The sequence below is a fragment of the Maribellus maritimus genome, from assembly GCF_022267315.1.
GTDB classification, from domain to species: domain Bacteria; phylum Bacteroidota; class Bacteroidia; order Bacteroidales; family Prolixibacteraceae; genus Draconibacterium; species Draconibacterium maritimum.
Genome location: NZ_JAIKLE010000021.1, coordinates 1 through 57,671, shown reverse-complemented (window position 1 = coordinate 57,671; position 57,671 = coordinate 1). Strand labels below are relative to the sequence as shown.

Genomic DNA, 57,671 nt, shown 5'->3' with positions numbered 1-57,671 from the left:
GTTTTTATTGGTCCGCACGATTTATCTGTGAGTATGGGGATTCCTGAACAATATGACCATCCTGAATTTGAAAAAGTGGTTCAGTTTATTGTTCAAAGATGCCTCGAAAAGAATGTGGCAGTGGGCATTCACTTTTCAGAAACGCCCGACAGGCAGATTAAATGGGTAAAAGAAGGAGCGAATATTGTTATGCATAGTTCGGATATAGCTATATTCTCGCAGCAGCTATTAAAAGATATAAACAGGATAAGAGAAAGTGGCGGAGAGGAAACAAATCGTTCGTCAGAAGATTTAATTGTGTAACGAGAAGAAAATGAAAAGAAATATTTTCATATTTTTTGTTTTTATTATTGTGTTTTTCGCCTGTTCTGAAAAGCAAAAGAAAGGTTTTTCTTTTGAGAAAATGTTGGTTGAAAACATTGTACAACCTATTAACATCGATGTGCAACGGCCTCATTTTTCATGGATTATTTCTTCATTCGAACGCAATCACAAACAAACGGCTTATCAAATATTATTGGCTTCATCGAAAGAAATGTTGGAAAACAACAAAGCTGATATTTGGGATTCTGAAAAAACAGAATCTGCTGAGACCACTCAGCACAAACTTCAGAAAGCGAAGCTAAAATCTAATCAGAAGTATTATTGGAAAGCAGTGGTTTGGGATAATCGGGGCGCAAAACTGGAAAGCCAGGTTGATTCCTTCGAAACAGCTTTTTTGCAAAAAAATGACTGGCTGGCTCAATGGATTGGGAAAGAAAATGCTGTTGACATGGTTTTGGAAAAAGGTTTTATAATTAAGGAAAAAGATAATAAAGCACAGATAGAATCTGTAGAATATTCTGGTCAGTCGCTTCTGTTGAGAAAAGAAGTTTTGTTGCCGCGGAAAATTAAATCGGCTAAAGCATTTGTCACCGGCGTGGGATTTTATGAGTTTTTTATCAATGGAAAACGGGTCGGAGATCATGTGCTCGATCCTGCAAAAACACCATACCACAAAGAGATTCTTTACAGCACTTATGACGTGACAGATTTGTTACATGAAGGGAAAAATGCTTTTGGAATTCATTTGGGAAACGGTTGGTATAATCCTTATAAAAAATGGTGGAAACAATATCGTATGCAGTGGTTTGGCTCTAAAAAGGCATTTGCCCAAATAGAAATCACGTACACCGATGGTTCTGTTGAAACCATAAAAACAGACAAGAGCTGGAGCTGCTCTGATGGCCCGGTAGTTTTTAACTGTATTTACGACGGCGAAATTTATGATGCCAATTTGGAACAACCGGGCTGGACAATTGCTGATTTTGATGAGTCTGAGTGGAAGAAAGTAAGAGTTTTTCATTCTCATAACGTTACGTTGAAATCGCAAACCATGCCGGCTATAAAAGTTATTCAGACCATTCAACCTAACGAAATTCCCAATAGGAGTGTAAACGTTCGAACCTTTGATATGGGACAAAATTTTACGGGTTGGGTTCGGATAAAAGTACAAGGACAGAAAGGCATAAAAATAAAAATTCGTTTTGCAGAAGATATCAGGGAAGATGGACGTATTGACGATACCAGCAATGAGCAGGCCAATGCAAGGGCTGAATATATTTTAAAAGGTGAGGGAACAGAATTTTATGAACCCCATTTTACCTATTTTGGCTTTAAATATGTGGAAGTCTCCTCAGTGGGAGGATTCTTAAATTTGGATGAAATAACCGGATGTGTTGTACATACCGATAACCGTCAAATTGGAAATTTTGAATGCAGCGATTCTTTGGTAAATAAAATTCATCGGGCAACAGTTTGGTCTCAAAAAAGTAACATGCTCGGTTATCCTATGGATTGCCCCCAGCGTGATGAGCGGCTTGGGTGGTTTGGTGATGCTCAGGTAACCGCCGAAGAAGCCATGTTTAATTTTGATATGGCTGGATTTTTTAAAAATTGGTTCAGGGGTATTCAACTCAATCAGGATGAAGAAACGGGCGATCTTCCCATTATTTCGCCACAACCATATATTTGGGATGAAGGTATTGAGTGGAGCAGTACATACATAATTATGCTTTGGCAATACTACCTTTGGTATAACGACAAACAAATTCTGACTGAGCATTATCCAGCCATGAAACGTTATATGCAATTTCTCGACAGCCTTTCAAATAATTATATTTTGCCTTCAGGATGGATTGGCGACTGGGGGAGTTTGGTCGATGGGTGGAAAGAAGGCCAGCCTGAATCTGTGCCAACTGCGTTTTATTATTTTAACGCTACCATTTTATCAAAAGTGGCTGAGATTTTGGAAAATAAATCCGACCAAAAGTACTTTTTGAATCGGGCTGAAGAAATTAAAAAAGCATATAATCAGAATTATTTTCAACAGGAAACAGGGAATTACAATGATGACAGCCAAATGGCCAATGCTTTTCCTCTTTTTTTGGGATTAGCTCCTGAAAATAGTCGAAAGAAAGTACTGGATAATTTGGTGTACGACATTGAAGTTAATCATGATAACCATCTCACTACCGGTGTTTTGGGAACCAAATATATGCCCGAAGCACTGGCTCAAATGGGGCGGGCAGATGTGGCATGGAATATTATTACGCAAAAAACGTATCCGGGCTGGAACAGTATGATGGAAGAATATACAACTGTTTGTGAATTTTGGACACTAAAACAGTCAAAGAACCATGTAATGATGGGAAGTATCGATGCCTGGTTTTATAAATACATTGCCGGAATTCAGCCGGACGGGAAGAACACGGCGTTTAAAACTTATACTATCAAACCTCATTTGTTGGAGGGATTGAAATTTGCTAAAGCAAGCACAGAAACCATGCGTGGAAAAATTGCTGTTGAATGGGAGAAACAGCCTGGTTTTTTTTCTTTGAAAGCGGAAATCCCATTCAATACATCCGCAACGGTATACATTCCCGGAGAGAAAGATGAGCAAGTATTTGAAAATGAAACGACGCTGGAAAATGCAGATGATGTTACATATATAGGTTACCAAGATGGGAGGCATGTATTGAAGATTAGTTCAGGTAGCTATGCTTTTCTTTTAAAAAAGAGCTGATGCAAAGAGCCAAGATGAATAGGTGTTTTACAAAGATTTGAAAATTAAATATTTAGATATGAATCAATCGGATTTAAGAGCCTTTAAATGGATAAACAAACCCAGGAATTTTAAACTTGCGGATGATCACCTGAAAATTACAACTGAAGCCGGAACGGATTTATGGCAGCGAACACATTATGGTTTTCAGAATGACAGCGCACCTGGTTTTTTAGCAGAACTAAGCGGAGACTTTACCTTCAGCGTAAAAACGAGTTTTGATTCTGATTTTATGTATGATCAGTGTGGTATTTTGCTTTATCAGGACAGTGAAAATTGGTTGAAAGTGTCTGTGGAATATGAGAATGAAGAATTTGCGCGTCTAGGCTCGGTGGCCACCAATCTTGGATATTCCGACTGGGCGACCACCGACATTCCCGCTACTATTTCTGAAATGTGGTATAGGTTAAGTAGGAGTGAACAGGATTTTTTGGTGGAAAACTCCACCGATGGAATTCATTTTCGTCAAATGAGGATATTTCATTTTCATCAACTAATTGAGCTGGCAAATATCGGGGTTTATGCCTGCAGCCCTTTGCAATCAAGTTTTAATGCCACTTTCTCCGAATTTAAAATAGGTCCGTGTATTTGGCCAAAATACAATTAAACTGGTGCTGAATGAAATTTAAAAATTTATTGAAACAGGTAGGTTTCTGGGTAGGATTAATTTTATTAATAATAAATTCAGTCTCCTGCCAAAAAGACTCTCGTGAAAAAAAAGCGACCTTCGCTGATTCAGTTTATTTTGATACACCTTTTATTCAGGAATTTCATGAGGCGTTTAAGATTGGCGAGAGTGAAGCAGATAATGAAGTGCGCAGTATTTTGGTCGACAATAATTCCAATGTGTGGATAGCTACTGCTGGCGGTGTATTTCGAAAAAACGCCGGATCGCGGAATTGGACACCGGTTATAGGAGATAAAAACAAGGGGCCTGCTTATGCTGTTGCAAAAAATAACGAAACTGTTTTATTAGGGACATGGAATGGTCTCTATGAAATTCAAAATAATAAGCTTAATAAGGTTGAAAATGTTACAGTTCCCATTTCCGTAATTTGTTCACGCGGAAACGAATGTTACGCGCTGGGGCCAATGGGAATTTGGTATTCGAATGGAGACCAGTGGCAAAAACAGGAATATAACATAGCGCGCTCCGTTCGCGATGCAATTATAGATGAAAACGGAGATTTATTTGTTGCAACCGACGCTGGCCTTTATTTGTGTAATGACGGAAAAGCCCGCTTGTTTCAGGATACAACCGAGTTAGTGAGTTGCTATGTAAATTCCGTAGCTTTTGACCCGGTAAGTAATTTATGGGCTGGCGTAATGGGGGGAGTATCCATCCGGAACAATAACAAACTGGTTAAAAATCTTAAACCTGAAAATGGGATTCCTTCCATTTTTGTGAACTGTGTGCGATTGTCTCCTGATAGTGTTATGTGGGTAGGAACTGACGTTGGAGTTGTGCGTTACGCAAGAGATGGCTCTCATTCCTTGCGTTTTAGCCGAAGATGGTTAATGGACAATAAAGTGAATGATGTGGCTTTTGATGACGATGGAAATGCCTGGGTGGCAACGGCAGGGGGTGTTAGCTCCATTCGGCAAAAAGAAATGACATTAGCAGATAAGCACCAGGATTATTATGAGCAGCTGATGAGAAGACATATTCGCGACCCCTGGATTTGTTGCAATGTTCGGCTTGAAATCCCCGGCGATACTTCGCTTTGGTTTAAAGCCGATGATGACAACGACGGCGAATACACAGGTGGATACCTTGCTATGGAAAGTTTCAGATATGCAGTAACAAAGGATAAAAATGCATTGGAGAAAGCCCGAAAGGCGTTTGATTTTCTACGTTATTTGCGTGAGGTAACCGGCACTGAAACCATTTTTGCCAGAACCATTGTTCCGCATGATTGGACAGAAGTACATGATCCAAACCGCATTTATACCAACCGGCAATTAGCCGAAGCTTTGGTAAACGATCCGCGGTACAAACCGGTGGAAAAGCGTTGGCGCTTGTCGGAAGACAAAAAATGGCTTTGGAAAGGTGATACCAGCAGTGATGAAATGTGTGGTCATATGATGTCCTATTTTTTCTTTTATGAATATGCTGCGCAGGAAGAAGATAAAAAAGCTATCAGGGAACATGTTGCAAATATAATAGACGGATTAATTAAAAATGATTATAATCTGGTTGATGTTGACGGCAAACACACGCGCTGGGGAGTGTGGTCGCCGGATAAACTAAATGATGACCCGGACTGGTCGTCTGAAAAAGCCCTTAATTCATTTGAATTACTGGCATTTTTAAAATTTGCCGCTCACATTACCGGAAAAGAAAAGTATGAGAACGAGTATAAAAGACTAATTGAAAATGAAGGTTATCTGAAAAATACATCGATATTGAACCAGAAAAATCCGGCCTGGCAGATATATTTTGATCTTACTATGGAAGGCTATCTTTTTCCGATTTTGTTGAAGTACGAAAAGGATCCGGAATTAAAGAAGTTTTATCAAAATCTGGCTGAAGAATGGATGGCCAAACAGCCGGCTGGTGAAAATCTGATAAACAATTTAACCTATGCTTTGGCTACCGGAAATAAGGTAAATGTGAAGCAAACCATAGAATTTTTGATCGATGCACCGCTCGATTTGGTTGATTGGAGAATCGACCATACCATTCGCGAGGATGTTACAGTTGTTCGCCATCCTATTTTGGAAGAGGTTCAAATTGCAGAACTCCCGCCTGCAAGTATCCGCGCTACCGTTCGCTGGGATAAAAATCCCTGGGCTGCGGTACAAGGAAATCCAACACTGGAACGCGAGCCTGTATTTTGGTTGTGGCCATACTGGATGGCCCGTTATCTGGAGATTATTCAAAGTAGTTAGCCTGAACTTCTTCTTATGAAATACAAAATAAAGCTTTTGATTTTATGTGTTGCCTTTTTTATCTCGTGCTGCAATAGAACGAACGATGACATTGTTACCATAGGAGTCTGTACAGATGTTCATCTGCCAACCATGCACGATGCAGAATACCGTATTCAAACATTTATTGACAGCATGAATGCGATTAATCCTGATTTTATAATAGAATTGGGTGATTTTGGAATTCCCAAAGAAGAATATCTTCATTATTTTGATATTTGGAACTCTTTCAAGGGAGAGAAGTATCATGTAATAGGAAATCACGAAATGGATGGCGGGACTTCAAGAGAGGACGCCATTGAGTTTCGAAAAATGAAGTCGGGCTATTATTCATTTGACAAAAATGGTTTTCACTGTATCGTACTTGATGGAAACGACAAAAAAAATCCCGAAGATAAAGGCTATAAACAATTTGTAGGACCCAAACAGATCGAATGGCTAAAAAGTGACCTGGCAAATTCTATGCATCCTGTAATTATTTTTTCACACCAGGGGTTACAACTGTATCATGGTGCAGAAGAAGATTATGGTGTTGAAAATTACAAAGAAGTACAGGCAATTTTTGAAAAACATAATTCCAAAAATACGGATAAAAAAGTAATTGCCTGTTTCAATGGGCATTCGCACTGGGATTTTGCTGAAAGAATAAATGAAATATGGTACGTCACTATTACTTCCATGTCGTATCATTGGCTGGGCGAAGATTATGAGTATATTCGTTACAATAAGGAGGTGGATAAAAACTTTAAATGGATTAAATATACAGCTCCGTTTAAAGAGCCCTTGTTCACTGTTATCGAAATTTCAAAGGAAGGTTATATTAAAATAAAAGGCAAAAAATCTGAATGGGTTGGCCCGTCTCCATGGGAATTGGGGTACCCCGAACAGATGAAGAAATACATGCGGCCGGAAATATCATCGCGCAAACTGAAATTTACACTCTCTGAATAATTTTTTGTTACATTTAAACTGCATTTTCATTAAATCTTACTACATGAAGTCGGGTGGGTTAAAATTCTATTGATATTTGTTAAATTAATGTTTACATAATTTAATAAATTATGTGTAATATTATACCATTGAATTAAAACGATTTAGCACTGTTTGGAGTCTGTTTTTGTAACATGCTTAATGAAAAAGACTTTTAAAGATATAAAAATCAGATTTGAAGATGGAAATCACATTTTCGTTAAAGATTTTTTCTATTCATATTACCCGGTTTTAACTGTTTTTGCTGAAAAATATATTGCGGACAAAAGTATCTGTGAAGATATTGTTCAGGATGTGTTTATTTCTTTCTGGGAGCGGCAAAATGTGTTTCTGAATATAAAAGCGTTAAAAGCTTTCTTCTACAAGTCAGTTCGAAATTCCTGCCTCGATTATTTAAAGCATCAGAAGGTGGAAAAAAAATACATGGATTTAACAAAGAACAGTTGCCATGAAAGCGAGTTTTTTTTGGATGAGGTATTAAAAAACGAAACGTACAGCGTTATTTACAGGGAAATAAATAAACTTCCTGAAATGGGACGAAAAGTTTTATTGTTGTCGATGAATGATAATTCTAATGAAGAAATTGCAGGGCAACTAAACATCGGAGTAAATACTGTTCGAACACATAAGGCCAGATCATACAAAGTTTTAAGAGCAAAACTTGCTGTTTTCTTTAAACCTTCAAAATTTATTCGCCAATTGTAATTTTAGGGAAAGCAAAAATTTGAAAAAAATATTAATTCCGTGTAATCCGGTTTTTGCTTAAGCTCGTTTCTTAGTTAAAGAATTCAAACTTATCCATGTCAAATGGCAAAGATCTTAGATCGAATTAGAATTGGAAAAATCATTGGAAATTTTATTACAGGGAAAGAGTCCGGTAATGAAATGGAAATGCTGCATTCATGGATAAATGAGTTGCCTGAAAATGAAGCCAAATTCAAAATTCTTACGGATGAACGAGAAATAGCCCGAAACATTGAAGCTTTCGAAAGTATAGATCTCGAAAGAGCCTGGAAAAAATATGAAGAGAAAAATGTTGCTATAAAATTAAGAAAACAAATATCAAGGTGGAAGTTAGCTGCTTCTGTCATATTGTTAGCAGGTTTATCGGGAAGTTTGTTTGGTTATTTTAATCGTTCAGAAGGTTCGGAGATAACTACCCCGGAGTTTTTTACCTCCTTTGTAACGGAAAACGGGCAGACCTCCAGAATTATATTACCGGACAGCTCAGTTGTTTGGCTAAATTCTCAAACAACATTATCCTACAGTAATAAATTTTCAATTGAAAACAGAAATATCAAACTCGACGGAGAAGCTTTTTTTAAGGTTCAAAGAAATGAAGAAATTCCCTTGATTGTAAGCTGTGGCAACTTAAAAGTAAGAGTTTTAGGGACAGAATTTGATGTTTGTTCTTTTCCTGAAGACAATAAGGTTAATGTCATTCTGGAGAAAGGAAAAATTGAATTGACACACATAAATAATCTTTTTCAACCCCTGGATTTGCGACCGGGACATATGGCTCAATTCGACGAACAGAAGAAAATATTATCCTTGCAGAAAGTTGATACTTATGAATATATTTCATGGAAAGATGGTGTGTTAATATTTAAAGATACGCCCATGAAAGAAGTAATTTCGAAACTTGAGCACTGGTATGGTGTGAAAATTAATGTAAATACTCCCGATGTTTACAATTTAGTTTTTAATGCAACAATTGTAGATGAAAGTCTTGAAGAGATCTTTAAACTAATTGAATATACCTGTGATGTATCTTACAAAATATATTACAGCCATAACCCGCAAGTGCCGGTAGTAATAGAAGTAAGTTACGGTAAAAAACAAAAAAAATAGAAAAGATGCTTATGAGAAAAAACTAAAACTGCAAAAAAAGGAGATGCGCCAACATCCCCTTTAGTCTTTTTTGGAGCCTCCTCTTTTTAGCTCAAAGAGAGGCCTAAATAATTTAATTGTAAAAAATAAATCAGAACAAATTTATGAAAAAAAAACATTTTGTGTTGATTACCGGGGTTTCTATGCTCTGGAAATCACAACTATTTAGAAAAATGAGAGCAACATTATTCGTAACCATCATTTTTATCAGTCAGGTTCTGGCTGTTGGATCTTATTCCCAAACCACCCGTTTGGATATTGATTTTTCCAATGCCACGATAAAAAGTATATTGGGTAAAATTGAAGACCAATCGGAGTTTTATTTTATGTATGAAGCGCATAAAGTTGATGTGGAAAGACGCGTTTCTGTCAGTGCAAAAAATAAGTTGGTAACGGAAATATTAAATGAAATTTTCGACAATACCAATATCGTTTATAAGATTAATAACCGACAGATTGCGCTGACCAATATTGCATTCAGAGAAGAAAATGTGCAGCAACTTAAAACGATAACCGGAACAATAACAAATAGCGGAGGAGAGTCAATTCCCGGAGTTTCGGTCTCCGTGAAAGGAACTACCAAAGGAACAGTTTCTGACATAAACGGAGTTTATACATTAACTGATATTTCAGCAGACGACGTTCTTGTTTTTTCCTTTATAGGGTTAAAAACGCAGGAAGTTGTTGTCCGCAATGAAACGACGATTGATATAATAATGGCCGAAGAAGCCGTTGGTATTGATGAGGTTGTTGTTACTGCCCTCGGAATAACAAGAGAGAAAAAGTCTCTGGGATATTCCGTAGGAGAGGTTGGGGGAGATGAACTGACTGAAACCTCTCAGGGAAGTGTATTGAATGCGGTCGCTGGAAAAGCTGCAGGTGTCCAGGTCTCACAAATGTATGGTCTTGCTGGTTCTTCTGTAAATATGGTTATTCGCGGGGCGAGTTCTTTAAATACAAAAAATCAGCCCTTGTTTGTAATTGATGGTGTTCCGGTGGATAATGGTATTGATAACAACTATCAGGATGCTGATATGGGAAACGCTATTTCTGACCTGAATACGGAAGATATTGAGTCCATGTCCATTTTGAAAGGACCAAGTGCAGCTGCATTATATGGTTCCCGGGCTGGAAATGGTGTCGTAATTATTACAACCAAATCAGGAAAAGGTGCAAAAAAAGGAATTGGAGTTTCTTTTAATTCATCTTTTCTTCTCGACGATCCCTATCATTTTGTTCCATTTCAGTCGAAATTCGCTTCCGGTAAGGAAGGTGCATATAGTTTAGGGGAACAGGAAAACGAATCGTGGGGAGCTATTCTTGATGGAACATTTCCTGATTCTTACCAGTGGGATAAATCAACTTTAAGTAATGACGGCACATCGTTGCAACCTTTGGTTGCTTATCCAGACAGACAGCAGAATTTTTATCAGAACGGTTTTAGCCAGTCGAATAACCTGGCTTTTGACGGTAAATATGAAAAAGCAAATTTCCGCGTTTCCATTGGGAACCTGACGAATGAAGGTATTTTGCCAAATACCGACTATTCCAGAAAAACAATAGGTATGAACGGAAGTTTTGATCTTACTGATAATTTAAAGGTTAGTGCAGTGATTAATATTTCAGAGGCTGGATCGGACAATAGACAAAATATCAGTACAGGTCGTCGCGACCCCTCCAGATCTGTTCTTGAAATGGGAGTGCAGGTTAATATCCTCGATTTGAAAGATTATTGGTTAGATGGTCAGGAGAATATTCAGCAGAGAAAAACTAAGCCCAAACAAAATAATCCTTATTTCAATATCTACGAGAATCTTAATGGTTTTAAACGAAATCAAACCATGGCAAAGCTCCAGTTGGATTGGGAGGTATTTAAAGATCTTAATTTCATGGTTAGATACTTAACAAATGTAGTAAATCAAAGAAATGAGGCCAAAGTTGCCTGGAGTGATTACGATAATTCAAATGGAGCATATTCCATTCAAAGAACTCTGGCAAAAGAGGAAAACTGGGAAGGGATGTTTACCTACAATAAGAGTATTATCGACGGTTTAAACCTTACAGCAAATGTTGGAGGGAACCTCCGATATAATTACGATGATGCCATTTCTAACCAGGCATCTCAACTTGTATTGCCCGGATTATTTACAGTTTCGAACGGAGTTCCGGGAACTGTATCTTATAACAGTTTATGGGCAGAAAAAGCAGTTAATAGTATATACGGCTCCGTTTCATTAGGATACCAGGATATGATTTATCTGGATTTAACCGCAAGAAACGATTGGTCGAGCACTTTGCCAAAGGACAATAGATCATATTTCTATCCATCAGCTTCTTTAAGCTTTCTGGTTAATGAATTATTTCAATTACCATCCTGGGTTGATATAGCAAAACTGAGAGCTGGATATGCACAGGTAGGTAACGATGTTGGTTCTTATGCATTAACTCAGTATTATGCCACTGCTGCCGATTGGGGAGAAGCAAAACAGATGTATATGCCTGGAACATTGAGAAACTCGGAATTGAAACCTGAAATAGCAACTTCAAAAGAAATTGGCTTGGATCTTTCTTTTCTGAAAAACAGGATTAACCTGGATGCTACTTATTATGTAGTAGACAATAAAAACCAGGTACTTAGTATCTCAATACCAAACGAATCAGGAGCCACTGCAAAGCAAATTAATGCAGGCCTTGTTCAGGGAAAAGGATGGGATGTATCCTTAAATACCGATATAGTAAGACAACGTGACTTTTCTGCTGGTTTGGGAATAACATTGACCAGAAACAGGACGAAAATTGTTGAGCTGGCCGATGGTATATCATATTATCAGTTTGGTTCTGTTGGAGAGGTAAGGTTAAGAAGTTACGTAGGAGACAATATTGGAAATATATATGCCTATCCTTATTTGAAAGTGGAAGATGAGGAGTCAGAATATTATAACTATCCGATAATTGCTTCAAATGGCAGACCTCAAAAAGATAACCGGGAAGAAAAAATGGAAAAGGTTGGTAATTTTAACCATAAATTTTTGATGGGAATACAACCCACAATTAGATACAAAAATTTTAGTTTGTTTGCTAATTTTGATTGGAGAGCAGGAGGAGAGTTCTATTCCAGAACTATGGAGTTTTTCAGAAATAACGGGTGGCTTGAAGAAACCTTTTCAGGCGTAGATTACGATAGAAATAAAGACATAGTACAACAAATTAAAGATAACCCTGATAAATATTTTAACCTTTGGGTTGGTGGCCGAACCGGTGATTATGGTGGATTTGAATGGCCCGATGAAGCGACTCGGAATTCAAGGTCATACGTGAATAAGAATACAGGCGAAACGGTTTACGTTAACGACGCAAGTTTTATTCCCGGTGTTCGTGAAGATGGTAACGGAGGATATATCGAAAACTTAGGAGGTGACGAGACGGTATGGATGACTCCTTTTGAAGCGAATAAACGTTCAACAAGATATTATGGAGGAAATAATATTTATAGTGCCAGTTATGTGAAATTAAGAGAGTTGTCAATAACTTATAAGTTCCCTCAGCAGTGGATACAAAAAGCTAAATTGAGTAATGTATCACTGTCTTTAATTGCACAAAACGTGTTCACTTGGACAAAAGCAAAAATACCGGTTGATCCGGAGCTCGCTTTTATCTCAAATGGAAATACATGGATTCAGGGTGCTGAATATTACAATGTTACACCTTGGACTCGTTCTTATGGAGTTAAACTTAATGTTGAATTTTAATTAGTAGTCATGAAAAAAATAAGTTTGATTTTAACAATTATATTTCTGGGACAAATTTTTCAATCTTGTCATGATGATTTTGACGACATGAATGTGAGTCCGAATAACGCAGAGGAAGTTTCACCTAATTATCTGTTGTCTTATGTGATTTCAGAAACAACAATGAGATTTTATGATTTGGTTAATGAACATACTGATATTGCTGGCGCAATGCAATACACGCAAAGAGGAACAGAATTTAATGCCGCAAATCAGAATTGCTATCAATGGGGAAAGGGGTCCTGGAGCGGATATTATGATATCTTAAGAACCAATCAATTAATGTATGAAGCAGGAGAAGAAGAGAGTAACCAATTTTTTATGGCTGCTTCACTGATAATGAAATCTTTCATTTTTGGATTGTTGGCAGATTTATATGGTGATTGTCCTTATTCTGAAGCATTACAAGCGAATTCCAGTTTGTTGTTCCCAAAGTATGATGCACAAAAGGATGTTTATGAAGGGGTTTTGACGGATTTAAGAACGGCATCAGAAATTCTTGAAGGATTGGATTCTCGATTGAGTGTCTTAGCTTCTTCAGACCTGCTTTATGGAGGAGAGCGGGATAAATGGATAAAGTTTGCTAACTCGCTGAGGTTGAGATACTGTTTGAGATTAGACAATAAAAAAGGCGAACTGGGTATTAACACAGTAAACGAATTTAATGATGCGGCAAGTAAGGTTTTTGAAAGTAATGATGATAATGCAACATTGGTGCTTTTGGGCTTGTCGGAAGATAATTCTGCTGCTGGCGGTTCTGTTAGATCTTCAAACAAACCGTATGCATTCAAACCAGGAAAACCATTGGTTGATTATTTGAAAGAGAGAAACGATCCAAGGCTTCAACGTTGGGTAAATCCGGTAGAAAGAAAATGGGATTTTACAGCAACTGAAGAAACAACCGTGAATTACATCGATATTTTTGGCGATAGTTATGAAATGACCATTTTGCCAACTAATAATACAAGTCTTGATACTTCTGTATATGTAGGATTACCTATTGGGTATGATAATCTTGAATTTTTAGGAAATTATAACAGAGGCGATGGCGTCAGAGATTATCCTGATGAAAGAAGCACATATATTTCCTATTTGTCACCCATCTATTTTGAAAATAGTAATGACTATGTCAATCCTTCGTTGATTACTTATGCTGAAGTTGAATTTATTTTGGCAGAAGCTGCTTATTTAGGAGATTATGGAGTTTCAAGTGTTGAAGAGCATTACAAAGCGGGAATTGAAGCTTCTATGGAGCAATACAAGATATTGTCGGAAGCTCAGGGGTTTGATTTTGAGGAATTTTACAATCAGCAAACAGTTAGTTACAATAGTTCTTCAATAACGAATAAACATGAACTCATTTTAACACAAAAGTGGATTGCACTTTGGTTGCAAGCTGAAGCATGGTTTGATTGGAGAAGAACTGGTTATCCTGATTTTGAACCGGCAGCAAATCCTGCATATGGCCCCGCATTGCCTTTAAGGGTCGCCTATCCAGAGCCATTTGCTGATCCTCAATATGTGGAAAAATATGAGGAAGCAGTGGCAAACCTGTTGAAAACAAGCTATGTGCCATCAAATCAGTCAAATGATCATTCGTACTCAAAAATGTGGTTGCTACAAGGTACCGAGAAGCCTTATTAATTTTTCCTGTTAGGAAAAAGGATGTTGTATGAACTGGTCTTCTGTGTCAGGCATGTCCTTTTTCTTTTAATTAAACTCGACAAATTTGGTTAAGTTTTTAATAAAGAGAGTATCTCTGGAGCATTTGTTTGCAAAGGAGATACTTTTTTAGTTTTTGGATTTTTCAACACTAGCAGAGTAAATTTGTGATGTTGAAAAAATGTTAACCTTCAGCAAAACTAAAAAATAGATAGAGAATTTAAGGAGCTTGTGTTGTTTCTGCTTCACCGCTCTGGTGTCAGACAACAAAAATACCATCCTCGATTTTGTTTTTATAAATACCGAACAAGTCTCCATGGCGCGCAACGAAATGGCTTTGTTCTGCAAAATGTATAGTTTTAGAAATTTCGCAAATTGTTTGTATTCCTGACCCCGGCTTTTTAATATGTATGGCATGAGATGCTGAAGCAACCTGTATTGTTATTTTGCAGGTTGAAAGACGGGAACAAGTTTATATCTTATTGGCGTAACAAAGTGTTCCATCGTTTAAAAGGAATGAACCTTCGGAATGTATAAATGGCAAAGCAGTCTGGCCTTGATAAGTATTGAAAGTAAGGCTGGTTTCTCAAAATTGAATGGTTTTTTTAATCTTCCTGGTTTGGAGGGTGTAGTAATTGTGCCTCACTCTTTGTATTAGATTTGAAATAACATAAAGTTCATTGAACGTTGTTTTTCTGTGCTTTATTTTTTTACTAAAGGGTTAAAATTCAATGTGTTTTTAAGAAGATTTGAGAAGCAAAAATCTGTTAATTAAATTTCTTTTGTAATTCATGTATCAAACAACCATGATTCCGGAACAATAAATAAATACAATAATGAAATCATTGAAAATCATTTATTTAATCAGTATCGCGGTAATATTTACTTTCTTTTCATGTAAGAAGACACCCGCTCCCGAAGATGTAAAAGCCGAAGTTCTCACTGCCGAATTTATTTATGAAACAGCTCCGTTTCCACAATGTCATGCTTCTACAATTGTTGAAACGGAAGATGGTTTTCTTGCTTCATGGTTTGGTGGAACCCGCGAAAAAAATCCGGATGTTTGTATTTATACTTCTGCATTAACAGATGGCAGGTGGAGCACTCCTGTACTTGTTGCCGATGGAATAATAAATGATACTTTGCGTTATCCGTGCTGGAATCCGGTTCTTTTTAAAACTGATAACGGAGAAATTGTCCTTTATTACAAGGTCGGTCCGAGCCCACGCGAATGGTGGGGATTATACAAAGTTTCTGCCGATAACGGAAACACCTGGTCGGAAGCGGTTGAGATTCCCGATAATTTGTTAGGGCCAATAAAAAACAAACCAGAAAATCTGTCTGACGGGACTATTCTGTACCCAACAAGTTTTGAGACGAGAGAAAAGTGGAATATTTATGTGGAGACTTCGGATGAGGATCTGGAAAACTGGAAAAAAGTTGATATTGATAATAATGGTTTTAACGCCATTCAGCCAACCATTCTTTTTTATCCGGAAGGAAAAATTCAAATGTTGTGCCGCAGTAAGGAAAAGAAAATTGTTGAAACGTGGTCTTCAGATAATGGAAAAACATGGTCACCGATAGAAGCCACTTCTCTTGTGAATAACAATTCGGGAATTGATGCAGTGACAATAAAAAATGGTCTACACCTGCTTATTTCGAATCCCATTGAAAAAGGCCGCAATAAAATTGATGTAAAAATCTCAGCCGACGGAAAAAATTGGTTCGACCTGATTGTTTTGGAAGATCAGCCGGAAGGTGAATTTAGTTATCCAGCTATTATTGAAGGCAGCGACGGAACAATTCACATTACGTACACTTACAATCGTAAGACAGTAAAATACGTTCACTTGAAACTGATGTAAAATGTACAGAAGGAGGAATTTTATAAAAAAGGGGGTGTTGGCTGCTTTGGGGACCGGTTTGTTTTCAAAAACCGATGCCGGAGACTTCGAAAAGGAACTAAAATCAGGCGATGGTATAGATTACAAAAGGAACATTCCACTTCGCTATGAAGCTGATGTGGTTGTGATTGGAGGTGGAATAGCTGGTGTCTCAGCTGCAGCATCAGCAGCCGTTTCGGGCGCAAAGGTTATTCTAATCGAGCGTTTCGCAAATTTGGGCGGTATGCTTACAACAGGAGGGGTAGCTAATTTTTGTGGTCAAATTGAGGAACAAGGAGAAGTATTTGACCAGATTTTAAAAGATTTAAAACGATACAGTTCTATAGGGGAAGGAGCTCGGGAAACTGTTTTTAATTTCGAGATTCTTTCACTGGTACTACAGGAAATTTTGCTGGAAAGAGGAGTGAAAATTTTGCTTCACACGCATCTTGTAGATGTATTGACAAAAGGAAATGACATTAAAGAATGTATCATTTGCGGAAAATCCGGACTGGAAGCAGTACGCGGGAAAGTATATATAGATTGCTCTGGAGATGCAGATATGGCAAGATATGCAGGAGTCTCTACAATGAAGGGCGATGGAAAAACAGGATACCAATTGCCGATGTCAAAAATGGCCTTTGTGAGGGAAGTGAATGAAGAAGATTCTCTCATTCAGGTACCGGATAACTGGCCAACTCAAATCACCAGCAAGGAAGATTTACCAATGGTTAGTGTTTGGCCCGATGGACCGGGAGGGAAAGCATTGAAAATCAAAATTCCCATGTTTGATTCAACCTCCACCGAAGGAATTACAAATGCGGAGATACAGGCTCGAAGGCGTACAATGGATGTGCTTAGTTATTATCAGAAGATTGAAAATAAAAATTGGAGATTAACCCACAGCGCGCCAATGATTGGGGTTCGGGAAGGATGCCGTGTGGAAGGCGATTATATTTTAACGGTGGACGATTTACGTGCTGGGAAAACATTTGATGACGGAGTTGCCCGCGGTACGTTTTATCTCGACGGGCATGGTCTGACCGATGACAAAAGAACCTACATTCTTCCAAAAGATCAATTAAATGTGCCTCCTTACCAGATTCCAATGCGATGCCTGATCTCAAAAGATGCAGATAATTTATTGGTAGCCGGACGTTGTTTATCGGCTGAACAGCTTGCATTATCTTCGGCGCGGGTATCTACTACCTGCTCCATGATGGGGCAGGCAACAGGTATTGCTGCCGGGATGGCTGTTCTGAAGAATACAAAGGTCAGAAAACTGGACTATAAAGAAATTCAGAAAGAAGTATTGGGCCGGGGAGCTCAGCTCGATGTGTCAAAACAAATTTATCGCGTTCATGGATAGTGCCAATGAATATGAAACATCAGGAACCGAAATATAATTACTTTATTTTACCGGTCATTCTTTTAACCTTGCTTCTTGGTTCATGTGGACAGGAGGAAAAAGGAAAAGAAATTGTTGATCTGAAATGTGAATACCTGGTCAATCCTTTGGGAATTGATGTGGTGCATCCACGGCTATCATGGAGAATGGAAAGTACGGAGAATGGCGCAGGCCAAACAGCTTACCGAATACTGGCCGCAACAAATATGGATCTCCTGAAAAACGAAACTCCGGATCTTTGGGATTCCGGTAAGATAGAAAGCAGTCAATCCATTCAGGTGGAATATAATGGGAAACCTCTGAACTCAGGAATGAAAGTTTTCTGGAAAGTGCAGGTTTGGGATGAAAAAGGAAAAAAGTTAAACTGGAGTCAGTCAGCGTATTGGGAGATGGGACTTTTAAATAAAGAGGATTGGCAAAGTCACTGGATTGGTGCTCCGGATTTACTATCAAAAGAGGAATGGAAGTTACCTTCACCGTTGTTTCGCAAAAAGATTCAGATTCAAAAGAAGATAAAAAGGGCACGCGTCTACATCTCGGGTCTTGGTTATTACGAATTATACATTAATGGCAAAAAAGTGGGCAACCATGTGCTTTCGCCCAATCAAACGAATTACGATCGCCGTGATTTGCAAAAATGGGATGAGCCAAGAGTTGGGAACATGACAACCACCGTTTTGTATGAAACTTATGATATTACGCCAAACCTGCAACAGGGTGAAAACGCGTTAGGCGTTATGCTCGGAAATGGTTGGTATATTCAGGCGGATCGGCCAAAAGACAATTGGTTATGGTATGATACTCCAAGGTTGCTTGCTCAGTTTGAAGTTGAATACACAGACGGTTCAAAACAAATAATAGCAACTGATGAAAGCTGGAAGACCTCTTTAAGCCCGATTTGCTATAACGGGTTACACAGTGGTGAAATTTATGACGCAAGAATGGAACAGCCGGGGTGGGATGCTCCGGAATTTGACGATACAAACTGGGGAAGTGCATCAATTGTGCGTTCCCCTACAGGTATGATAAAAGCGCAAATGTCACCTTCTGACCGCGTGACTGAAACCATCAAACCTGTTTCGGTTGTTGAGATTGAAAAGGGTATCTACCGTTTCGATTTAGGAAAAATGATTTCAGGGTGGGCTCGATTAAAATTATTAGGTGCCAAAGGAACAGAGGTTAAGCTTCGTTTTGTTGAGGAGCTCGGCCCGACGTATGCACAGACTGATACCTATATTTTAAAAGGTGAAGGAACCGAAATCTGGGAGCCTCGTTTTACCTGGCATGCTTTCAGATATGTGGAAGTGAGCGGCTTCCCTGAAAAGCTTACTGTTGATAATCTGGAAGGCAGAGTCGTACATACCGATGTACAAAAAACAGGAAGTTTTGAAAGTTCGGAACCCTTATTGAATCAAATTCTAAAAAATTATCAGTCGACACAATTGGGAAATATGCACGGAGGTATTCCCAGTGACTGTCCGCATCGTGAGCGTCGTGGATATACAGGTGATGGACAGATTTCAGCAAAGGCGGCAATTTATAATTTTGATATGGCCTCTTTTTACACCAAGTGGTTAAATGACATAAGAGACGCGCAAAATCACAAAACCGGTTACGTTCCCAATACCACGCCTTATCAGGATGGAGGTGGCGGAACTGCCTGGGGGGCTGCTTACATCATTATTCCCTGGTACATGTATCAGTTTTACGCCGATGTGCGCATTCTGGAACAACATTACGAGGGAATGAAACATTGGATTGAATACATGAAAAATTCCCTTGATAAAAATGGAATTCTTGCCAATCAAGGGTTAGGAGAGTGGGTTCCGCCGGAAGCCGTTGAGGTTCCGCCTGATTTTGTAAATACCTGTTATTATTTTCATTGTTGCCGGTTGATGGAGAAAGTAGCTAATGTACTTCAGAAAGAAAACGATAAAGAATATTATTCGCAGTTAGCTACAAATGCTCGTTACGTAATCAATTCAACCTGGTTCAATGGTGAAAGCTCAAATTACTCAATTGGGAGACAGGGAGCTAATATTTTTCCGCTGGGTTTTGGGATTACTTCAGAAAATAAGGTGGAGGCAGTTTTTAAAAATCTCATCGGGAATGTTTTAAAGAATAAGGTTCATTTTGATACTGGAATATTGGCAACGCCATTACTGTTAGATGTTTTAACACAGGGAGGAAGGTCCGATCTTGCACACACTATAATGACACAACGCGACTTTCCATCGTTTGGCTATATGATTGAAAACGGAGCCACTACCCTTTGGGAAACCTGGCAGGGAGATGCATCCCACAGTCACCCCATGTTTGGCAGTGTTTGTGAATGGTTGTTCCAATCGCTGGGAGGCATTTCTCCCGATGAGGAATTTCCTGGGTTTAAACACAGCATCATCCGGCCTTATCCGGTTAAGAGTTTGCAATTTGTAAATGCTTCTTATCCTTCGCTTTATGGTAATATTACTTCGAAGTGGGAATGGAAAGGTAACGATTATTTTTTCGATGTAACAGTTCCCGCAAACACGTGGGCAACTGTTTATGTGCCGGCTGAGAGTATGGAAGCAGTTACCGAGGGAGGTAAATCAATTTTAAAAAATCCGTTTATTCAGTTTGTGAAAATGGAGAAACAAAATGCTGTTTTTGAAGTACAATCCGGGAAATACAATTTTGTATCAAAAGATGCCAAAAAGATGATGAAAGAACCCATTCTTCCGGCACCCGTAATTGCGCCAAGAGATACTTTGGCTTCAGTCGGCGACTCGGTGAAAGTTAATATTTCGTCGGGTATTGACGATGCAAATATTTTTTATACACTTGACGGTTCTGAGCCAGACACCACCTCAATGCTTTTTATTCATCCATTTTACTTGCAGCAACCGGCTGAAGTAAAAGCAAAGTCTTTTAAAAATGGATATATAAGTAGTTTTGCAAAAAGCAATAAGGTCAGTTTTATGAATCCTGAGGTGAACGGGGTGACTTACCAGTATTACGAAGGCGTCTGGACGGAGCTACCCGATTTTTCAAAATTGAAAAGTGATAAAACTGGTATTGTTTATGCATTTGGTCTGGACAAAATAAACCCGCAAAAAGATGAATTTGCGTTGCGTTTTACCGGAAAACTAAAGATAGAAAGAGCAGGGGAATATGAATTTTATATTCACTCGAATGATGGAAGTTGCCTGTACATAGATAAAAAACAGGTAGTGAATCATAATGGTTTACATGGAGCTGAATTGGAAAAGAGTAATAAAATAAGGCTGGAAGCGGGTTTACACAACATTCAACTGGATTATTTTCAGGCCGGCGGTGGTTTGTTTTTACAGCTGGAATATGCTGGCCCGGGGATAAAAAAACAGGATGTACCGGCTATAGTTTTATTTCAGAAATAACAATAAAAAGTATATTGTCTAAAATTCACCTTTTGTAGCTCAATTATTATGTTCGTTTTAGTTTAAATACTTATTTTTGGTTTCAAATCCAAACAAATAACCCATTAATGAAAAAAACTTCACTGAACGATATCGCACAACAACTCGGAGTTTCAAAAACATTGGTTTCTCTGGTGCTGAATGGAAAGGGAAAAGAACACCGCATTAGTGAAGACATTCAAAAAAAAGTAAAAAAGCTGGCAAAGGAGCTAAATTACCGACCAAACCAAATTGCTAAAGGTTTACGAACTGGAAAAACAAACACAATAGGACTAATTATTGCCGATATGGCTAATCCTTTTTTTGGTAAACTCGGACGCGAAATTGAAAAAGAAGCATCTCTTCACGGTTATCGTGTAATGTTTTGTAGTTCAGATGAAAAGGCTGAAAATTCTCAGAAGCAAATAGAAATGCTTCAGCAGGGGCAGGTGGATGGAATTATAATTTCTCCACCAGAAGGAAGTGAAGAGCAAATTTTATCACTTGAGGCTAGTAAAACTCCTTATGTACTTGTTGACAGATATTTTGCAGATATTGACTCCAATTATGTGGTTGTGGATAATTTTCAGGCCGCTTATGAAGGAACGAAGCATATGATAAATAATGACATTAGAAAGATTGCATGTGTTACAACAAGTGCCCGTTTGGTTAATATGATTCAGCGACTGGAAGGGTACAAAAAAGCTCTTACTGATTCAAATATCCCGGTATTGGAAGAGCGAATAAAAGTAATGCCTTTTTCACACGAAAAAAACGATGTGTTTTATGCGATAAAAGAATTATTGTCGGCTAAAGATAGAGTTGAAGCAATTCTTTTCACTACAAGTAAAATAGGAGTAATGGGATTGGAAAGTATTCATTCGTTGGGGATGCAGGTTCCGAGCGACGTCAGAGTGGTGAGTTTTGACGACCCGGATGCTTATAAAATTAGTTTTCCTCCAATTTCTGCAATTGCGCAACCTTTAAAAGAAATAGGTAGGGAGTCAGTTAAGATCTTGTTGGAGAATATTAAAAATAAAGAGCATAAAAAGCAAAAAGTAATATTAAATACGCGATTTATTGAAAGAAAATCAAGCAGTAAATAATTTTTTTTATATTTTAGCTAAACCGATTTAACTAAGAAGATTTAAAGAATGGATAAAAATATAGACGAATACTACATAGGCCTGGACATAGGAGGTACAAAATGCGCAATCGTAATTGGAGATAAGCACTTCAATATTCTTAAGAAGATTAGATTTGATACAAAAACAGAAAGAGGTTACACTGACATATTAGATGAATTCCACTACCAAATAGACAAGTTATTTGCAGAATATCCCAAAGAAAATCTAAGACGTATCGGTATAAGCTGCGGAGGCCCCTTGGATTCAAAGGAAGGGGTGATTTATTCTCCGCCAAATTTGCCGGGATGGGATAGTGTACCGATAGTTGAAATTTTTAATAAAAAATACGGTGTGCCTGTTGCTCTTCAGAACGATGCAAATGCCTGTGCGCTGGCAGAATGGCTGATGGGCGCAGGAAAAGGAACTCAAAATATGGTTTTTCTGACCTTTGGAACAGGAATGGGATCCGGACTGATTTTGAATGGTCGGCTTTATACCGGAACCAACGATTTAGGAGGAGAAGTAGGTCATATCCGTTTGGCCGATGAAGGACCGGTTGGTTTTGGAAAAGCCGGTTCGTTTGAAGGTTTTTGTAGTGGGGGAGGAATTGCCCAGTTGGCAAATTCCGTTGTAACTGATAAATTAAGGAAAGGTGAGACTGTTGATTTTTGTCCGAATATTGAAATGGCGGCAGAGCTCACAGCAAAAGATGTAGCTATGGCTGCAAAAATCGATGATCCGGTAGCAAAAGAAATTATCCGCATTTCAGCAGAATATCTTGGTCGGGGTTTGGCTGTTCTTATTGATATAATTAATCCCCAATGTATTGTAATTGGAAGTATTTATGCTCGTAATGAAATGTTGTTTAAACCACATGTTGACAGAATTCTTAAAGAGGAAGCTATTCCCGCTGCAATTGAAGTTTGCAAGATAAAACCAGCACTTCTTGGAGAATCAATCGGTGATTTTGCTGCACTTGGCGTGGCTATTTATGAAAATGAATTTTGATATATACAGTAACAATGAAAGAAAATAGTATTTTGCAGCAATTGCTAAAACGATATAGCAATCTTGCTCCATTGGAAAAATCTATAATAGAAGCAGTAGAAATAATAATAGATTCATACAAAAATGGGGGGAAAGTGTTGGTTTGTGGAAATGGCGGAAGCTGTTCTGATGCAGACCATATCGTAGGAGAGTTAATGAAAAGTTTTGAAGGACATCGTCCTTTGGATTCAGAAATCCAGAAAAGATTAAGCACGCTCTCGCCGGAAAGAGGAAAAGAACTTGCATTGAAATTACAGCAAGGGCTGCCTGCAGTATCACTTACGGTTCATAATGCCTTAATTACTGCGGTTGCAAACGACATAAACGGAGACCTGATTTTTGCCCAACAAATTACCGGATTAGGAAACGAAGGCGATATTCTGATTGGACTGAGTACTTCGGGAAATTCACAAAATGTGGTCGATGCATTTCTGGTAGCTAAAGCAAAGGGGTTAAAAACCATCGGCTTTACAGGTGATACCGGTGGAAAATTGAAAGAATTGAGCGATGTTTTATTAAATGTTCCGGAAAGACGAACTGCGTATGTGCAGGAATTACACTTGCCTGTTTACCATGCAATATGTATGATGATTGAAGATAAGGTCTTTAACTTGGATTAAGCGAACAAGAATTAGCGAATCAATAAAACTACCATTATCATGAAAAAGTCAAAAACCTCTTCCGGTTCTTCTTTTTCGAGAAGAGATTTTCTAACCCGGACAGTAGCGGGAACAGCTATGATTGCTTTCGCTCCTGTCAATGCAATTTATGCAACAAACAGCGATGGGAAAATTTCGTGGCCAGCAGAAGCATCAAATTATCGTTTTCATATGATAGGTCATGCTCATATCGATCCTGTATGGTTGTGGCCCTGGGCAGAGGGAATGTCAGTTGTTCACAGTACGTTTCAATCTGCGTTGGACAGGATGAATGAAACACCTGATTTCGCTTTTGTCGCAAGTTCAGCGCAGTTTTACCAGTGGGTGGCTGAAAATGATCCTCAGATGCTAATAGAGATTAAAAAACGCGTAGAAGAGGGTCGATGGAATATTGTTGGAGGATGGTGGGTAGAACCCGATGTTAATATTCCCAATGGCGAAGCAATGGTAAGGCAGGGACTTTACGGACAGAAAACCTTTGAACGTTTATTGGGACGAAAAGCTAAGATTGCTTTTAACCCCGATTCGTTTGGACACGCCGGAACATTACCGCAAATTTTGAATCTGCAGGGAATGAAACATTATGTTTTTATGCGTCCTGGGCCGCATGAAAAGGAAATTCCAGCCGACCTGTTTTGGTGGGAAAGTCCCGACGGTTCAAAAGTACTAACCTATCGTATTCCTATTAGTTATAACGAAACACAACCTGTAAACAGGCGAGTGGAACAGGTGCTGGAACGTTTTCATAATCAGCCGATGAAGAATTTTATGGCATTTTACGGAGCAGGAGATCATGGAGGTGGTGCGACAAAAGAAAATATTAAGTCGATAGAGCAGTTGAAAACTGAAAACGGTGCACCTGAAATACTTTTTAGCACGATGGAGAAGTATTTTGAAGAAATAGATAATAAGAATCTTGAGTTACCGACGGTAAATGAAGATTTACAACACCATGCACAAGGTTGTTATACAGCAGAAATAGAAATTAAAAAAGGAAACCGGCAATCGGAAGCCGCTCTTGTTACTGCAGAAAAATTGGCCGCTGTTGGCTCACAGGCATGGGGAGCAAATTACCCCAAAAGTGAGTTTTCTGTCGCCTGGCAACGTGTACTTTTTCTTCAGTTTCATGATAGTCTCGCCGGAACATCACTACCTGAACACTCGGCAACCGCCCGCGAGGGTTATGGTTTTTCCCTAGATACAGCACATCAGGCTACGTATAAGACAATTCAGAAACTGGAGTGGCAAATTCCTGCGGAAGATCCCGAATCAGAGTATATGGTTGTTTTTAATCCGAATACATGGAAAGTAAGGAAAACAGTGGAGTACGATTTTAACTGGAATGACCGTCACAAATCATCAAGAGTAGAAGATGAGCAAGGAAATCCGCTTCCTCACCAGTGGGCCCCGGGAACGACTGAAACTGGTAGCCGAAAAAAGCTACTGACAGAAGTGACGTTACCTGCTTTTGGGTATCGTCAGCTTCGGCTTATGGACGCTGATTCACCTTCCATAAAAGATGGTGTAACCGTCAGTAATAATACGGTTGAAAACATATTTTATAAGATCAGTTTTTCTGAAAATGGAGAAATTGGAATTTTGGATAAGAGCACAGGAGATGAAGTTTTTGCCGGCAAACAGAAGGGCTGTAAAGCGATTATTCTAGACGATCCAAGCGATACATGGAGTCACGATGTTAAAGCCTTTTCTGATGAAATCGGAGCCTTTGAAGATGCCAAAGTTAAAGTTATTCAAAATGGTCCGGTAAAAGCCGTTGTAAGGGTGGTTAGTACCTACGGAAATTCAACTTTAACAATCGACTGGTCGCTGTCAAAAACTTCGCGAAATATTGAAGCAGACGTATCGCTTGATTGGCATGAGCACCTCAAAATGCTGAAATTTTCTTTTCCGGTAAATGTGAAGGCCCCCGAGGCAACCTATGAGGTTCCTTACGGACATATTGTCCGCGAAGCAAATGGAGATGAGAATCCTGGTCAGCGATGGATCGACATAACAGGAAAACAAAACGGAAAAACTTACGGACTAACCGTAATGAATGATGCGAAATATGGTTACAGTGTTAACGAAAATGATGCACGAATCTCTGTTGCACGTTCTGCCGTTTTTGCGCATCACCGACCGAAAAAACTGAGCCCGGAAAATGAATACCGGTGGATGGATCAGGGAATTCATACATTCAGAATGTTACTTGTTCCTCATAGTGACTCGTGGAAGGAAAATAATGTTGCAATGACAGCTGAAGAATTTATGGCGCCTCCAATATGTATATATCAGGGAATTCATGGAGGAAAACTGTCGAAGTCAGATTCGTTTCTCAAAGTTGATAAAACAAATATAATTGTTACTTCAATAAAACAAGCTGAAGATAACAGCGATATAATTGTTCGCTGCGTTGAATCATCGGGGATACCAACAACTGCATCAATCGATTTGATTTTTGCAGGGAGTAAATGGAGTGGCAAATTTAGAGCCTGCGAGATTAAGAGTCTCAGACTGAATTCATATTCAGGTAAGGTAAGTGAAGTAAATGTGTTGGAAGAGCTTTGATTTTTCTGAAAAATTTAAATAGACAAAGATGTATAAAATATTTAAAATCAACACTTTTTTAATAGTTGCAAGCCTTGTTGTAACGGGCTGCGTTAAGATGGAATCCAAGGATTATGTGGCTTATGTCGATCCGATGATTGGAACCGATTTTCACGGCCATACTTTTCCCGGGGCAGCTCTGCCCGGAGGATTGGTTCAAATGAGTCCCGATACCGGAACTGAGGACTGGGACTGGTGTTCCGGTTATCATTATTCGGATAATTCATTGATGGGGTTTAGCCATTTGCACCGCAGTGGAATGGGGGCAGGTGATTGGGGAGATGTTTTACTTATGCCAACTACCGGCGAAGTAAAGGTTAATCCCGGAAGTAAAGTAAACCCCGACGAAGGATACCGTTCTCGTTTTTCTCATGAAGAAGAAACTGCTTCGGCTGGTTATTATTCGGTTTTTTTGAAAGATTACGCGGTAAAAGCTGAGTTAACAGTTTCGCCTCGAGCTGGTTTTCATCGTTATACTTTCCCGGAATCAGACGCGTCACATATTATTATTGATGCCGGACATGGTATTCGTGAAAGATACAGGCAAGGTAGCGAAATTGAGATTGTTAGCGACACGGAGATTGTGGGACATCGTGCTTCGCATGGTTTTGTCAAACACAAAAACGTATATTTCTGCGCACGGTTCAGTAAACCCTTTAAAGCATCCGGAACATGGAATGAAGAAAATATAAAACCAGGATCAAAAGAGGACGAAGGAAAATACATCGGTGCTTTTGTTGATTACGAAACTACTGAAAACGAAACCATCGAGGTAAAGATTGGAATTTCTTATACAAGTGTCGAGCAGGCTCGGCTGAATTTAGATACAGAAATACCGGGCTGGAATTTTGATGAAATAAAAGAACAAGCCAGTCAAACATGGAATGTCGCGTTGGGCAAAATTGAAGTTGAGACTCCGGATGGAAATGATGAAACTTACAATCAGAATAAAAAGACAACGTTTTACACTGCACTATACCATTCCTTGCTTTTTCCGGCAACTTTTAGCGATGTGGATGGAAAATATGTTGGTTTGGATGGAAAAGTTCATACCGCGGAAGGCTTTACTTATTTAAGCGATTTTTCGTTGTGGGACACACATCGAGCGGAAATGCCACTGCTTACACTTGTTGAACCACAGAGAAATGTAAATGCAATTCGCACCATGTTGGCTCAGTTCGAACAGGGAGGCTGGCTACCTACACCGCAACAGTTTGGAAATAGCTATACAAACGACATGATCGGCGACCATCCAGTGGCTGCGATTGCAGATGCTTTTCAAAAAGGAATTGCCGATTTTGATGCAGAGGAAGCCTACAAAGCTGTTCGGAAAAATGCAATGGAAACACCTCCTGCCGATCACCGTTCAAGAGGTAGAATAGGCTTGGATTATTATTTGAAAGACGGTTATTTACCGTACAACAAAGTTCGGGAATCGGTTTCAAGAACACTGGAATATGCATACAACGATTGGTGTGTGGCCCAGCTGGCAAAAGCTTTGGGAAAAGAAGATGATTATAAATTTTTTATGCAACGTGCCGCCAATTATAAAAATGTATTGGATCCGGAAACAGGATTGGCTCGCCCAAAAGATAGCGAAGGAAAATGGCTGGATCCATTTAACCCAACTTTTGTCGGGCATGGAGATGAACGCCACTATACAGAAGCAAATGCATGGCAGTATACATGGTTCGTTCCGCACGATGTGCAGGGATTGATTGATTTTGAAGGCGGAAGAGAAAACTTCGAGAGCAAGTTGGATACGCTTTTTACAATGAGTTCCGAAGTACAGGAAACAGTTTCAGATGTAACCGGTTTGATCGGACAGTATGCACACGGAAACGAGCCTAGTCACCACACTTTGTATTTGTATGATTACGCTGGCACTCCATGGAAAACACAGGAGTTAGCCAGAAAAGTAATGGATGAATTGTACCATACAGGCCCGGACGGTTTGTGTGGAAACGAGGATATGGGACAAATGTCAGCCTGGTATGTGTTAAGCTCGATGGGATTTTATGAAGTTGCCCCCGGTCAGAATTTATATGCAATTGGTAGCCCGGAGTTTGCCAAAGTCGTTATTCATCTTAATGAAAAATATTACAAAGCTCCTGAGTTTACAATAGAAACAATCAACAACAGCAAGGACAATAAATATATTCAATCCGCCACATTAAACGGAAATCCTTTAAACAAAACATGGTTTAGCCACAGCGAAATTAAAAACGGCAGTGCGCTGGTATTTGAAATGGGAGTTGAACCAAATAAATCGTGGGGTACGAAACCGGAAGATGCACCTCCTTCAATGACAAAAACGAATTAACATAGAAAACACTTTTAAGAAATGAATAAAGAACAATTACAACAAGTTTTAAAAGAAATAAATGAGGTGAAGATTGCCGTTGTAGGCGATTTTTGTTTGGATGCTTACTGGTTTATTGATGAGTCAAAAAGTGAGATTTCTATTGAAACAGGTCAGAAAACAAGGCCGGTGAAAGAACAACGGTATTCACTGGGAGGTGCAGGAAACGTAACAAACAATCTCACGGCCATGGGCGTAAAAGACGTTCGTGCTTTTGGAGTGCTTGGAAGAGATCCCTATGGAACAGAGATGGTTAAAATTATGCGCGAAAACGGAATTAACCCCGATAATTTATTGATTCAATCAGGAGACTGGTCAACACATGTTTATACAAAACCTTATGTGGGCGATTTTGAAGAAGGACGAATTGATTTTGGTAATTTTAATAGTCTTTCAACAGCAACGGCCAACGAATTAATTCAGAATTTAATAAATACTGTTCCTGAAGTAGATATTATTATTATTAATCAGCAGGTTTTATCGGGAATTCATACAGAGTATTTTAAGTCTGAATTGGTAAAAGTAATTCAGCGTTTTCCTGAAAAAATATTTATTGTTGACAGCCGAAATTATAACGATTATTATGACGGTGCTTATCGGAAAATGAACGATACAGAAGCAGCTCGTTTGTTTGGCCTTGATAAAGATGCAGCAGATGTTGTACTTTATTCAGAAGTGAAAGATGCAGCTGATTATTTATACAAGAAGTTCGGAAAACCAATGTTCATTACTCGTGGCTCACGAGGTTCTGTTGTTGTTGATGAAGGCGGAGTTACCGATATTCAGGGGTTGATGATTATTTCAAAAGTGGATACCGTTGGTGCTGGTGATAGTTATCTGGCTGGCGCTGCGTCGGCTTTGGCAGCTGGTTATTCAATGGAAGAAGCTGCTGAAATTGGCTCTTATGTTGCTGGCGTTACCGTGCAGAAATTATTCCAGACAGGAACGGCTTCACCTGAAGAAATTCTGGAAATTGGAACAGATCCGGATTTTATTTATAATCCGGAATTAGCGGAAGATACGCGTCATGCAAAATACTTCGACAATTCTGAAATAGAAGTTGTAAACGAGTGGGGTAAGGAGTTAAGCATTAGTCATGCAATTTTTGACCACGACGGAACCATCTCAACATTGCGCGAAGGTTGGGAACATATTATGCAGCCAATGATGATGAAAGCTATTCTTGGCACTCATTTTCAGGATGCAGATGAAGCTTTGTATCATAAAGTGCAAATCCGGGTAATCGATTTTATCGACAAAACAACGGGAATACAAACGCTGGTGCAAATGAAAGGCTTGGTTGACTTGGTAAAAGAATTTGGTTTGGTGCCCGAAGAAGAAATTTTAGATGAATTTGGCTACAAAGAAATTTACAATAATGACCTTTTGAAAATGGTTCGAATCCGCGAAGCAAAATTATCAAGAGATGAGCTTTCTTTGGAAGATGTTACGCTGAAAAATGCTGTGCAATTGTTGGAAGCCTTGCATAAAGCCGGTGTTAAAATGTATTTGGCCAGTGGCACAGATGAAGAAGATGTAAAAAATGAAGCTCGCATTTTAGGTTACGACCATTTATTTGAAGGAATTTATGGCGCAGTTGGCGACGTAAATAAAGAAGCCAAAAAAATGGTTCTCGACCGTATTTTGAATGATATTGGCGATTCAAACACCGGTCAGGTTGTTGCGTTTGGCGATGGTCCGGTAGAAATTCGTGAAACCCGCAAAAGAGGAGGAGTTACTGTAGGAATTGCAAGTAATGAATTAAAACGCCACGGTTTAAATGAAAGTAAACGTACACGTTTGATTAAAGCTGGTGCCGACATTGTAATTCCAGATTTTTCCCAACTATCTAAATTATTGCAGTTGTTAAATATCCAAGCGTAGTAAGTTATGCCTTATCCAAAATTTGATAGGAGTCGACTGGAAGTAAAAAGACTGGTCGATAGAAAAAATAAAGTTTATATTGAAAAAGATCATATTCCGGTTGACCATCAGCCGGAACATTTAAGTGAACGAGGGGTTCAGCTAATTGAGAAAACAGCAGAACGTATTCGAAAGGCGAGAAGATTAAACCGTTCGGTTATGCTTACTTTCGGTGCACACACCATTAAAAATGGAATGGCTCCAACACTCATCGCATTAATGAAAGACGGTTGGGTTACGCACCTGTCAACCAACGGAGCCGGCATTATCCACGATTGGGAATTTTCATATCAGGGAAAATCCAGCGAGGATGTGCGTGAAAACGTAAACCTTGGCCAGTTTGGAATCTGGGACGACACTGGGTTTTATATCAATCTGGCTATAATTGTTGGCGCCTACGAAGGACTTGGTTACGGCGAAGCTGTTGGAAAAATGATTAAAAATGAAGGTTTGGAAATTCCTGCACTATCAACTTTATATAAACAGGTGCAGCAAAAGATGGAAAGCGAGCCTGCCGCCGCCGCCGGAGCAGTTGATTTGGCAAGTGCAATTCAACAGTTTGGCTTGAAGCCGGGCTGGATGGAGGTTGCACACCCTTTCAAAAAATATTCAGTACAGGGAAATGCCTATGCATTAGGAATTCCTTTTACTGGTCACCCTATGTTTGGACACGATATTATTTACAATCACCCGATTAATCACGGGGCTGCTATTGGACGTACTGCATTGACCGATTTCTTGTATTTTGCAGAAAGTGTAAGCAATCTCGAAGATGGAGTTTATCTTTCGGTTGGTTCGGCAGTGATGTCGCCCATGATTTTTGAAAAATCACTCTCAATGTCTCAGAATGTTGAAATTCAAAACGGTAACCATATCGATAATCATTATATGTTGATTGTGGATTTAGCGGAATCTGACTGGGATTGGGCGAAAGACGGGGAACCACCGATGGATAATCCGGCATACTATTTACGTTACTGTAAAACGTTTAATCGAATGGGCGGAGAGATGCATTATCTGACAGCCGATAATCGCGATTTTCTACTTGCTCTTTATCAAAAGCTTCAGAGCTAAATAATTACTGCAACCTAAACCTATTTTATGGCTAATCAAACTTTTAGACGAATTAGAACGTATGTGTTTGCAATTGGTTTTTTTTGTCTGTTTGTTTTTACTGCAAAAGGACAAAGTTTTTCACATGCGTTTACCGATGATGAATTTATTTCCGACTGGTTGATTTGCGGGCCTTTTCCAAGTGATGAAAACGAAAATATCAATACTGATTTTTTACTTTCTGATGGAGGTGAAACTAACATTAATCCACAAATTGGTAAAAGCTATCTAAGTAATTCAATACCCAATGGTAAGGTGAAGTGGCAATATGCAAAAGCAGAAAAAAGCGGACGCCTTAATTTTCGTGAATTGGTAGAGCCGAACCAAAAAAATGTGGTATATGCAGCAGCCGTAATTGAATGTGAGCATGCCCAGCCTGTTGTTTTGAAATTTGGAAGTAACGACAGGCTGAAGGTATGGTTAAATGGGAAACTCATTCATTTTTATAGCCAAGTTCGTGCCGGTGGCCCCGATACTGATCATATTCCGGTTGGACTTAAAAAAGGGAAAAATCTGTTGCTGGCAAAAGTCGATAATGATGGGGGAAACTGGTGGTTGTATGCCCGTTATAAAAAACTTGACCGGGTTGATGATAATCTTTTCGTTTGGGGACCGGTGGTAAGCGAAGCTGCCAAAAGAATTTCAAAAAATGAGATTGCCGACTTGTTTGATATTATGGTTTTTAATGTTTCAGAATCTGAAACAGGGCCATTTTCCTTTGGTGTTGAGAAAGAACGGGGAAGGAAAGAAAAGACGCTTGTGGTTGAAAAACTTGCTCCCGGAGGATTTGAGTGGCTAAATCTGGAATCGCCGGTGGAGGAAGATTTTCTTGGAAAAAAACTAAATGCAAAATTATTTATAAAAACAGCACAAACCCAAAAAAGATTTTCTGTAGAAACGGAACGGAGTGATGTAAACGATGGGAAAACTTATTTAGTTCAGGGGTTTCATGTTGATCCTGTTTGGCGAGACAGCCAGTCGGGTTACCAGGCAATGTCTTTTTCTAATTTATATCAGTTTTTGCGTGCCGCCCAGGTTGACCCGAATTTTGGTTTGTTTTTGCATGAAATTGCTTATTTGAAACCATACTACGCAGAACACCCAAAAGAACGAGCAATGATTCGGGAGATGATAAAAACGGGCCAGATTGAAACAGGAGGTTCCTACAATCAACCCAATGAAACTTCCATTTCAGGCGAGGCTTTTATTCGCAATGTTTTGTACGGTCGTTTGTTTCATGAAAATGTTTTGCACGATGCCCCTAAAGTTTATACGCCGTGGGATGTGTTTGGGCATATCATTCAGTTGCCGCAAATTCTTGCAAAATCGGAGTTTATTGGTACAACGTGGGAACGTGGAAATTACCGTTCTCCTTTTGTTCGGGTTCCCGGAGTACCGGATGTATATCACTCCTTGTCACCCGATGGGACTGCACTTTTGAATCGAAAAGTTTCTTATGTATATCGTGGATTCTCAAGCAGTAATTTTCATGATTTGGATTTGAACACCCGTAAACATTTTAAAGAACAAATAGAGGAGCAGCAAAGCGAAATTCCGGGTATAAAATATAATTTCATTTTGGACGCACTCGATGAAAAAGCACCTACTCCATGGTATATCGGCAGGTCGGATATTTTTAAAACTTTTGTTCCCGGGGTTACAACACGCCCCGATGGAGCTGAACAATATTTTAAGGATATAAAAGAACAGGAAAATGAAGATAAGCTGGATATTCCACTTGTTTCCAGAGATGAATCGCAATACAACGAAGGCTGTGAATTATCCCGCTTCGATTTAAAAATGGGCAATCGTCTGGCAGAGAATACAGTTCTTTCTGCTGAAAAATTTGGAACTATTGCAAATTTAATGGGGCAGGCTTATCCTGCTTTGGAACTGGATAAAGCCTGGCGTCAGTTACTATATGGCCAGCACCACGATGGAATTACCGGTTGTGGAGCCGATGTTCCTTACCTGGATTTGACAGAGGGATACCACGAAGCGCTGGATTTAAGCAGTAAAGCCTTGGCTGATGCACAAAGTTTTATTGCAGAACAGGTACAAACGGATGCGCAAAAAGGTATGCCCCTGGTGGTTTTTAATCCGCTAAACTGGGAGCGAAACGATAAAGTTTCTGCTGTTCTGAAGTTTGAAGAACCGGTAAAGGCATTCAAAATGGTAGATGAGAACGGGAATATTTCAGCTTTGGAAATGGAAGTTTTGGAAAAAATAAACGGAAAGATTAGCATTGCAAATGTCCATTTTATGGCGAATGCAGTTCCTTCGGTAGGCTACAAAACGTATTGGGCAGTTCCTGTTGATGGAGATAATGGAAATTCAGAAACGAAACACAGTACAACTTTTAAAATTGAAAATGAATTCTTTTCCATTACATGCGATGAAAATATGGGCGGCGGGATTACCAGCATTATTGATAAATCTACTGGCAAAGAGTACATAAAAAAAGAAACAGGCCATCCGGGAAATGAATTGATTCAGTTAAAAGAAGGCCCGGGTTTTGAACCGGCCTGGCGTTTTATAACTACCGGCGAGAAGAAATTTTCAAAAGATACTCCCTGTAAAATTGAAGTGGAAGAAAATGCACTTGGAAAAAAATTGATTGTAACCGGAGAGATGGATCGAATGAAAAATCGGATTCAGGAAATTACATTGTATAATGGCGTGCCTCGCATCGATTTCCGTACAACGCTGGTGGACTACAAAGGAATGGACGGGAAAAACCTTATTGAAAATGACGACCGGGCGAGGAAAAACGATCGGGATTTGTATTGTATTGGTTTTCCTATTGATTTGGACGGCGCCATTCCTGTTTTTGAAGATCGCTTTGCAACCAAAAGTTATTTCAAAAGCAAAGGGTATTTGGAATACTACAGTACCGATGTGGCCTGGACTTCGCGCCATGCCATGAATTCGTGCAACAATTGGCTGGATTACAGTTATTCTGTAAAAGTTGATTTTGGAAACGCTGGTTCAGTGGCTGTTGGCCCGGCTGAAATAATTACACCGCAAAAGGGAAATGCACGAAAATTAGGGTTTTCGCTGATGGAGGCTCTGGCCAAAAAAGGAGTTACGGCAACCCCTTCTTTTGATTCGGTTGAAAGAGGCGAAGATATTTTGTATCGTCATTTTAGTTTTTCGTTGGGAATTCAGGGAGAGAATAAATACACAAAAAAATTGTATGCCAAATTAAGTTCGTCACAGAAAAAGCAGATAGATAAAAATATTAAAGAAAATGGTTTTGCCTATTTCTTTACAACCGATAATGAAATCGACAGCGCATGGTTTGCTTTGCCGGTACTTGCTGTTATTGCAAAAGACGATGCAACTTTGGAAAAAGCAGTAAACTTAATCGTTTCTGGTCTCGATAAAAACAGTACAGTTAAAATGGACGAAGCTGTTTGTATGGCAAATCTGGAAAACAGTGTACCTGATTATGGAATGGCACTGTTAAACCGGGGAAATATTGCCGTGAGCATCGAAAATGATGGAACAATGGTGTTGCCATTAATGCATACCATCCCCTGGCAATCGCCTCTGCTAACCTGGACGCACGATTTCCCGGAACGAAAAACCCATGTTTTTGAATATGCGCTGGTTCCGCACAAAGGAAACTGGAGGGATGCTGATTTGGTGAAAAAAGGAATGGAATTTAACAATCCGTTGATGGCGTGTCAGACTAGTATTCATTCCGGCAAATTACCTGCAGAAAAGAGTTTCTTTAGTACAGAAGACAATAATGTAATTATATCAGCCATCAAACCGAAAACAAATGGCGTTGAGGCTTATTCTGGCAAAGTAGCTACCGACGTAAACAATGGAATTGTTGTAAGGGCTTATGAATCTAATGGTTCTGTTGCCAATTTGAAATTGAATTCTTCTTTTCCTGTAAAAAAAGCAGAGAAAGTAAATATGATGGAACGGAATCCGGAAACAGTGACCTTTTCAAGTGAAGGACTGTCTTCGGAAGTAGGAGCCAATTCCATCGAAACTTTTTTATTGTCGTTGAAGGGAGAACGTGAAAATGCGGTTGCTCAAAAGCCGCAAACAGGCAAGCGAATTTATACGCCGTTCTGGGAGCATAACAGTGGTGCCGCCCCAACCGGGAATTTACCTGTTACTTTAAAAATATTAGGAGATCTTAATTCATTTAACAACAGTAATGGACATGTAAAAGTGCAGGCTTTGGAAGTGTCGGTTACCAACGATTATACTGATATGGCGGTTGACGGGAAAATAAAACTAACAACGCCTCCCGGAATCCGGGTGGTTCCTGATGAAATTGAATATCACGTAAATGCAGGTGGTGAACAGGTGTTTCCGCTATCTATAGTTTTAGAAGGACACGGTGCAATGCCTGGTTTTGTAGTTGCTTCAACCAATTTACAGGGAAGTGAACTGTTTGATGTATTGGAATACAATCTTCCAGAAAAATCATTTGGACACAATAAAACTGAACTAAAAGCTGAACAAAAGTTAGATTGGGCTTCTGAAATAAAAGATAATGAACTTGTTATCACAATTACAAATCCTTTTGCTCAGGAAATTTTTGGAAACGTTTCCATTATTGGTCCGGTGGAAACATGGGGCATGGCGGAAGTAAATCCAATTCAATTAATAAATGTGGAAGATTGGCAGCAGGATTTTTCTGTGGAAGCTAATGGAATTCAGACACTGATTTTCAAATTGAACGATGGAAGTATTCTTCCGAAGGAGGATGTTGCAGCGTGGCTGGCGGCCAAACTCACCTATTTCGGATACACAGATTACATGCCTGTTTTGGGAAAACTGGAAATGGAAGAGGAACCTGTTGGTATTTCTGAAAACAGGTGAGCACAATATATCTTGATAACTAAACAAAATGGATAAAGAAGAAAAACAAACCACAACAACCCGAAGAAAATTTATTAAAACAGCATCGGCTGTAAGTGCGGGTTTTATGATTTTACCCCGGTGCACTATCGGTGGCAAAGGTTTTGTTCCCCCAAGCGATAAAGTGAATATTGCTCTGATTGGTGCCGGCGATATATCAATGCATCACCTGAATGAGGTTTTTAAATATGATGATGTACAGATAATCAGTGTTGCCGATCCTGTCAATTATTCGGATAATAAAAGGTTAAATAAAAAGGATAGTGGCCGGGAGCCAAGAAAAAAGTTAATAGAGGAGCATTATGCTCAAAAGACGCCAAATTATACAATTACAGAGTATGAAGATTTCCGGGTAATGCTTGAGAAAAATAAGGCAATTGATGCTGTTATTTGCTGTACTCCGGATCATACCCATGCATATGTTTCTTTGTTCTCGATGAGGGCAGGGAAGCATGTTTACTGTCAGAAGCCCTTAACACATAATATTTGGGAAGCACGAAAAGTACGTGAAGTAGCAAAAGAAACAGGTTTGGCTACCCAGATGGGAAACCAGCTACATGCGCTCGACAGCATCCGGCAAACGGTTGAATATCTCCGCTCCGGTGTAATAGGAAAAGTACATGAGGCTTATTCGTGGGTTGGGGCAACAAGGTATCTGAAAGGACTCACGGGGTATCCTCCACAGGAGATGAAAGTTCCCCGGGGTTTTAACTGGGATTTGTGGGTTGGCCCGGCTGCATTTCGCCCATACAATAATGCATATGCTCCATTTACATGGCGTGATTTTTGGGTTTTTGGTAATGGAGCACTGGGGGATTTTGGTTGCCATGATATGGATGCGGCAACCTGGGCATTTGACCTTGAAGCACCAGAGAGTGTGCAGGTATTTCCTGCCGGGAACAGGGGGAGCAATGAAATTACCCCTTATGGAGAAATAGGTCATTTTTATTTTGCTGAAAGAGGCGACCAACCACCTTTAAAGCTGACCTGGTTGTCAGGAGGTCTTTTACCGGAACATCCTGCCGTTTTGCCTCGAAATGTCAGGCTTAAGTCAAGAGGTGCTATGTTTATTGGTGAAAAAGGGATTATTTTAACCAATGGCGGAGCTAGTGGTTCTCCCGAGATTTATCCGGAAAGCCTGCGGGAATCTTTTACGCCACCGCCACCTTCACTTCCACGCTCAAAAGGGCATCATCGGGAATGGATTGATGCCATTAAAGGAGGTCCTGAACCTTTATCAAATTTTGAATATGCTTCCAGACTTACTGAAATAACGCTTTTGGGAGTACTATCCCTGCGGATGGGTGGGGAGAGGATATATTGGGATAGCAAAAATATGAAAGCTGTTGGACTTCCCGACGCTGACCAAATTATACGAGAACCTGTAAGACAGGGATGGGAAATGAGTTAGTAGAATATTATCCTAAAAGGGAATTGAAATTATATTCCTGTGTTGGGAATCAATAAATCAAATACGAAAAAAATATTTTATCCGAAAATTGATATGGCGAAAATAGTATCTTCTTTTATTCTGTTAGGTATTTTATTTCAGATTAATTTATCTGCTCAAAATACACCCCGTGATGGAAAATTACTTCGTGGTGAGGAATGGCAACAATTCGTTCCAACAAAGAAAGCTGATTTTTATGTGGCAAAAAATGGGAACGATAGTTGGTCTGGAACAGTGTCTGAGCCCAATGCAGCAAGAACTGACGGGCCATTTGCCACGCTAAAAAGGGCGCAACAGGCGGTTCGGGAACTAAAATCCGAAGTCTACCTACCAAAAGAAGAACCGGTGGAAACCAGGTATATCGGTTCGCCACATCAATATGGAAAAGGACGTGATATTTTGGTAGCCGTTCGCGAAGGGTTTTATTCGCTTGATGAGCCACTTGTTTACTCTCCGGAAGACGGTGGTGAGCGTGTAGAAACCAATTTGCCGTCGGGTGCTTTTGAATATCATAAATTAAAAGACTACTATGTAACTTACGCAGCCTATCCGGGAGAAAAACCGGTTATTTCCGGAGGTACATTAATTACCAGCTGGAAAAAGAATGGAAATGTCTGGAGTGCACCATTTTCTGCCGATACAGCCGCTATGCTGGTGGTAAACGACAGACGTCAAATGCTGGCTCGGACACCTAATGAAGGATATTTTGTGCCCCCGGCTATTTCCCCAACAACAAGTGAATTGCTTTTCCGAAAAGGTGAGATTAAAAACTGGAAGGAGATGGAAAAGAATCGTGTTGTCATGTTGCTTCGCTGGCACACGGGAATCAACAAAATTGTTTCAGTGGATGAAAAGAAAGGTATTGCCACATTTCAGTCGCCACAGGAAGGGGTGGTTATTGTGCCGCCGCGTTATTACATCGAAAATATCAAAGATTTGCTGGATGCTCCCGGCGAATGGTATTTTGACAGGAAACAAAAGGAAATCAGTTATATTCCTGTTGACGGGATTAAAGATCCAAACCGAGCCATTGTTTCTGTTCCACATCTCAATAATCTTATCTCAATGGAAGGAAAAGTGGGAAAACCAGTCAGAAACCTAAGATTTTACGGGATTACACTGGAAGGGACAACAGCCGGCAATAGTGCTGTAAGTATGGAATATGCTCATGCCTGCGAATTTGTAGGTGGAGAAATACTTTCCTGCAGCGGAACCGGAATTTTCGTAAAAAAGGGATGTTATCAAACCCGCATTCTCGATAATCATTTTGAAACTATCGATAATGGAGTGGTGTATTGTAAAGGTCCTGAAAATCCTGTAGATGGCAGAGATATAGTTCGTGAAACAACCATCTCGAACAATAAAATTTACGATTGCGGAGGTAACAACATTTATGCTGCATATACTTTATTGACAACTATTTCGCACAATTACATTACCAAAACGCGCGGACGTTATGCCATCGATGTTGGTGGGTGGTCTAACCTGGAAGAAACCATTGATGGCAGTTACCTGGTGGAATATAATCATCTCGATGATGTGCAACGCGATGCCGATGATTCGGGTGCGATTAAAACTGCCGGAATAACTTTTAATTCCGTGGTGCGCCGGAATTTGATTCATAATGTACATGCCGGATTCTTTAATGATAATGTGGGATTTTGGTTCGACAATATGTCGTTGGGATGGACTTCAGAGGAGAATATATTTTATGATCTCGAACAGGGGGAAATGAAATATTGCGCTGCTTTACCCGAGGATAACATTTACCGGAACAATTTTAAAATTGAAGCACCGGAGCATTCCCCTGAACTGATTATTGAGGGTAAACCCGAATTCAGCGAAAAAAACCTGAAAGTGGAAGCCGCTTCAATAACAGCTTCAGGTGCTGTTGTTGCCGGTAGTGTTGTAACTGTTTCAGCCGATGTTTTTAACAAAGGTTCATCAGGAATGGCACCTGTGGAATTCTATGTAGACGGAAAAGTATATTCAAAAAAATTGTTTCCGGTGATAAAAAATAACGCACGTAAAATTGATTTTGAAATTCGTATGTACGATGAAGGTGAGCACAGTTTTGCCATTGGCTCAACACCTTATCAAACAATACATGTGGCAGGAAATAGGCCGGAAGTCGTTTTCGAGGATTTTCAACTTCAAAATAATCGTGTGCTGAAAGGTGAACAGGTAATAGGGCAGGTTGTAGCCCGAAATCTTTCCAGCACCTCTCAGAAATTAAATGCCGGTATTTTTCTGGATAATAATAAAATTGCTGATGTCCCGGTTGAATTGTCTGCCGGAGAATCTGCTCCGGTTGCATTCGCAACCGAGGCACCCATCGGAGATCATCTAATCCGGATAGAAAACAGCGCAGAAAAATCATTACAGGTTTTTGATGCCGTTTCGCTCGATATAAAAAAAATGGATGTACTTCAGTATTGTTCGGCAAAAGCAAAACCTTTTGAAATGGACATAGATACCAAAGAAAACCGTTTTAAAATTACTGCAGGTGGCTCCGATTTTTTTCATGCGGAAGACTCATATGCTGCGGCATATACAAAAGAAATAAAAGGCGATTTTGTAGCGACAGTGAAAATCAGCCAATTTGGAAACCGTACCAATGAATGGTTTAGGGCAGGGTTGTTTGTGCGAAATGATATTTCAAAAAGTTTTGACGTACAGCCTGGAAGCAAAGGTTCTGTGTTGGTTTTTGCCACACCCGGTCGTGCGGGAATTGAATACGATGAATTTGCAAATGGTTGTATGCACAAAGCAAATAGTGAAAATCTGCCGGAAGATTCCAAAACACCCATTTACCTGAAAATAGTCCGGCATGGAAACAGTTTCAGCGGGTATATTAGTCTCGACGGTAAAAATTGGATAATCGAGCGGCACACCTCAGAAATTCCCGGGATTAACGACATCGTTGATTTGGGATTAGCCGCCGGTTCGCCGGATAAAAAGCAATATTGGGTTGAATTTACCGACTGGAAAATTGAAGTACAGAAATAACCATATAACATATAGTATCATGGGGAAAGTATTGACTGTTTTTATTTTTTTGCTAGGTTTTCTTCTGGTGCGTTGTAGCGCTCCGGAAAATGTCAAAAATGATGATGTATGGAATTATGCAATTTCACGTAAAGATGATTTAAGTTTAAGTGTATATGTTACTGCCCATACAGTTCAAAAAATGTTTGCAACGGAAGAAGGGCGAAGAGAAACTGTTTCTTTGTTGCGTTGTAATGGAATCTCCAGGGTTTATGTTGAAGTCTACCGGAGTGGTTTGGTCGTTTCTCCTGAATTGTTGGAAGAGAGTGTCGCTTTTCTGCAGAATAATGGCTCTGAAGTCGTTGGTGGGATTGCAACCGTTCCTGGTGGCGATTTTGGTGTAAAACAGGAAGGAGTCCTGGGCTGGTTTAACTGGCAAAATGAAAAAACACAAAATGATTTGCGAAATGTGATGAAGGATGCTGCTCCGCTGTTTGATACATTTATTATTGACGATTTTTTATGCACAGCAGATACCAGCCGGGAATCTAAAACAGCCAAAGGTGACAGAAGCTGGTCGGAATACCGTCGTGCACTGTTAACAGAGCTTTCAGAGTCAGTTTTCATTCAACCCGCCAAAGCTGCAAATCCCGATATCAATATGATTATAAAATTTCCGCAGTGGTATGATCGGTTTCATTTGTTTGGTTATGATTTGGCAAAAGAACCTGCGCTCTTTGATGGAGTTTGGGTGGGCACTGAAACACGTGGACAATACACCCAGCGTTTCGGTTTTGTACAGCCTTACGAAGGATTTATTAATTACCGCTGGATTTCAACACTGGCCGGCGACAAAATGGGTGGTGCCTGGTTCGATCATGGCGATTGTACCGATTTGGATTTTATTGAGCAGGCATGGCAATCGGTTTTGGCAGGAGCAAAAGAGTTGGTGATTTTCAATTTTGGCAGCTTTATTTCCGGTCATCCCGGTCATCATTTATTGCGACAGGATTTTGAAAAGCTGGCAGATTTGGCTGCTGCCGTGGCTAAAAATCCTATTCAGGGTACTGTGGCCTACAAACCTCCCAATAGTGATGCAGGGGGAGATCTGTATTTAATGGACTATATGGGGATGTTTGGGATTTCACTCATTCCCGAATCCGAATATCCTGAAGATGCAGAGGTAATATTTCTTCCTACACAGGCTGCTGCAGACAATGCGGTAATTGAAAAAGCAATTCAGTCCCTGAACAAGGGAGCAAAAATAGTTGTGACCACCGGATTCCTGGCTCATGCAAAAAACGGTGAAAAACTGGCTAAACTCGCTCAAATCAAATGGCCGTTATCTCCTGCTAAAACAATTACTCAATCAGTCATAAACAATGGAAAAGCAGAACAGATTGAATTTCCGATGAGCATGGATTATAAAATCGTACCAGAAGGAGCTAAAACGCTTTTAACAACCGGAGATTTGTCGAACAACGCTTTTATGGTTCAAAATGAAAGTAAAAATATTGCTGTTATAAATACCCATACTTTTTCACAGGAGGATTTTGATGCCGTTGGCGAAGTGCTGCTTTGTCCGCGACAATTGGGCTTATTGGAAGTTCCCCGGCAATGGGCTAATACCATCCGGAAATCTTGTCAACAGAATAATTTACCGGAAATAAATGCACCAACAAGAGTAACTTTTCAAAACTTGTCGGATGGTAGTTTTGTTATTCATAACTATAACAGAGCGAAAACATTGGTGGAAATAAATTTGATGGAGAAGAGCCGGTTAGTGGATGGTTTCACAGGTGAAATACTTCAACCTGAAGGACAGGTTTTGAAGTTGGAAATGGCTCCCCGTTCAAGAGTTTGGTGTAAAAAAGTAAATTAAGTGATTATGTACAGGAGATTTTTATTTGTATTTGTTTTAGGAGTAATTCTGGCGACAAATGTTGTCAGTCAAAATAGTAAATCGCAAGATGGTGAATCATTTTCATTTGCGTTTCTTACTGATATTCATTTAAAGCCGGAGATGAATGCCCCTAAAGGCTTTCAGATGGCTATTGATAAAGTGAATGAATTAAATCCGGATTTCGTTTTGACCGGCGGAGATTTGGTTTATGACGTCATGCGGGGAAATCAGGCACGTGGTGATACCCTTTTTTCATTGTATAAAAAGATGAGCGCAGGTTTTAATATGCCGGTATACAACACGCTGGGAAATCATGATTTGTTTGCTATTTATGCAGAAAGCCCCGAAACCAGTGACCATCCCGATTATAAGTACGGAATGTTTGAACGATATATCGGAAAAACATATTACTCTTTTGACCATAAAGGTTGGCATTTTATTGTATTGAATTCACTGGATGTTACCGAGAATAAGAGATACACAGGCGTTTTTGGCGAGGAGGAATTAAAATGGTTAAAAAATGATTTGGCAAAAGTAGACACCCTGACACCGGTTGTTTTGACCACGCACCTTCCTATGATTACATCACGGGCGCAGGTTAAAGGAAGCAATGGCAGAGGAAACGTCAGTAATTCGGCTGAAATATTTCAAATGCTGGAAAATTATAAATCAGTTTTGATTTTACAGGGACACATTCACTGGAAAGAATATGGTGTTATCAACGATCGCATCCATTATATTACAGGTGGTTCCATTGCCGGAAATGGCTGGAAAGGCCGTCGGCACAATACAAAAGAAGGTTTTGTGCTGGTGCATGTAAATGTTGATGATTTTACATGGGAATATGTAGATCATGGTTGGGAGGCGGAGCGTTTAAAAAATGCGAAACTTCGAGAATAAGTCAAATTTTGACCTGTTGATTTAAAAGCGTTGATAATTCAGACAAAATAACATTAGAAAATGCCATAATAGCGTTTTCTCTTTTTCCAAGGTCAAAATATTTTTATGCGAAAGATTTTTGCAATGGGGAGAACTTTTATTTTTTTATTTCTGATAATTATTTTTAAAGTTATCGTATCCTGCGATCAATGTAATCAATTTGATTTGTCGAAATCCACGATTTTGGTTTCTCCTTCCATAAAAGAGCCGGTACGGCAATCTGCTTCCGATATTTTAGTAGAAGAGGTTGGTAAGCGAACGTCGTTTAGATTGATCGAAAGTGAAACCTGGCAGGGGAAAACAGTGATTGCCCTGGCGCTTTCCGGCGATGAAGATTTAAAAGGAGTTGCCTTGCCTTTGAGGGAAGGGAGCAATTTGCCTGAAACAAAGAAAGAAGGCTTCCGCATTGTTCAGGAGAAAAAAAATGGTAAGAATATTCTCTGGATCATTGGTGCCGATGCCCGTGGCATTTTATATGGAATTGGCTGGTTACTTCGCATTGCAGAAATCCACAACGAAATTTTTCAGTTGCCTTCCAATACAGATTTTGCATCTTCACCGGAATATCCTATTCGGGGGCACCAGTTTGGTTATCGGAATACGGCGAATTCCTGGGATGAATGGACCGTAGAAGAATTTGATCTGCATTTTCGTGAGCAGGTACTTTTCGGAGCGAATAGTTTTGAAAATATTCCATTTGAAGACAAGTCGGTTTTAATGAAATATACTCCTTCTGAAATGAATATTCGCTTGAGCAAAATATGCGAAAAATACGATGCAGATTATTGGGTATGGACACCGGCTTCGTTTGATTTAACAGACGAGAAATTTCGCACAGAGGAGATAAAAAGGCATGAAGAATTTTATAAAGCTTGTCCGAGGCTTGATGATGTTTTTATTCCGGGAGGTGATCCGGGGCACAATCATCCAAAGGAAGTTTTGCCTTTTATGAAAGAGCTTGCAACGCTTTTGCATAAATATCATCCGGATGCAGGAATTTGGGTTTCGTTGCAGGGATTTAACGAGGAAAAAGTACGTTATTTTTTCAATTATTTGGAGAAAGAAAAACCTGACTGGCTGGCTGGTGTGGTTTATGGACCCGGCAGCCCGCCCATAAAACTGGAACGTGAATTATTACCTGAGAAATACGAGCATCGTTTTTATCCTGATATTACGCATACAGTTCGTTGCCAATACCCTGTTCCGCGTTGGGACCAGGCTTTTGCACTCACGTTGGGAAGGGAAGCTACGAATCCGATGCCTGAATATTACAAAACCGTTTTTCAACAGGATTCGCCATTTACCAATGGTTTTGTTTCCTATTCTGACGGTGTTCACGACGATGTAAACAAAGTACTTTGGAGTGAACTGGGCTGGGATTCAAAAAAAGATATTCATCAAATTGTAAGAGAGTATTGCCGTTTCTTTTTTGGCTGGAATGTGGCAGAAAAGGCTGCAGAAGGAATTTTTGCTTTGGAGCAAAACTGGCTTGGGCCTATTAAAGAAAACGCAACAATCGGACAAACACTGGAATTATGGAAGATGCTGGAAGCGGAGAATCCACAACTGGTCGATAACTGGCGATGGCAACAATTGGTAATGCGCGCATATTACGATGCCTACATTCAGCAGCGCAACGATTACGAAAAAGGCTTGGAACAACAAGCTTATGAAGTCTTGGCAAAAGCAAATTCTTTGGGAGCCGAAAAAGCGATGGAGGAAGCACTGGCTGTGCTGGAAAAAGCAAAAAAGAAACCGGTTGCGCAGGATTTGAGAACAAAAGCTGTTCAATATTGCGAAGATTTATTTGAGTCAGTGGGGTTGCAAACAAGTGTTGAAAGATATCATGCCCGCGGAGCAGAGCGGGGCTGTGTTCTCGACTTTATTGATTATCCCTTAAATAATATTTGGTGGCTGGAAGATGAGTTTGCTAAAGTTCGCGAGATGAATTCAGAAGAAGAAAAAGTGGCATGGTTCGATTTTATTCGTAACTACGAAACTCCCGGAGACGGAAGTTTTTACGATAATATTTCCAGTGCCGAAGCAAAACATGTTGTTTCTGAAACCGACGATGCCATCGACTATTTATGGGAGAATAATGGCAAAAGCAGAAAACGACTTTCTACACAATTGTTTCAGTTTACACCGATTTTGAAATACGATGAACTCGATCCGAATACCAATTATTTGATTCGGATTGCCGGCTATGGTGAGGCATTGTTACGTGCCAACGGTGAGCCGCTGAAGCCAACCAAATATGAAAAAGGATATGAACAGTTTAAGGAATTTCCGTTGCCAAAGCGACTTATAAAAGATGGAAACCTGGCTATTACTTTTGATAAACCTGAAAATGAAGAAAATATTAACTGGAGGAAACAGTCGCGGGTAACTGATGTGTGGATATTAAAACAAGCCCCCTTCTGATTCCCCCGAAGGGGGAAAGCTGTAAACTTTTTTTAGGATGTGTCAGACAGGTTCCTTTCAAATATGTAATAAAAGTGATATTGGTAAGAGATTCAGATAAAAAGGCAGGTAATAATCACCCCTCCTTTGGAGGGGCTGGGGAGAGGCTGTTCCCGCTTTTTGGTATCGTAACCGTACTAAACACACCATTTACAACCGATAACACAATCGATTTAACGGCACTGGAAAAGAACCTAACCGAAGCAGTAAATGCCGGAGTTGCCGGCTTCCTGGTTCCTGCTATGGCTTCAGAAGTGAGTAAACTTTCTGAAACCGAACGTCTAAGCATGGTAACGGCCGTAATGGAAGAAGTAAACGGGAAAGTCCCTGTAATTGCCGGTGCCGGAGAAGCCGAACTTTCAAAAAGCAAAAAACTGCTCAAGGATTATATCCAGAGCGGATGCAAAAATGTGTTGTTTCAAATACCTTTTCAAAACCAAGAGCAGTTCAAAAAACATTTTATGGAATTAGCTGACCTTGGACCGGAAATGATTATGTTGCAGGACTGGGATTCATCGGGATATGGGTTACCCGATGAACTTATTTTGGAATTGTTTAATAAAGTGCCTGCTTTTCGTTGTCTGAAGGTTGAAACGGTGCCTGCCGGAGTGAAATATACCAGAATCCTAAAGTTAACTGAAGGGCAGCTAAATGTTAGCGGTGGCTGGGCCGTTACACAAATGATTGAGGGGCTGCAACGTGGAGTACACGCTTTTATGCCAACGGGGATGCATTACATTTACACCTCAATCTATCGACTTTATAAAGAAGGAAATACGGATGAGGCCGAAAAATTATTTCAACAAATTTTGCCTGTACTGGCTTTTTCCAATCAACATCTCGACATATCCATTCACTTTTTTAAAAGATTATTGTACCAACAGGGAATTTATTCAACACCCATTGTCCGTGTACCGACTCTTCCATTCGACAATATTCACAAGGAAATTGCTGATAAACATATAGCGAAAATCATTTGCCTGGAAAATCAATTAAAGGCAGCTGCATATAAGTAACAGGGACATTTGAACAAAGTTTTTATAGTAGAGACCACTGTTTTATTATTAAAGCATTATTGTTTCTTTTTATCGTTTTGAATAAAAAGCTTTTGATTAGGTAAATATTTGTGAAGTATAATCGGTGAAAAACAGATAGTTTGTATTATTTCAATGTAAAATAGTTATTACTAATAATTAATAAATAACAATGCAAATACTAAAGAATTTATTTCAGGTGAGTGGCGATTTGAACGGAATTACGTTTGATTTACAGGGCGCTTTGTGGAATGATGCCAACTCCTATGTGTTAAAAACAGATGCCGGTTTAATTATGTTTGACTGTGGTTGCGGTGACACCATGGAGCAGATTTTTAATAATATGAAATACTGGGATTTGTCACCTGACGATATAAAATATTGTATTCTTACTCACGCACATTATGATCACACAGGGGGAGGGCACATCTTAAAAGAAAAAGGGGTGAAATTTATTGCAATAAAAGAAACAGCAGATTCTGTTCAATCGGGTGATGAACGTTGCGCTGGTTATCTTTATCACAAAAAGTTTAATTCTTTTGTTGTAGACCGGGTTGTAGCTGATGGCGATGTAATCGACGTTCTGGGAGTAAAAATTAAAGTAGGACACTACCCGGGACACACTATGGGATGTACAGCTTATTCATTTGATTACCAAGGCAAAAAAATAACGGTGAGTGGTGATATTATCGGAACCTTGTTGGCTGGTGATTTTGGCTGGGATGGGTCTTTTGATTTTGATAAGAAAAAATATATTGAATCGCTACGGAAATTTGCCCAGGTTGATATGGATATTATGTTGCCCGGTCACGGAATGATTTATTTCCATAAACCACAATGGCGCGTAGAAGAAGCATATAACAGTGCTTTGATACAATGGCGTTAATTTGAAGATTTAGTATAAGATAGTTTTGTCGTTGTTTTTTATATAAACGGCGAAATAACCGATAATTCATATTTATCAGTATATTTACTGATAAATGTGAACTATTATGAGTTACGCAACAGTATCGGCAGATGTGATTTCTTACACGTCCTTAACCCAGACAGAAAAAAGGGAACTTGAATCAGTAATAAAACAATTGCTCGAAGATTTGTCGGAGAATTACGCCGACCAGAGGTTTTTTGGACGACTTGTACAAGGAGATTATATTGAATGTGCTCTCGCTGATGCTGCTGCTTCCCTTCGCATTGCACTTTTATTAAAGACCTATGTAAAATCCATAACTTTCAATACAAAAGGAAATAGTAAGTCCAGACTTAAATATTTTTCGGAATATGGTATTCGTTTGGCGGTTGCTGTTGCTCCATTGACTATTTTGGATGCAAAAAATGGAGTTATAGACGGGGATGCCATTTATTTGTCAGGGAGAACAATTAAAAACTTCTCCACTTCCAACAAACAAAAGATAATAATTAAAAATACGATGTTTTTCCGCAGTTCCGAAAAAAAACTGGAAGAACAGTTCGATGTTGTTTTTACTTTATTAGATACCATTCTTTCAAGATGTTCAGCAAAACAGTGCGAGGTAATATTTTATAAGTTAATGAATTTCAGTGAAAAAGAAATTGCTCGTAAACTCGGAAAGTATCAGTCTACTATTAGTCAGCATTCTACTGCTGCAGGATGGCTGTCCATAGAAAAAGCAGTTAACCACTTCGAAAACACTTTTCAATAATGGAAATTAAGTTAATTCTCTTACAAATAATTGCTCATCTTCTTGCAGATTTTATTTTTCAAACCCAAAAGATGAGCGATAGAAAGGCTCAAAAAATACTTTCGCCCAGCCATGTTTATCATGTGTTGATTGTTGGAATAACCAGCTATGTATTATCGTTTGATTTGGGCTTTTGGAAAGCGGCTCTTTTGCTTACAATAATTCATTTATTAACTGATATTTTTAAAAGTTGGCTGGTGTTAAAAAATAAAACAAGAAGCTATTTTTTTCTCGACCAGTTTATCCATCTTATAACAATTGTAGGAATTGTTTTTGTCTATTCTTTCTTTTTTGAAATAGACTTTTTAATTGATTTAAATCTGAAAATCGTTGCTGTTGTAGCCGCATTTGTGTTTTGTGCTAAACCGTCCAATATTTTTATAAAATATATATTTGAAGCTTTTTCGATTGAAACACCTGAAGAAAATTCCGAAAATCCGGGAGAGTAGAGTCTTCCTAATGCCGGAAAATTGATTGGAATTGTAGAACGATTCCTTGCTTTGGCATTAATTATTATGGGACAATACCAGGCAGTAGGCTTGATTATTGCTGCAAAATCAATTTTGCGTTTTAAGGGTGTTCAAAAAAGTGAATATGTGTTAATCGGAACCCTGTTGAGTTTTGGTATCGCAGCTTTTTCCGGAATTTTAGTGAATATGATTGTTTAACGGTAAATTTACCGATATTTTATATTTAACGGTAAATAAACCGATAAGATTATTGATTTAAATCTTAGAATTCTAATTTACATTTTATTACGATAGCCAAATATATAAAAACAGCGTAATCAGTGAAAGAATTCCCAGATGAAGGCGCCAGTCGCTAATTCCTTCAAATTTAGCCACGGCCATTTTGTAATTGATGGTTGTTTTCTCCAATTTTTCCGGTGCTGTCTTTTTTGTAAAAGCTGATACTCCAAATAAAACACCGGTTATTAAAAACTCAGCCCACAATCCGCGATAACCAAAATTTAAGGTGAGTTTATAGTGAAGAAACGGAAAGATTTGCTTTCCGGCTTCAGCACCAATCAACTGATCGATAACAAAAATAGTAGCCAAAATAACTCCAACTACAACAGAATATGCTGCTCCTTTCAAAGTGACTTTCTTGCTGATAATACCAAAAAATATGGCCGGAAAAACCGGGATTACCAGATATGCAGAAATGGTTTGCAGGTACTTGTATAAACCTTCTTCATTTTTGTAAACAAGATATGTTGCACCAATGCCTAGGAAAGTCACCAAAAGGATAATTATACGTCCGAGTGTTACCTGCTTTTTTTCGGATATGGAAGATCTGAATTCTACTACAAAGTCGCGCACCACAAGTGTTGAAACCGAGTTTAAAACTGCAATTAACGAGGTAATTAAGGCTGCCATCAAAGCTGCGAGCATTAAACCGCGCAGTCCGCTTGGAAGGAGCTTATTCAGCAGCAAAACAAAGGTTTGTTTTGACTCTTCACCTGAAAGTTCACCCGGGAAAAGTGCAAAGGCAATTACACCCGGCAGGGCGAATAAAAAGATGGGGAAAAGTTTTAAAAATACGGCAAACATAGATCCCCAACGTGCCTGTTTTAAGTCGGGCGCCGAAAGTACACGCTGTACATTTACCTGGTCGATTCCCCAGTAAAAAATACCGGCATAAAAAGCTGTTGCCAGAATTCCCCAAAACGGATACACCGGGTCATCGTATGGCGCGGCTATGGTCATCATTTCCGGCGCTTTTTCCATCAATCCTCCCCATCCGCCAACTTTATCAAGCCCGATGAAAAGCATAATTGATGCGCCGATTATCATTAGTACAACCTGAATTGTATCAGAGTAAGCTACTGCAGTAAACCCACCAATAATGGTAAAGATGGCTACTATTATTCCAATGTATAAGGCTGTGGTCATAACGTCCCAACCTAAAATACTATTTAAAACCAATGCTCCTGCAAAAAGTGTAAAAGCCAGTTTGGTCATTACACTTATCACCAGCATCAAACCGGAAAAGAAAACACGCGCCATTCGGTTATAACGTAATTCCAGAAATTCAGGAATGGTGTAAATTTTGTTTTTCATGTAATAAGGAAACAAAATAGCGCAGGCAAAACCAAGCGTGATTGCACAGGTTAACTCGACCGAACCCGCCGAAAGACCATAACGGTACGAATCGCCTGAAAGTCCAACCAAATGTTCTGCTCCAATATTCGTTGCAAACAGTGATGCGCCAATTACCGGCCATTTGATCGAGCGGCCACCAAGAAAAAAATTCTTGCTATTTTCTCCGGCATTCTTCCGGTAGGCCATGTACAAGCCAAAAGAAAGGCTCCCGACCATTACAACGGTTAATACAATCCAGTCGAGCGAGGTGAGTGATAAGTTCATTTTAGAGTTAAGGTTTATATGTTGGTTATTTTATTTCGTTATTCATTTTTAAATCGGACTTCCACTTTGTTTATTTGACTATAAGAATGAACGAATTTTAATAGTAATCTTTGTATGTGAAAATTATTGTTTTGCAAGTATAATGTCCAGACGCTGTATACTTTGAACCATGGAACGAACAGTATGATAATTAATTTTCCACGAATGTCCCATATGAGTCCAAATCGGCTCACCTTTTCTGGAAAGCAGCGGGTACCATTCGCCAATCCCTTTATTTACAACTTTATCGAATACAAAACGATGTACATTTTTGTAGGCTTCCCAGTATTTTTTTTCGTTAAACAGAATGACTCCGTCGAGCATTCCGATAAGTACTTCGGCTTGTTGCCAAAATTCCTTTTCTCTATCGTAAACGCCGCCCGAATGTGGCCCTTCTACATAAACACCACCAAATTCAGTATCGATTCCATTGTCAACCGTGTGATCGAAAATGATTTTAAATGTTTCCGCATAGGATTCCGGTGATATTTTCAGGATTTCCAGAGCATGAATCAGCAGCCATGCAAATTCAGCATTATGCCCGTAACATGTATTGTCGGTAGCATTTCCTTTTTGTCCTTCCTCTGAAAAACGATCCCAGCCCCAAATAATGTCAAACTTAATTTGCGGTGCAACGGTCCAGTCTTTAAAAAACTGCGGAATCCCGGTTTTATATTTAGGGTGGTTAATAACATTTAACAACAAATCAATATCTTCCAATAATTTCCGGCGGTGAACTTCTTTCCCCGAACATTCATAAAGTGTAGTAAATGCTTCCATCAAATGCATGTGTACATCCAACGTTTTGCGGTCGCCACCTGCGCTGCCAGGTCCTTTCAGTGTCCAGTCGCGGTGAAACATTTCCCAGTAACCACCGTAGCGACTGTCCACGCAATATTTTTGAAGCATGTCAAACACTTTTCCGGCATATTCAATTCCACGTTTGTCGCCCGTAGCCAGTGTATATTCACTCAACGAATAAATGGCAAAACTGTGTCCGTATATAATTTTTTCATCGATTTTTACATTTCCTTTCCGGTCAACCATCCAGTAGAAACCGCCGAACTTCTCATCCCACATTTTATCCAGTAGAAAATCTGCTCCGTGTTTGGCTAACGCTGCCAATTCACCGTTTCCATATCCTGCGCGGTGTGCAGAAGCGATAGTATATAAACACCGGGTTTGTGTAATCAGCGATTTTTCATCTTCGCCGGTGTCGTTTCCCTGTTGATCAAAATGAGTAATAAAACCGCCGTTTTGTTCATCTCTCATGCGGGTGGTCCAAAAGGGGAGGAGTTCGGTGGTAAGGTGTTGAAAAGCTTCATCCCGGAGGTTTTTAATTTCCGTTTTGTCCATAATTTTTGTTCGCTTAATGTTGGTTATTTTCTTTTACAAATCATTTAAAAACAGGAATCCGCGCTTCAACAAAAATATACCCGATAACTTCTCTGTTTCTTTTCTTATTTTGTTGAATATGCAGGTAATCCAGCACTGAATATACTACTATTTATTTTGTTCCCCAAACTAATATTTTGTCTAAAAAGCATGGATTTTTAACTGAATTCGAACGAATATGAAAGTTGAAGAAATTTGTTGGGATCTGGTGAGTTTTTCGGGCTAACGATGAGACGGTTCAGGAGCTTTTTAAGTTTTACTTATCTTATCAGATACTTTTATTAAGGTATTTATGTTACGGGTTGTGATATCTTTTCCAAAAAGCTGCTCCAGAATTCCCATTGCTTTTATTGTTTTTGTTTTGCTTAAATCCAAAATACATTCAATATGTTTATCTTCAATTCTAATAATTTGAAATGAACTGTCTTCTGAATACCACGGTAGTTCTATATCTACCTGGGTGACTTCCGGTAAGAAAGTAATATATAACCTGATATCTTTTGTGATTTCGATATTTTTAAACGGTTTGTCGTCAACAATTTTTTTTATTTCATCCCCTTTTCTTATTAATACCGGAATCGGAAATCCAAAAGCTTTTTCCAAATGAATTGCTATCTTCTTTTCCAGTTTCTTTTCATCTTTTTCTTTTATGTCAAAAATGATATTTCCCGAATTAAGCAGGGTAATAATATTTTTAGAGCCGATCTTTTCCATCTCTTTTCGAAGATCTGCCATTGGGACTTTATGATGTCCACCAACATTTATCCCACGCAAAAAGGCAACATATTTTTCCATAGGGTTTTCTTTATCTGTTTGAATTTATACATACGAAAGCCGGGATTGTTTGATTCACCTGCAATATTTTGCTTTTTGGTTTATTGTGATACCGAAGGGAATAATAAGGTGTCGTTCTTAATATGTTTGAGGATTTATTTTAATGAAATCATCGCTGGTGCTCCTGAATTTAAAATACATGTCTTGGTCTCGGAATGATTCCAAAATGAAACGGGCTATTCAGAATTGGTGAACAGCCCGTTTTTTATTGTTCGAATTTATTCTATTTTTTTAAAGCCGGTGTTGAATACGGAGGATGTGAATCATCTTTTTTTCCTTCGTTCTTAACAAGTTTAAGTGCTTCCTCAACTGCTCTTACCAACTGAGGATCGATTCCTTTTGCGAGAGATTTGGCATCCTGCCTCACTTCGATATCAGGAGCAACGCCTTTATTTTCCGCAATCCACTCTTTTTTCACCGGATCATAGACCGCGTTCGTTGGAGCTGTTAACGCGCCTCCGTCAACCAAACTGTAATGTACAGCTGAGGCTACCAGCCCACCCCAGGTTCTTGTTCCGATAAGTGGCCCCGCATTCTGATGGCGGAATACCCATGGGAAAAAGTCGCCGCCTGATCCAGCCAATTCGTTTATCAACAAAACTTTTGGCCCTAAAATTCCGGCGGGTAATATCCACGGTTTTCCATCTTTTACTTCGTTTGTTACTGCTGCTCTCAGCTTCCGGGTCATTAAATCCACCATATAATCATCCAGTAATCCACCTCCGTTAAAACGCTCGTCGATAACTGCACCTTCTTTGTCCTGCTGCGCAAAGAAATAACGGTTAAACGATACAAAACCGTTGCTACTGGTATTTGGAACCCACACATAAGCCAGTCTGCCGTTTGACAAGCTGTCAACCAGCCGGCGGTTATCTTCAACCCAGGCACGTTGACGCAATCCGCTTTCGCTTCGAATCGGTTTTACAGTAATTGTCCACGAATCTTTAAAATCAGGTTTGTCGTTAACTTGCAAAACGGTTTGAACGCCTGCCGTTCCATCTAAATATTGATACAAATCTTCTTCTGTAGTTAGCTCTTCACCATTTACACCTACAATGTAATTACCGGCTTTTACTTTCAACCCCGGTTCTTCGAGCGGACTCGATAAATTAGGGTTCCAACTCTCGGTTGTGTAAATTCGTTTAATTTTCCAGTAGCCTTTTTCAGGAATAAAATCTGCCCCCAACAATCCCACGGAATTTCTCTCTGTATCAGGGTAGTCTCCTCCAAAAACAAAACTGTGCCCAACGGAAAGTTCACCATTTACCTGATCAAGGATATAAGTTAAATCTGCTCTGTGTTTGATATGCGGAATAAGAGGTGCATAACGGGCATGAACCTGTTCCCAGTCGCGGCCATGCATATTTGGTGCATAAAAATAATCTTTTTCATAACGCCAGGCTTCCTCAAACATTTGATTCCACTCCTGCGAGCGGTTCAATTTCATTTTTAATTCCACCTTCAGGTTTTCACCATCTTTCCCATTCGGTTTGGTTGCATCCATTACCTTCCATGAACCACCTACTCTACCAAGGATTTTTTTACTGTCAGCCGACAAAGAAACACTTCCCACACCTTCTACAAAAGGAGTAGCTTTTTGGTCTTCCAAAGAGAACTTTTGTAGTGTTAATCCAGGTGAGTTTGAAATTCTTTCGCCAATAAATACAGTACCTTCAGGTCCGGCTAAAACATATTGATAATTTCTGACAGGTATCGGCAAAGCAATTATTCTGCGGTCAATTCCTTCAAAATCTATTTTTATAGAATCATCTTTTTCTTCATCCTTCTTTTTTTCTTCTGATTTTTTGTCCTCCTTTTTGTTGTCTTTCTTATCTCCGTCGTTCTCCTTGTCCTCTTTCACTTCTTCTTCATCGCTTTTTAGTTTAAAAGGTGATGCCTCGTCTTTTTGAAGATTGACAACATAAGCGGCATATTCTGGATTGGCAGTCATTGCACTGGTGTTTGCCCATCCTGAACCCAAAGCAAGTTCAGTACTGGCCAAAAAGTAAAGGTGTTTTTTGTCGCAGTCGAAGGCAGGAGAAAATGCATCAGCCAGTTCATCAGTGATCGTTGTGATACTTTTGTTCTCTACCGACCACAATTTGATTCTCCTAAAGTTATTATCGCCTGATTTCGAGTAAGCCAGCCATTTTGAGTCAGGAGACCAGGTTAATCCTAAAGAGCCTCTTTCCTGATTATTTCCGGCCAAATCAATGGTTTGAATATTCCCTGATTCGACTTCAATAACACGGATTCTAACATCGTCATCATCAAAAGCAATATATTTCCCGTCCGGCGACCAGGTGGGTTCCCAGCCTAAGTTCGATTCTCCAATAGAGATGCTTGTGGCTTCGCTTAATCCGTCCTGATTTCCAATCAATAATGAATAGTTTCCACCTTTGTCAGAAAACCAGGCGATTTTATCACCTCTTGGCGACCAAACAGGAGTCCTGTCGGCAACATCCGAAGAGTTTGTCAGGTTTCTTACATTTCCGTTTTCAACCGGAATCGTAAAAATTTCTCCACGTGATTCCATGATTGCCCTTTTTCCGGTAGGTGAGAGCGACGCAGAACGAACCGAGTTACTCACATCCTCCCATTTTTCATCAGCCCAGGGGAAATCTCCGGCAATGGTGATATTAAGTTGTGTAATTTCATTATTTGTAAGATTGAGCAGGTTTAATAAACCCTTGTGTTCAAAAACAAGTTGGTTTCCCTTCCCGGCTACCCATTTTACATCTGTTTCGGAGAAATGAGTGATTTGTTTTAGTTCTTTTGTTTTTGGCGAATACGACCATATATTTGAAATCCAGTCCCGGTCGGAAAGAAAATAAATTTGCTCACCCAGCCACACCGGTTTAATATCAATAGTTCTTTCATTTGGCAGTAATTCTTCCGACATGTCGTTTATGTTCAAAATAACCAATGGCGTATTTTGTCCACCGCGGTAATTTCTCCATTCTCCATCCCAGCGGGAAACCCGGTCGATAACGATTTGTTTTCCATCTGGTGAAAATGAGCCATCGGCGCCCCATTGTTCGGTAAGCAATTCAGAAGGACCGCCGTCCTTTGATACAGTCCAGAGTCGATCGTAACCTGTTGGGGCAGTTTCTCGTGATGTTGAATATAAAATATATTTACCATCGGGGGTCCAGTCGCAAACAGTTGCAGAACTGGGATACCAGGTTAATCTTTGAGGCATTCCACCTTCTACCGGTACGGTATAAACAGCGCTTACTCCTGAACGGTTAGAAGAAAAAGCAATGGTTTTTCCATCAGGTGAGAAATGGGGATTGCTTTCTACAGCACCTGTATTGGTTAGTCTTTTAGTTTGATTTGTCTCCAAATCGGTTACCCAAATATCACTGCCATAGGTAAAGGCTACATGTGTTTTGCTAAGTGCAGGCTGGCGCAACAGTTTAGTGCCCTGCGCAACTGTAATAGCAACAATACCAACTACAAACAGTGCAGTTAAATACAAATTTTTCATAAAAATTATTTTGAATGATTAATTGATAAAGCAATGAAATGATTCATAAATAAATGGTTTCTAACATTTCGGCAAATCTTGTAGTTTCTACAGAAAGTACTTTGTCATATACCAAATTAGACTTCTTAAATTCAGAATTGTTACAATATACAAGTATCTAATACCATTTTAAATACAAAATGCCGCATTGAAATTTTTTAGGTAGTGTTTGTTTCCGGTTATTGACATTATGGTTTCGGGTTGCATTTCTATT

34 protein-coding genes (1 of these 34 running past the window's edge) are annotated in these 57,671 nt (G+C 39.4%); 30 read left to right on the top strand and 4 right to left on the bottom strand.

All coding sequences use genetic code 11. The features are described from left to right. The 30 genes from K5G00_RS18045 to K5G00_RS17900 form a co-directional block, all read left to right on the top strand. Nucleotides 1–303, top strand: the final stretch of a protein-coding gene (locus tag K5G00_RS18045) for an HpcH/HpaI aldolase family protein (RefSeq protein ID WP_238767585.1). 507 nt of this gene lie to the left of the window's left edge; only the last 303 of its 810 coding nucleotides appear in the window; the start codon falls outside the window, past its left edge; it ends in the stop codon at nucleotides 301–303. A gap of 10 nt (nucleotides 304–313) precedes the next feature. Beyond that, a complete protein-coding gene (locus tag K5G00_RS18040; protein WP_238767584.1) occupies nucleotides 314–3,064 on the top strand; it encodes a family 78 glycoside hydrolase catalytic domain in 2,751 nt (916 codons plus the stop codon). 58 nt (nucleotides 3,065–3,122) lie between these two features. Then, on the top strand, nucleotides 3,123–3,710 hold the full coding sequence (locus K5G00_RS18035; protein WP_238767583.1) for a DUF1349 domain-containing protein: 588 nt from the start codon (nucleotides 3,123–3,125) through the stop codon (nucleotides 3,708–3,710). A gap of 11 nt (nucleotides 3,711–3,721) precedes the next feature. Beyond that, nucleotides 3,722–5,995 carry a two-component regulator propeller domain-containing protein gene (locus K5G00_RS18030; protein ID WP_238767582.1) on the top strand — a complete coding sequence of 758 codons (2,274 nt, stop codon included), beginning with the start codon at nucleotides 3,722–3,724 and terminating at the stop codon, nucleotides 5,993–5,995. A gap of 15 nt (nucleotides 5,996–6,010) precedes the next feature. Beyond that, complete coding sequence (locus K5G00_RS18025; RefSeq protein ID WP_238767581.1) at nucleotides 6,011–6,985, top strand: metallophosphoesterase family protein; 975 nt, start codon at nucleotides 6,011–6,013, stop codon at nucleotides 6,983–6,985. 180 nt (nucleotides 6,986–7,165) lie between these two features. Next, nucleotides 7,166–7,729: an RNA polymerase sigma-70 factor gene (locus K5G00_RS18020; protein WP_158870458.1), complete on the top strand. Its 564-nt coding sequence runs from the start codon at nucleotides 7,166–7,168 to the stop codon at nucleotides 7,727–7,729. A gap of 102 nt (nucleotides 7,730–7,831) precedes the next feature. After that, nucleotides 7,832–8,875, top strand: a complete 1,044-nt coding sequence (locus K5G00_RS18015) for a FecR family protein (RefSeq protein WP_238767580.1) — start codon at nucleotides 7,832–7,834, stop codon at nucleotides 8,873–8,875. Between the two features lie 143 nt (nucleotides 8,876–9,018). Then, entirely contained in the window at nucleotides 9,019–12,663 is a 3,645-nt protein-coding gene (locus tag K5G00_RS18010) for a SusC/RagA family TonB-linked outer membrane protein (protein ID WP_238767579.1), read from the top strand. Nucleotides 12,664–12,672: 9 nt separating this feature from the next. Beyond that, nucleotides 12,673–14,346 carry a SusD/RagB family nutrient-binding outer membrane lipoprotein gene (locus tag K5G00_RS18005; protein ID WP_238767578.1) on the top strand — a complete coding sequence of 558 codons (1,674 nt, stop codon included), beginning with the start codon at nucleotides 12,673–12,675 and terminating at the stop codon, nucleotides 14,344–14,346. Nucleotides 14,347–15,200: 854 nt separating this feature from the next. Continuing rightward, entirely contained in the window at nucleotides 15,201–16,232 is a 1,032-nt protein-coding gene (locus K5G00_RS18000; protein ID WP_238767577.1) for a sialidase family protein, read from the top strand. Nucleotide 16,233: 1 nt separating this feature from the next. Beyond that, nucleotides 16,234–17,619: an FAD-dependent oxidoreductase gene (locus tag K5G00_RS17995; protein ID WP_238767576.1), complete on the top strand. Its 1,386-nt coding sequence runs from the start codon at nucleotides 16,234–16,236 to the stop codon at nucleotides 17,617–17,619. 11 nt (nucleotides 17,620–17,630) lie between these two features. Next, nucleotides 17,631–21,053, top strand: coding sequence for a family 78 glycoside hydrolase catalytic domain (locus K5G00_RS17990; RefSeq protein ID WP_238767575.1), 3,423 nt, complete (start codon nucleotides 17,631–17,633; stop codon nucleotides 21,051–21,053). A gap of 107 nt (nucleotides 21,054–21,160) precedes the next feature. Then, nucleotides 21,161–22,177, top strand: a complete 1,017-nt coding sequence (locus K5G00_RS17985) for a LacI family DNA-binding transcriptional regulator (RefSeq protein WP_238767574.1) — start codon at nucleotides 21,161–21,163, stop codon at nucleotides 22,175–22,177. A gap of 48 nt (nucleotides 22,178–22,225) precedes the next feature. Continuing rightward, nucleotides 22,226–23,206: an ROK family protein gene (locus K5G00_RS17980; RefSeq protein WP_238767573.1), complete on the top strand. Its 981-nt coding sequence runs from the start codon at nucleotides 22,226–22,228 to the stop codon at nucleotides 23,204–23,206. A 14-nt stretch (nucleotides 23,207–23,220) separates the two neighbouring features. Continuing rightward, nucleotides 23,221–23,865 (top strand): D-sedoheptulose-7-phosphate isomerase, encoded by a 645-nt coding sequence (locus tag K5G00_RS17975; protein ID WP_238767572.1) that lies wholly within the window; start codon nucleotides 23,221–23,223, stop codon nucleotides 23,863–23,865. A gap of 39 nt (nucleotides 23,866–23,904) precedes the next feature. Beyond that, entirely contained in the window at nucleotides 23,905–26,472 is a 2,568-nt protein-coding gene (locus K5G00_RS17970; protein WP_238767571.1) for an alpha-mannosidase, read from the top strand. Nucleotides 26,473–26,500: 28 nt separating this feature from the next. Next, the gene (locus tag K5G00_RS17965) at nucleotides 26,501–28,834 is read left to right on the top strand and encodes a GH92 family glycosyl hydrolase (RefSeq protein WP_238767570.1); all 2,334 of its coding nucleotides are present in this window, start codon (nucleotides 26,501–26,503) and stop codon (nucleotides 28,832–28,834) included. A gap of 21 nt (nucleotides 28,835–28,855) precedes the next feature. Continuing rightward, complete coding sequence (locus K5G00_RS17960; RefSeq protein WP_238767569.1) at nucleotides 28,856–30,757, top strand: PfkB family carbohydrate kinase; 1,902 nt, start codon at nucleotides 28,856–28,858, stop codon at nucleotides 30,755–30,757. A gap of 6 nt (nucleotides 30,758–30,763) precedes the next feature. After that, a complete protein-coding gene (locus K5G00_RS17955; protein ID WP_238767568.1) occupies nucleotides 30,764–31,870 on the top strand; it encodes a hypothetical protein in 1,107 nt (368 codons plus the stop codon). 27 nt (nucleotides 31,871–31,897) lie between these two features. Beyond that, nucleotides 31,898–36,757, top strand: coding sequence for a glycoside hydrolase family 38 N-terminal domain-containing protein (locus tag K5G00_RS17950; protein WP_238767567.1), 4,860 nt, complete (start codon nucleotides 31,898–31,900; stop codon nucleotides 36,755–36,757). 28 nt (nucleotides 36,758–36,785) lie between these two features. Next, a complete protein-coding gene (locus K5G00_RS17945) occupies nucleotides 36,786–38,207 on the top strand; it encodes a Gfo/Idh/MocA family protein (protein ID WP_238767566.1) in 1,422 nt (473 codons plus the stop codon). A 93-nt stretch (nucleotides 38,208–38,300) separates the two neighbouring features. After that, nucleotides 38,301–41,255: a DUF1349 domain-containing protein gene (locus tag K5G00_RS17940; RefSeq protein ID WP_238767565.1), complete on the top strand. Its 2,955-nt coding sequence runs from the start codon at nucleotides 38,301–38,303 to the stop codon at nucleotides 41,253–41,255. A 19-nt stretch (nucleotides 41,256–41,274) separates the two neighbouring features. Further along, the gene (locus K5G00_RS17935) at nucleotides 41,275–43,116 is read left to right on the top strand and encodes a hypothetical protein (protein ID WP_238767564.1); all 1,842 of its coding nucleotides are present in this window, start codon (nucleotides 41,275–41,277) and stop codon (nucleotides 43,114–43,116) included. A gap of 6 nt (nucleotides 43,117–43,122) precedes the next feature. Then, complete coding sequence (locus tag K5G00_RS17930) at nucleotides 43,123–44,037, top strand: metallophosphoesterase family protein (protein ID WP_238767563.1); 915 nt, start codon at nucleotides 43,123–43,125, stop codon at nucleotides 44,035–44,037. Between the two features lie 105 nt (nucleotides 44,038–44,142). Beyond that, nucleotides 44,143–46,500: a hypothetical protein gene (locus tag K5G00_RS17925; protein ID WP_238767562.1), complete on the top strand. Its 2,358-nt coding sequence runs from the start codon at nucleotides 44,143–44,145 to the stop codon at nucleotides 46,498–46,500. A 74-nt stretch (nucleotides 46,501–46,574) separates the two neighbouring features. Then, entirely contained in the window at nucleotides 46,575–47,555 is a 981-nt protein-coding gene (locus tag K5G00_RS17920; protein ID WP_238767561.1) for a dihydrodipicolinate synthase family protein, read from the top strand. Nucleotides 47,556–47,745: 190 nt separating this feature from the next. Beyond that, nucleotides 47,746–48,459 carry an MBL fold metallo-hydrolase gene (locus tag K5G00_RS17915; RefSeq protein WP_238767560.1) on the top strand — a complete coding sequence of 238 codons (714 nt, stop codon included), beginning with the start codon at nucleotides 47,746–47,748 and terminating at the stop codon, nucleotides 48,457–48,459. Between the two features lie 106 nt (nucleotides 48,460–48,565). Next, nucleotides 48,566–49,252, top strand: a complete 687-nt coding sequence (locus tag K5G00_RS17910) for a hypothetical protein (RefSeq protein WP_238767559.1) — start codon at nucleotides 48,566–48,568, stop codon at nucleotides 49,250–49,252. Further along, on the top strand, nucleotides 49,252–49,740 hold the full coding sequence (locus K5G00_RS17905; protein ID WP_262921386.1) for a DUF3307 domain-containing protein: 489 nt from the start codon (nucleotides 49,252–49,254) through the stop codon (nucleotides 49,738–49,740). The genes K5G00_RS17910 and K5G00_RS17905 overlap by 1 nt, the downstream gene beginning before the upstream one ends. Before the next feature lie 21 nt (nucleotides 49,741–49,761). Then, nucleotides 49,762–49,959, top strand: coding sequence for a hypothetical protein (locus K5G00_RS17900; RefSeq protein ID WP_238767557.1), 198 nt, complete (start codon nucleotides 49,762–49,764; stop codon nucleotides 49,957–49,959). Nucleotides 49,960–50,046: 87 nt separating this feature from the next. Here the strand turns inward: K5G00_RS17900 and K5G00_RS17895 are convergent, their stop codons facing one another. The 4 genes from K5G00_RS17895 to K5G00_RS17880 form a co-directional block, all read right to left on the bottom strand. Next, entirely contained in the window at nucleotides 50,047–51,660 is a 1,614-nt protein-coding gene (locus tag K5G00_RS17895; RefSeq protein ID WP_238767556.1) for an SLC5 family protein, read from the bottom strand. 123 nt (nucleotides 51,661–51,783) lie between these two features. Next, nucleotides 51,784–53,055, bottom strand: a complete 1,272-nt coding sequence (locus K5G00_RS17890) for an AGE family epimerase/isomerase (RefSeq protein WP_238767555.1) — start codon at nucleotides 53,053–53,055, stop codon at nucleotides 51,784–51,786. A gap of 288 nt (nucleotides 53,056–53,343) precedes the next feature. Further along, the gene (locus K5G00_RS17885; protein WP_238767554.1) at nucleotides 53,344–53,889 is read right to left on the bottom strand and encodes a DUF1697 domain-containing protein; all 546 of its coding nucleotides are present in this window, start codon (nucleotides 53,887–53,889) and stop codon (nucleotides 53,344–53,346) included. A 262-nt stretch (nucleotides 53,890–54,151) separates the two neighbouring features. Beyond that, a complete protein-coding gene (locus K5G00_RS17880; protein ID WP_238767553.1) occupies nucleotides 54,152–57,418 on the bottom strand; it encodes a S41 family peptidase in 3,267 nt (1,088 codons plus the stop codon). Nucleotides 57,419–57,671 lie beyond the last annotated feature (253 nt).

Excerpts from the sequence above, each read along its gene's own strand:
- K5G00_RS18025 (WP_238767581.1), top strand. The coding sequence starts at position 6,011 with ATGAAATACAAAATAAAGCTTTTGATTTTATGTGTTGCCTTTTTTATC.
- K5G00_RS17950 (WP_238767567.1), top strand. The coding sequence starts at position 31,898 with ATGGCTAATCAAACTTTTAGACGAATTAGAACGTATGTGTTTGCAATT.
- K5G00_RS17985 (WP_238767574.1), top strand. The coding sequence starts at position 21,161 with ATGAAAAAAACTTCACTGAACGATATCGCACAACAACTCGGAGTTTCA.
- K5G00_RS18020 (WP_158870458.1), top strand. The coding sequence starts at position 7,166 with ATGAAAAAGACTTTTAAAGATATAAAAATCAGATTTGAAGATGGAAAT.
- K5G00_RS17980 (WP_238767573.1), top strand. The coding sequence starts at position 22,226 with ATGGATAAAAATATAGACGAATACTACATAGGCCTGGACATAGGAGGT.
- K5G00_RS18040 (WP_238767584.1), top strand. The coding sequence starts at position 314 with ATGAAAAGAAATATTTTCATATTTTTTGTTTTTATTATTGTGTTTTTC.
- K5G00_RS17930 (WP_238767563.1), top strand. The coding sequence starts at position 43,123 with ATGTACAGGAGATTTTTATTTGTATTTGTTTTAGGAGTAATTCTGGCG.
- K5G00_RS18015 (WP_238767580.1), top strand. The coding sequence starts at position 7,832 with ATGGCAAAGATCTTAGATCGAATTAGAATTGGAAAAATCATTGGAAAT.
- K5G00_RS17885 (WP_238767554.1), bottom strand. The coding sequence starts at position 53,889 with ATGGAAAAATATGTTGCCTTTTTGCGTGGGATAAATGTTGGTGGACAT.
- K5G00_RS18005 (WP_238767578.1), top strand. The coding sequence starts at position 12,673 with ATGAAAAAAATAAGTTTGATTTTAACAATTATATTTCTGGGACAAATT.
- K5G00_RS17910 (WP_238767559.1), top strand. The coding sequence starts at position 48,566 with ATGAGTTACGCAACAGTATCGGCAGATGTGATTTCTTACACGTCCTTA.
- K5G00_RS17935 (WP_238767564.1), top strand. The coding sequence starts at position 41,275 with ATGGGGAAAGTATTGACTGTTTTTATTTTTTTGCTAGGTTTTCTTCTG.
- K5G00_RS17890 (WP_238767555.1), bottom strand. The coding sequence starts at position 53,055 with ATGGACAAAACGGAAATTAAAAACCTCCGGGATGAAGCTTTTCAACAC.
- K5G00_RS17975 (WP_238767572.1), top strand. The coding sequence starts at position 23,221 with ATGAAAGAAAATAGTATTTTGCAGCAATTGCTAAAACGATATAGCAAT.
- K5G00_RS17965 (WP_238767570.1), top strand. The coding sequence starts at position 26,501 with ATGTATAAAATATTTAAAATCAACACTTTTTTAATAGTTGCAAGCCTT.
- K5G00_RS17970 (WP_238767571.1), top strand. The coding sequence starts at position 23,905 with ATGAAAAAGTCAAAAACCTCTTCCGGTTCTTCTTTTTCGAGAAGAGAT.
- K5G00_RS18000 (WP_238767577.1), top strand. The coding sequence starts at position 15,201 with ATGAAATCATTGAAAATCATTTATTTAATCAGTATCGCGGTAATATTT.
- K5G00_RS18035 (WP_238767583.1), top strand. The coding sequence starts at position 3,123 with ATGAATCAATCGGATTTAAGAGCCTTTAAATGGATAAACAAACCCAGG.
- K5G00_RS17880 (WP_238767553.1), bottom strand. The coding sequence starts at position 57,418 with ATGAAAAATTTGTATTTAACTGCACTGTTTGTAGTTGGTATTGTTGCT.
- K5G00_RS17905 (WP_262921386.1), top strand. The coding sequence starts at position 49,252 with ATGGAAATTAAGTTAATTCTCTTACAAATAATTGCTCATCTTCTTGCA.
- K5G00_RS17960 (WP_238767569.1), top strand. The coding sequence starts at position 28,856 with ATGAATAAAGAACAATTACAACAAGTTTTAAAAGAAATAAATGAGGTG.
- K5G00_RS17925 (WP_238767562.1), top strand. The coding sequence starts at position 44,143 with ATGCGAAAGATTTTTGCAATGGGGAGAACTTTTATTTTTTTATTTCTG.
- K5G00_RS17915 (WP_238767560.1), top strand. The coding sequence starts at position 47,746 with ATGCAAATACTAAAGAATTTATTTCAGGTGAGTGGCGATTTGAACGGA.
- K5G00_RS18010 (WP_238767579.1), top strand. The coding sequence starts at position 9,019 with ATGAAAAAAAAACATTTTGTGTTGATTACCGGGGTTTCTATGCTCTGG.
- K5G00_RS17990 (WP_238767575.1), top strand. The coding sequence starts at position 17,631 with ATGAAACATCAGGAACCGAAATATAATTACTTTATTTTACCGGTCATT.
- K5G00_RS17895 (WP_238767556.1), bottom strand. The coding sequence starts at position 51,660 with ATGAACTTATCACTCACCTCGCTCGACTGGATTGTATTAACCGTTGTA.
- K5G00_RS18030 (WP_238767582.1), top strand. The coding sequence starts at position 3,722 with ATGAAATTTAAAAATTTATTGAAACAGGTAGGTTTCTGGGTAGGATTA.
- K5G00_RS17940 (WP_238767565.1), top strand. The coding sequence starts at position 38,301 with ATGGCGAAAATAGTATCTTCTTTTATTCTGTTAGGTATTTTATTTCAG.
- K5G00_RS17955 (WP_238767568.1), top strand. The coding sequence starts at position 30,764 with ATGCCTTATCCAAAATTTGATAGGAGTCGACTGGAAGTAAAAAGACTG.
- K5G00_RS17995 (WP_238767576.1), top strand. The coding sequence starts at position 16,234 with ATGTACAGAAGGAGGAATTTTATAAAAAAGGGGGTGTTGGCTGCTTTG.
- K5G00_RS17945 (WP_238767566.1), top strand. The coding sequence starts at position 36,786 with ATGGATAAAGAAGAAAAACAAACCACAACAACCCGAAGAAAATTTATT.